This window comes from Aneurinibacillus aneurinilyticus ATCC 12856 (genome assembly GCF_000466385.1).
Lineage (GTDB): Bacteria > Bacillota > Bacilli > Aneurinibacillales > Aneurinibacillaceae > Aneurinibacillus > Aneurinibacillus aneurinilyticus.
Map to the genome: position 1 here is coordinate 77,302 of NZ_KE952903.1, position 41,120 is coordinate 118,421.

38 protein-coding genes are annotated in these 41,120 nt (G+C 46.1%); 3 read left to right on the forward strand and 35 right to left on the reverse strand.

The window, feature by feature from the left end:
* The 19 genes from wecB to HMPREF0083_RS23805 form a co-directional block, all read right to left on the reverse strand.
* Nucleotides 1-577, reverse strand: a 577-nt coding sequence (gene wecB / locus HMPREF0083_RS23715) for a non-hydrolyzing UDP-N-acetylglucosamine 2-epimerase (RefSeq protein ID WP_021624460.1), incomplete at its 3' end; no start/stop codon positions are given.
* A 38-nt stretch (nt 578-615) separates the two neighbouring features.
* Nucleotides 616-1,245, reverse strand: a complete 630-nt coding sequence (gene upp, locus HMPREF0083_RS23720; protein WP_021624461.1) for a uracil phosphoribosyltransferase — start codon at nt 1,243-1,245, stop codon at nt 616-618.
* A gap of 268 nt (nt 1,246-1,513) precedes the next feature.
* Complete coding sequence (locus HMPREF0083_RS23725; RefSeq protein ID WP_021624462.1) at nt 1,514-2,764, reverse strand: serine hydroxymethyltransferase; 1,251 nt, start codon at nt 2,762-2,764, stop codon at nt 1,514-1,516.
* 144 nt (nt 2,765-2,908) lie between these two features.
* Nucleotides 2,909-3,478: a TIGR01440 family protein gene (locus HMPREF0083_RS23730; RefSeq protein WP_021624464.1), complete on the reverse strand. Its 570-nt coding sequence runs from the start codon at nt 3,476-3,478 to the stop codon at nt 2,909-2,911.
* Nucleotides 3,479-3,653: 175 nt separating this feature from the next.
* Complete coding sequence (rpiB, locus tag HMPREF0083_RS23735; protein WP_040304720.1) at nt 3,654-4,097, reverse strand: ribose 5-phosphate isomerase B; 444 nt, start codon at nt 4,095-4,097, stop codon at nt 3,654-3,656.
* Nucleotides 4,098-4,353: 256 nt separating this feature from the next.
* On the reverse strand, nt 4,354-5,265 hold the full coding sequence (phaZ, locus tag HMPREF0083_RS23740; RefSeq protein ID WP_021624466.1) for an intracellular short-chain-length polyhydroxyalkanoate depolymerase: 912 nt from the start codon (nt 5,263-5,265) through the stop codon (nt 4,354-4,356).
* Nucleotides 5,266-5,283: 18 nt separating this feature from the next.
* Nucleotides 5,284-6,573: a methyl-accepting chemotaxis protein gene (locus HMPREF0083_RS23745; protein WP_021624467.1), complete on the reverse strand. Its 1,290-nt coding sequence runs from the start codon at nt 6,571-6,573 to the stop codon at nt 5,284-5,286.
* A 79-nt stretch (nt 6,574-6,652) separates the two neighbouring features.
* Entirely contained in the window at nt 6,653-7,330 is a 678-nt protein-coding gene (locus tag HMPREF0083_RS23750) for a low molecular weight protein arginine phosphatase (RefSeq protein WP_040304722.1), read from the reverse strand.
* Nucleotides 7,331-7,442: 112 nt separating this feature from the next.
* A complete protein-coding gene (locus HMPREF0083_RS23755) occupies nt 7,443-8,183 on the reverse strand; it encodes a ZIP family metal transporter (RefSeq protein WP_021624469.1) in 741 nt (246 codons plus the stop codon).
* Nucleotides 8,184-8,194: 11 nt separating this feature from the next.
* The gene (locus HMPREF0083_RS23760; protein WP_051354789.1) at nt 8,195-8,713 is read right to left on the reverse strand and encodes a manganese efflux pump MntP; all 519 of its coding nucleotides are present in this window, start codon (nt 8,711-8,713) and stop codon (nt 8,195-8,197) included.
* 180 nt (nt 8,714-8,893) lie between these two features.
* Entirely contained in the window at nt 8,894-9,952 is a 1,059-nt protein-coding gene (locus tag HMPREF0083_RS23765; protein WP_021624471.1) for an L-threonylcarbamoyladenylate synthase, read from the reverse strand.
* 109 nt (nt 9,953-10,061) lie between these two features.
* A complete protein-coding gene (locus tag HMPREF0083_RS23770) occupies nt 10,062-11,414 on the reverse strand; it encodes an MATE family efflux transporter (RefSeq protein WP_040304777.1) in 1,353 nt (450 codons plus the stop codon).
* Nucleotides 11,415-11,780: 366 nt separating this feature from the next.
* Nucleotides 11,781-12,377, reverse strand: coding sequence for a stage II sporulation protein R (spoIIR, locus tag HMPREF0083_RS23775; RefSeq protein WP_021624473.1), 597 nt, complete (start codon nt 12,375-12,377; stop codon nt 11,781-11,783).
* Between the two features lie 101 nt (nt 12,378-12,478).
* Nucleotides 12,479-13,357: a peptide chain release factor N(5)-glutamine methyltransferase gene (gene prmC / locus HMPREF0083_RS23780; protein ID WP_021624474.1), complete on the reverse strand. Its 879-nt coding sequence runs from the start codon at nt 13,355-13,357 to the stop codon at nt 12,479-12,481.
* A gap of 3 nt (nt 13,358-13,360) precedes the next feature.
* Nucleotides 13,361-14,434, reverse strand: a complete 1,074-nt coding sequence (prfA, locus tag HMPREF0083_RS23785; RefSeq protein WP_040304724.1) for a peptide chain release factor 1 — start codon at nt 14,432-14,434, stop codon at nt 13,361-13,363.
* 392 nt (nt 14,435-14,826) lie between these two features.
* Nucleotides 14,827-15,366, reverse strand: a complete 540-nt coding sequence (locus HMPREF0083_RS23790; RefSeq protein WP_021624477.1) for a YhcN/YlaJ family sporulation lipoprotein — start codon at nt 15,364-15,366, stop codon at nt 14,827-14,829.
* Nucleotides 15,367-15,428: 62 nt separating this feature from the next.
* Nucleotides 15,429-16,025, reverse strand: a complete 597-nt coding sequence (locus HMPREF0083_RS23795; protein ID WP_040304726.1) for a thymidine kinase — start codon at nt 16,023-16,025, stop codon at nt 15,429-15,431.
* A gap of 130 nt (nt 16,026-16,155) precedes the next feature.
* A complete protein-coding gene (gene rpmE, locus HMPREF0083_RS23800) occupies nt 16,156-16,356 on the reverse strand; it encodes a 50S ribosomal protein L31 (RefSeq protein ID WP_040304728.1) in 201 nt (66 codons plus the stop codon).
* Nucleotides 16,357-16,516: 160 nt separating this feature from the next.
* Nucleotides 16,517-17,791 carry a radical SAM family protein gene (locus tag HMPREF0083_RS23805; protein WP_021624480.1) on the reverse strand — a complete coding sequence of 425 codons (1,275 nt, stop codon included), beginning with the start codon at nt 17,789-17,791 and terminating at the stop codon, nt 16,517-16,519.
* A 187-nt stretch (nt 17,792-17,978) separates the two neighbouring features.
* Between HMPREF0083_RS23805 and HMPREF0083_RS23810 the strand changes: the two genes are divergently transcribed.
* The 3 genes from HMPREF0083_RS23810 (at nt 17,979) to HMPREF0083_RS23820 (ending at nt 21,517) form a co-directional block, all read left to right on the forward strand.
* Nucleotides 17,979-19,343, forward strand: coding sequence for a TrkH family potassium uptake protein (locus tag HMPREF0083_RS23810; RefSeq protein WP_021624482.1), 1,365 nt, complete (start codon nt 17,979-17,981; stop codon nt 19,341-19,343).
* Between the two features lie 111 nt (nt 19,344-19,454).
* Nucleotides 19,455-20,024 carry an RNA polymerase sigma factor gene (locus tag HMPREF0083_RS23815; protein WP_021624483.1) on the forward strand — a complete coding sequence of 190 codons (570 nt, stop codon included), beginning with the start codon at nt 19,455-19,457 and terminating at the stop codon, nt 20,022-20,024.
* Complete coding sequence (locus HMPREF0083_RS23820) at nt 20,021-21,517, forward strand: DUF4179 domain-containing protein (protein WP_040304731.1); 1,497 nt, start codon at nt 20,021-20,023, stop codon at nt 21,515-21,517. Before HMPREF0083_RS23815 ends, HMPREF0083_RS23820 begins: the two co-directional genes overlap by 4 nt.
* A 51-nt stretch (nt 21,518-21,568) precedes the next feature.
* Here HMPREF0083_RS23820 and HMPREF0083_RS23825 read toward each other — a convergent pair whose 3' ends face one another.
* The 16 genes from HMPREF0083_RS23825 to HMPREF0083_RS23900 all read right to left on the reverse strand — a co-directional run bounded on the left by HMPREF0083_RS23825 (nt 21,569) and on the right by HMPREF0083_RS23900 (nt 40,901).
* Nucleotides 21,569-22,354: an undecaprenyl-diphosphate phosphatase gene (locus HMPREF0083_RS23825; protein WP_021624485.1), complete on the reverse strand. Its 786-nt coding sequence runs from the start codon at nt 22,352-22,354 to the stop codon at nt 21,569-21,571.
* A gap of 124 nt (nt 22,355-22,478) precedes the next feature.
* Nucleotides 22,479-23,762, reverse strand: a complete 1,284-nt coding sequence (rho, locus tag HMPREF0083_RS23830) for a transcription termination factor Rho (RefSeq protein ID WP_021624487.1) — start codon at nt 23,760-23,762, stop codon at nt 22,479-22,481.
* 219 nt (nt 23,763-23,981) lie between these two features.
* Nucleotides 23,982-24,950, reverse strand: a complete 969-nt coding sequence (gene glpX / locus HMPREF0083_RS23835; RefSeq protein WP_021624488.1) for a class II fructose-bisphosphatase — start codon at nt 24,948-24,950, stop codon at nt 23,982-23,984.
* A gap of 21 nt (nt 24,951-24,971) precedes the next feature.
* The gene (locus HMPREF0083_RS23840) at nt 24,972-26,240 is read right to left on the reverse strand and encodes a UDP-N-acetylglucosamine 1-carboxyvinyltransferase (protein WP_021624489.1); all 1,269 of its coding nucleotides are present in this window, start codon (nt 26,238-26,240) and stop codon (nt 24,972-24,974) included.
* Between the two features lie 74 nt (nt 26,241-26,314).
* Nucleotides 26,315-26,962, reverse strand: a complete 648-nt coding sequence (gene fsa, locus HMPREF0083_RS23845) for a fructose-6-phosphate aldolase (RefSeq protein WP_021624490.1) — start codon at nt 26,960-26,962, stop codon at nt 26,315-26,317.
* 37 nt (nt 26,963-26,999) lie between these two features.
* Nucleotides 27,000-27,863: a class II fructose-1,6-bisphosphate aldolase gene (gene fba / locus HMPREF0083_RS23850; RefSeq protein ID WP_040304734.1), complete on the reverse strand. Its 864-nt coding sequence runs from the start codon at nt 27,861-27,863 to the stop codon at nt 27,000-27,002.
* A gap of 63 nt (nt 27,864-27,926) precedes the next feature.
* Nucleotides 27,927-28,292, reverse strand: a complete 366-nt coding sequence (locus HMPREF0083_RS23855; protein ID WP_021624492.1) for a response regulator — start codon at nt 28,290-28,292, stop codon at nt 27,927-27,929.
* Between the two features lie 187 nt (nt 28,293-28,479).
* Nucleotides 28,480-30,084 carry a CTP synthase gene (locus tag HMPREF0083_RS23860; RefSeq protein ID WP_040304736.1) on the reverse strand — a complete coding sequence of 535 codons (1,605 nt, stop codon included), beginning with the start codon at nt 30,082-30,084 and terminating at the stop codon, nt 28,480-28,482.
* A 188-nt stretch (nt 30,085-30,272) separates the two neighbouring features.
* Nucleotides 30,273-30,782 (reverse strand): DNA-directed RNA polymerase subunit delta, encoded by a 510-nt coding sequence (rpoE, locus tag HMPREF0083_RS23865; RefSeq protein ID WP_040304738.1) that lies wholly within the window; start codon nt 30,780-30,782, stop codon nt 30,273-30,275.
* Between the two features lie 259 nt (nt 30,783-31,041).
* Entirely contained in the window at nt 31,042-34,296 is a 3,255-nt protein-coding gene (gene icmF, locus HMPREF0083_RS23870) for a fused isobutyryl-CoA mutase/GTPase IcmF (RefSeq protein WP_021624495.1), read from the reverse strand.
* Between the two features lie 111 nt (nt 34,297-34,407).
* The gene (locus tag HMPREF0083_RS23875) at nt 34,408-35,034 is read right to left on the reverse strand and encodes a TetR/AcrR family transcriptional regulator (RefSeq protein ID WP_021624496.1); all 627 of its coding nucleotides are present in this window, start codon (nt 35,032-35,034) and stop codon (nt 34,408-34,410) included.
* 135 nt (nt 35,035-35,169) lie between these two features.
* Nucleotides 35,170-36,114 carry a methylmalonyl Co-A mutase-associated GTPase MeaB gene (meaB, locus tag HMPREF0083_RS23880; protein WP_040304741.1) on the reverse strand — a complete coding sequence of 315 codons (945 nt, stop codon included), beginning with the start codon at nt 36,112-36,114 and terminating at the stop codon, nt 35,170-35,172.
* A 13-nt stretch (nt 36,115-36,127) separates the two neighbouring features.
* Nucleotides 36,128-37,270 carry an acyl-CoA dehydrogenase gene (locus HMPREF0083_RS23885; RefSeq protein WP_040304743.1) on the reverse strand — a complete coding sequence of 381 codons (1,143 nt, stop codon included), beginning with the start codon at nt 37,268-37,270 and terminating at the stop codon, nt 36,128-36,130.
* Between the two features lie 153 nt (nt 37,271-37,423).
* Nucleotides 37,424-38,563, reverse strand: a complete 1,140-nt coding sequence (locus HMPREF0083_RS23890; protein ID WP_040304745.1) for an acyl-CoA dehydrogenase — start codon at nt 38,561-38,563, stop codon at nt 37,424-37,426.
* A 32-nt stretch (nt 38,564-38,595) separates the two neighbouring features.
* Entirely contained in the window at nt 38,596-39,447 is an 852-nt protein-coding gene (locus tag HMPREF0083_RS23895) for a 3-hydroxybutyryl-CoA dehydrogenase (protein ID WP_021624500.1), read from the reverse strand.
* A gap of 266 nt (nt 39,448-39,713) precedes the next feature.
* On the reverse strand, nt 39,714-40,901 hold the full coding sequence (locus tag HMPREF0083_RS23900) for an acetyl-CoA C-acetyltransferase (protein ID WP_021624502.1): 1,188 nt from the start codon (nt 40,899-40,901) through the stop codon (nt 39,714-39,716).
* Nucleotides 40,902-41,120: the final 219 nt, after the last annotated feature.

Consider the following 41,120-nt stretch of genomic DNA (forward strand, 5'->3'; position numbering starts at 1 on the left):
TCCCGGCGAATTGTTCAAGCACTGGATGCTTATAGTCATTACGTACTGTTGTCTTCAGTGCATCAATAACTGTATTGCCTGTAATGTAAATGGTAGCATCCCTTTTATCTTCCCGTTTCAGGTTCTCTGCCGCCTGTGCGGTTGGTGCAAAGTGCAGGTCAGAGATGACGCCCGTCAATTGACGGTTCATTTCTTCCGGATACGGCGAATATTTATCCCAGGTCCGCAGCCCTGCTTCTACATGTCCTACCGGAATTTGATTATAGAGCGCAGCCAGACTCGCAGCGAATGTTGTCGTCGTATCGCCGTGCACGAGCACCATGTCCGGCTTTTCGGCTTTCATAACGTCATCCAGCCCTTCCAGTACGCGGGTGGTAATCTGGGTCAGTGTCTGACGATCCTTCATCACGTTCAAATCAGCATCTGGCGTAACAGAGAAAATATCAAGCACCTGATCAAGCATTTGCCGATGCTGCGCCGTTACGCAAACAAATGGTTCAAGCTCTTCATATTGGCGCAGTTCATGCACAAGCGGTGCCATTTTAATTGCTTCTGGGCGTGTCCCAAACACTGTCATAATCTTTTTCCTGGTCAAAACTTCACCCCATCTCTGAATTACTTCGTTCCGTACAGACGGTCACCCGCATCACCAAGCCCTGGCACAATGTAGCCGTGATCGTCAAGCTTATCGTCCACTGCAGCTACATAAATATCGATATCCGGGTGAACTTGATGGAATTTCTCGATGCCTTCCGGTGCCGCGATTAAACACATCAACTTCATGTTTTTCGCACCACGTTTTTTCAAAGCTGTTACAGCAGCAACCGCAGAGCCTCCTGTAGCAAGCATCGGATCAATCACAATCAGCTCCCGCTCATTAATATCGCTTGGAAGCTTTACATAATATTCTATTGGCTCTAATGTTTCCGGGTCACGATACAGGCCGACATGACCAACCTTTGCGGCTGGAATCAGCTTCAGCATGCCGTCTACCATACCGAGACCGGCGCGAAGAATCGGCACAAGTCCAACTTTTTTACCGGCTAACACGCTTGTCTTACAAGTCATAACCGGTGTTTCAATTTCGACTTCCTTAAGCGGCATTTCACGTGTAATTTCGTAGGCCATCAGCATCGAAACTTCATCCACTAACTCGCGAAATTCCTTCGTGCCTGTGCTTTTATCTCGAATATACGATAATTTGTGCTGGATTAACGGATGGTCGAATACGTATACTTTTCCCATCAGGTGAGCCCCCTGTCTGCTTGTAAAAATGTGTCACTATTCATAGCTTTTTTTACACTGCGATATATTATAGCAGACTGAAGTACGAGATGCACTATCAGCAAAAAAAGATTCCCACTAAACAAGGGAATCTTTACACCTTTGTATTATCTCACCTTAACAGGCAGTAATCCCTCACACTTTTATTGATCCATACTTTGCTAAATTAACAAATAAGCCCCGAATGAACCGTATATTCATCCGGGGCTTCTATTATCATACACGATAATTAGATTTGAAATTCTGGATACATAGGAAACTTCTCGCAAATAGCTGCGACGCGTTGACGCGCTTCTTCCTGCTTCGCTTCATCCTGCGGATTTTTCAGGCAAAGCGCCATAATAGCAGCAACCTCTTTCATCGCTTCTTCATCGAAGCCACGGCTTGTAATCGCCGGTGTACCAATACGGATACCGCTGGTCACGAACGGGCTTGCTGGATCGTATGGAATAGTGTTCTTATTACATGTAATACCCACTTCATCAAGCAAATGCTCCGCATCTTTACCTGTCAGATCCATGTTGCGTACATCGATAAGAATAAGATGATTATCCGTACCGTCTGAGATAAGCGTAAAGCCTTCTTCTTTCAAAGATTCAGCCAATTGCTTTGCGTTCGCAATAACACGTGCGCTGTATTCTTTAAATTCTGGTTTGAGTGCTTCACCGAACGCTACCGCTTTTGCTGCGATAATATGCATGAGCGGACCGCCCTGGATACCAGGGAAGATGGATTTATCGATCGCTTTCGCATATTCTTCACGGCACAGGATCATACCACCACGAGGTCCACGCAACGTTTTATGTGTTGTCGTCGTAACAAAGTCGGCATGCGGAACCGGATTTGGATGGTGGCCCGTTGCTACAAGACCTGCGATATGTGCCATGTCTACCATCAGATAAGCTTTAACACTGTCGGCGATTTCACGTAGCTTGGCGAAATCAATTTGACGTGGATACGCGCTTGCTCCAGCCACGATCATTTTCGGTTTATGCTCTTCGGCTTTCTGGCGGATATCTTCATAATTAAGCACTTGTGCTTCTTTATCTACACCGTACTCCACAAAGTTGTACAGATTTCCGGAGAAGTTAACCGAGCTACCATGGGTCAAATGCCCACCGTGAGAAAGATTCATCCCCAATACAGTATCCCCTGGCTTCAAGAATGCGAAATATACAGCCATATTTGCTTGTGCGCCAGAATGCGGTTGTACATTGGCATGTTCAGCACCGAACAATTGTTTTGCTCGATCACGTGCCAGGTTTTCTACGATATCTACATATTCGCATCCGCCATAATAGCGTTTGCCTGGATACCCTTCAGCATATTTGTTGGTTAACACCGTACCCATCGCTTCCATAACAGCTTCGCTAACAAAGTTCTCAGAAGCGATTAACTCGATTTTTGTGCGCTGACGACCCAATTCCAATCTGATAGCTTCTGCTACCTCTTGATCCTGTTTTTTTACGTGTTCAAGCATTCCCTCTTCTCCTCCTCACGAATAATTAACAAAGAGCAAACTTAAGAAAAGCTTGCGGGTGCTGTCGGCTTTTTCCACCTGTCGCGTCACGTGCTACGCAAGCATCGTTTGGCGCACGCCCCGCATGTTTTTCAAGTGCTGCGTTTAATGACAACTTTCTTCCAGCGAAGTACGTTCATATACTGCGCGGGAACCACCAATCAGCTTCGGGCGTGTTACCGCCATCGTTACATGCGCTCCTCCCAATTGTTTGACCCGCGGTCTAACCGGAACAGCAACGGGTTTCAGATGCATACCGATAAATGTGTCCCCAATATCAATACCTGCATCGGCACGGATAGCTTCTACCACGACCGCATCACGCATTTTTCGAAACGCATTCGATGCCATGGCACCGCCCGCACGCGGAACAGGCACCGCAGTTACCTCTGGCCAGCCAAAACGCTCCGCCACTTCCCTTTCTATTACAAGCGCCCGGTTTAAATGTTCACAGCACTGGAACGCTATGGAAAAACCATGCTTCTCTCGTACTCCTTCAATCGTCTCATACAGGGCAATCGCCACTTCTTCACTGCCCGCTGATCCGATTTGCTGTCCAATAATCTCACTGGTGCTTGTACCAAAAACGAGAACATGCTTCTCACCAAGTGGCTTTGCTTCCAATAAGTCCTCTATCACAGAGGTAAGATCGTACTGTAGCTGTTCAATCTTCATCGGTTTTCACACTGCCTTTGACGAGGATTTACTTTATCCGACTCTATAACGGGCAGTAAAAGCCTTACCTGAAGACATTCTGCAAACAAAAAAGATAGGTAGACGATAACTGCCTGTAAAGGTTCGATTCGTTAAGCTAATCATCCGTGGGACCTCCACGGACAGAAATCTTGCTTTACTGATTATCTTCAATTTCTTTAATTTTTTCTACACGTCGCAGATGACGTCCTGCAGAAAATTCCGTACCTAGCCAAATTTTTGCGATTTCAAGAGCCAGGCCAGGCCCAACAACACGTTCACCCATAGCTAACACATTAGAATCATTATGCTCACGTGTAGCCTTGGCTGTAAAACAGTCGTGCACCAGTGCACAGCGGATGCCCTTCACTTTATTGGCAGCAATCGACATGCCGACACCTGTGCCGCAGATCAAAATCCCGCGATCAAATGCACCTGTCGCTACCTTCTCAGCTACAGGTAACGCATAATCCGGATAATCGACCGAATCTTCACATTTACAACCGAAATCCTCGTATTCGATACCTGCGGATTCCAGGTACTTTTTAATCTCTTCCTTTAATGTATAACCGCCATGATCAGCGGCAATCGCTACCTTCACGTCTGTATTCCTCCGTTTCTGTTTATCCATTTGCCTTATCTATATTATAACCGATTGATGGCAAATGCATAGAGGATTTAAGACACCCAAACTAAAAACCTGTACATTTTTGATTATATACTATAAAACGTTCGGAAATAAAGCCTTTTTATTCAAAAAAAGCGGTAAAAGGATAAAGTTCGACACTTACATCAATGTTTCCCGGGAAATCGACTTCTATCGACTTTTTTATTCATATAAAAAAGCGAAGACTATTTTACATCTTCGCTACTTCTCCATATTCTATAAACTCAGTAATTACCTGAATTAATCCCGGTAAATCATCAATTAATGCAGAGTGTCCTGTATCTAGATAGTGGATATGTGCATTTTCACCAATATCTTTCTGAATATCAAGTGCCATCTGCTCTGGCACGACACGGTCCTTTCTACCGCTTAAAACAAGAACCGGCATCGTAATGTCGGAAACTTTCCCGTTCCCTTCGCCCATTACTGTAATTTCATGACTAATATTAAAAAAAGCGAGTGCATAATCGACATCAACAAGATTACGCTGTGTCAACATATCATCAAGATATCTCTCATAGCGTGCTTCATCTGGCGTATTATCATGATAAATTAGCATCTCCCATATCTGGCGAAGCGTATTTTTATCCTTCGCCTCATACGCTCGCAGAATAGGAAGCACCTGTACGAGATCCTGTGCAATTTCTTCTTTTGTATGCAGCGGCTGTGTCATAATCGGCTGCCCGTGTTCATCTTTTTGGAAAATGGGGTATCCTCTTGTACCGACGGATGCCAGTAAAATCAATTTGTTCACCTTCTGTGGATGATCAGCCGCAAAATCCATTGCTACGCCTCCACCGGTGGACCATCCCATTAACACGAAAGAAGATAATCCGACTTTTTCTGTCCACTCGTTCAAATCAACAGCGAAATCATGCAATGAATCAATCGGTGTATGATAACTTGATTCGCCAAACCCACGCATATCGACCGCATATATTTTATATTTGGAAGGCAAAGACTCCATTAGCACATCCCAGTGCAGCGAGGATGTCATATTACCGTGCACAAGTACGAGCGGTCGCATCCCGCCTGCCCGTTCCCTGTATGCTATCGTTTCTCCATTTGAAAGTTCCACATAATGTAAAGAGATATCTGCCATAGCGCACTCACCTCTCTATTACAATTGGAATTTTGAAACGTACTCCTTCAATTGCTCTGATTGAGTACGTAGCACCTGTCCCGCTGCTGCTACCTCTTCCATAAATGCAGTCTGCTCTTGCGCCGCCTGAGAAATAACTTCTGCGCCACGCGACGTTTCATGTGCCACTTGGGCAACATCTCGGGCATCGCGCATCATCACCTTCATACTCTCGCTTTGTCGTTCAATCAACGAAGCAATCCGTTCTACAGCGTCGACCACCTCATGCACTGAACCTGAAATATTGCGCAATGCCTGAGTGGTCTGCTCACCACGCTTCGATTCTGTATCAGCAATAACTACCTGTTCCTGAATCTGTTTGACTACATTCGTTACTTCACGCTGCATCTGTTCGATTAATGTTGTAATATTTGAAGCAGCCTGTCCGCTTTCATCTGCCAGTTGACGCACTTCATCGGCTACTACTGCAAAACCTTTGCCGTGTTCACCCGCCCGTGCCGCTTCAATGCTTGCATTTAGCGCTAGCAGGTTGGTCTGTCCAGCTAGTTCGCTTACTACCCTTGTAATGTTGCCGACTTGCTCTGCGTTTTGTTCCAGACGACGTACTGTAGCAATGGAATGTTCATTTTCCTGTGCCAGCTTATGCATACCTGCCACCAAAGACTGGACGACCTTCCCGCTTTCCGTCAGCGTTGCGATCATCTGTTTGGACAACTCACGTGAATTCTTCGCATAGTCAGTCGCCTCCTTGCACAATTCGTCCGCCGCTTCTACCGACTCTACCATCGCTTTCGTATGACGTGCCTGATTCTCCGCACCATGTGCAATCTGCTCCATTGTCGCGCTAATCTGCTCGATCTGAGTTGCAGCTTCATCCGAAGCAACTGTTAATTCGGTGACGCTCGCTGCCGCATGTTCTGATGAAAGATTAATATCCCGAATCATAGTACGCAGATTATTAATCATTCGTGCGAATGAACGAGATAATGCGGCAATTTCATCGTCAGAATTCATTTCCCGAATCTCTACCTGTAAGTCACCCGCAGATGCCCGGGATGCAGCACGCTCTAATTCCACAATGGGCTTTACAAGCCAACGTGCAATAATCCAGCCAAATATGCCCGACCAGATTACGCCCAGCACCAGCGTCAGCAAAGTAAACAGCCAATCCGGAATCATATGAGTTACATAATCACTAAGAACAAAAATGAAAAAAGCGCTTGTGCCATACGTTATAGCTGACAAACCACTAATACCAAGCACAAGTTTTTTCACTAAACCGAATGAGTACGTAGGTTTGCCCTCCATAATGTTCCCTCCTGCAAATCAAAAGATAAATGCCCTATTTTACTGACAAATTTATGTTTATTGATGAAAATTTTTCATTCTATTTCAATATATCAAGTAAGCGCAGTAGCGCTTGCTCAATCTCCCGTGCACATTCCTCATACGTATTCAGACTTCCGCCAAACGGATCGGCAACATCATAATCCTGCGCAACCCGCTCAAGCAGCGCAATTTGATTTCGTTCTTCTACCGTCGCCTGCATAATGCGCTCTTTCCAGTCATCCAACTTCTCGCGAACCAGCTCGAGCCTGTTATATAATTCTTGATATTCCTCTTCAAGCTTACGAATCTCTTCCCTATGTTCATCCATGAACTTCTGCTGCTTTTCTTCCAATTGTTCATAGAGCCGATCCAGCTTGGCAAGCCGCTCCCGGGTTTCTTCAGAGGTATCCGTATATTCTTTCAGTGTATATACCTTCTCATGGAATTCAGGAAACTGCTGTATTAGCGTATTTTTGTGCGATTGGGTCATCGCCATAATAAGGTCAGCCCAATCTAGTAACTCAGCTGTTACTGCTTGGGAGATATGCTCATCCATGATGCCTTTGCCTTTAAGAATCGAAGCGGCGTGCGCAGAAGCGGCAGAACCCTCGGAAGCAAATAGCCCGGCAGACTTCGCCTCTACTTCTATCCCACGTTCCGCCGCCAACTTTTTAAACATTTTCTCCGCCATTGGACTGCGGCATGTATTACCGGTACAAATAAATAAAATACGCATCCCAGTTCTCCCCTTTCCTGCTATTCTTCTTCATTGTCGTTGGAATAAGACAAAATTGCAAGGGTTGTAGGATAAACCTCTTTGTATTTTACCCTTCTGTTCCCTTGGTTAGTCATACAGCCATATGAAGCAGAACCATCGCTACCAGACTAAGCAGCATTCCAAACTGTGCGCTAAGACGATGCATCGCAAGCCCGGACGGCCCTAATTCCTTCCATACAAGATATGCCATAGCGCCCATCGCAAACGACATACCAAAAGTGATCGCTTCCGGACTGGACATAAAATACATTCCACCTAACCAAGCACCTGCCGGAATTGAAAGGCTGATTAAAAACGCCAGCAGCAAAATCGAGCGCCGACGCATCTTCCCCAGCAAAAATGGAGCAGCCAGACCGATCCCCTCGGGAATATTGTGCAGCGACATAGATAACGCAATCATGACACCGGCACTATGATGAGCCTGGAAGCCAGCTCCTATCGCGATGCCTTCCGGTATATGATGAAGCGCAAGAGCAGCCGCCATCAACCACCCCGCTCCCCTCCAGTCCCGTGACGTACGCTTATATCCCTCTTCACCATCACTTTCATGTGTTCCCTTATCGTGATGAAGTAATCTCAGAAGCAGTACGCCAACAGGAACACCTAGTAAAACACCATACCACTCTCCCTCTCGCAGCGCGGCGGGCAGCAGATCAGCCAGAATGACCAAGGTCATGATCCCTGCAGACATTCCCAAATAAAAAGCCATTAGCTTGCGCCCTGGCATTCCCACAACAAGCGTCAACAACGCTCCCAGCACCGTGGTTAATCCCGTCCCCATACTAATTATCAAAAGTTCATTTATTAGCATAAGCGCGACCCCTACAGAAGAAACTTAAGCCCGAAACCGAGTAAAATCAGCGCTCCGAAAACTTCGCCATACCCTCCGAGCCAGCCCCCAACTCTTCGACCAACCAGAAGCCCTGTCGCTGCCAGCAACGCTCCCAGTACACCAAAAATCAATACGGCCAGCAAAACGTTTACCCTAAAAAGACCAAACGAAAAGCCGACCGAAAGCGCATCAAGACTTACGCTAAAACTAAACAGCAAAAGCCCCCAGAATGTCGTTTTTAACAGGGGGCTTTTTTCCTCGCCGCTAAAAAAAACATTCCACAGCATATGGACCCCCAGCATAACAAGAATAAGTCCTCCGATATAAGAGGCAACGTTGCCAACATACGAGGTGAGAAACAGGCCGAGGCCAATGCCAATTAGCGGCATCACAATATGAAAGATACCGATTGTTACACTAACTTTTAAAATGGTCAGCAGCCGAATGCCTCTCATTCCCATGCCAATACCGAGAGAAAAGGCGTCCATACCGAGTGCCACGCCAATCATCAGCAATGTAATAAGCTCGCCCCACTGCAGCGCTTCCCACCCTAAACCCACATCTATTCCTCCTGTCTATGCATAATCTGCTTTTACTGATCAACATTTGTACGCCAGACTGCTTAAAAATGTCGATTCATCAAGTTGGATATATAGACAAGATATGCAGAATCGGACAGGATATGCGAACTAGAGATAGTGTCCTCCAGCAGCTTTGGTCAATCGGTTCATAATAGCCGTGCCAACGCCACCTTCCGGAAACGTCTCTGCAAAAATAACGTCAACACTTGCCTGATCAAACTGACGTAGCACATCGTAAAGGCGGCGTGCTACGCTGATTAAATCCCTGCGCTCTCCACAAGTGACAACCGTATACTCCCCATCATACTCTCGAAAAGTTTCTTCCGTTGCGAGAATGCCGACTTTCTTGCCCTCCTCGGCTGCTTTGCGTGCAGCATTACGTATGCTCTTCGTCATTTCCGCTATCGTGTCGCCGCGAACGAGCCACATCTGTCCCTGCGGCGCATAGTGACGATACTTCATGCCAGGCGACTTCGGTGCTGTTTCCTCATTTAAGATGCCAGGATCAATAGCCACTTCTCCGATTATCTCTGCGATTTGTTCGGCTGTAATGCCGCCCGGTCGCAAGATCATCGGTACATCCCCGGTAATATCCACAACTGTGGACTCCACTCCGATACCGGTCGGACCGCCGTCCAGTACACCTGCAATTCTTCCATCCAGATCTTCAAGGACATGCTGCGCAGTCGTCGGACTGGGACGCCCGGATACATTAGCGCTCGGTGCTGCAATCGGGAGACGTGCAGCTCGTATTAGTGCCAATGCCAGCGGGTGATCAGGCATACGGATGGCTACCGTATCAAGCCCGGCAGATGCACGCATGGCAACACCTGGCTTCTTCGGAAATACAAGCGTTAGCGGGCCTGGCCAGAATGCCTCCATAAGCACTTCTCCCAGAGGCGGAACCTCACTTACCAGCTCCCCCAACTGCGCTCGATTGGCAATATGCAAAATAAGAGGATTATCGCTCGGTCTCCCTTTGGCTGTATAAATTCTCTCCACAGTTTTGTCTTCCAAGCTGTTGCCACCAAGACCATATACTGTCTCCGTCGGAAATGCGATTAATTCGTTACATTGTAGCAATCTTGCCGCTTCCTGAACTTGTGGATAATCTTCTAATCCATCCACAATATTATCCACATTCCAATACTTCGTTTGTTGATTCATCGAATAACCCTCAGTTCTACTAAATTATACTTTTTTCTAGTTATAACTGTTCGTTCTTTCATTTGCAATCAACCGCTTATCCACACATTGTGTATAATCTGTGGATAACTTACCGGATTAACTGTGTATGACGCTTCTTTTTCCAGAAAAATTGATAATATCCGAACTGCAGCAGAAGGTTAACTACAAAGGCAATCGGATATGCATACCAAATACCTTCAATGCCAATCCGGTTAGATAGTATATAGGCAACAGGTACTTCTACTCCCCAGATGGAAATGATGGACAATGCCGTTGGCCAGAATACCGTACCGCTTGAACGCATAATCCCCGACATCACACTTGCATGACCGAAGATAAGATAGCTCCAAAGCGTAATACGAAGCAATTCATGAGCCAGCTCCAGCGTTTGCATCTCCGCGATAAACAGCGAAAGAATCATTTGGGAGAACAAGTACGCAAGTGTGATAAGTACACCGCCAATGACATAGTTAAGTACAATTCCTGCCTGAAGCACCTTCTGTAGCCGTTCGAAAAGGCCAGCCCCAATCGCTTGCGCACCAAAAATCGATACAGCCATCCCAAGGCTCATCGCCGGCATCATAACGTAGCTGGCTACCTGATTTACTGCACCATAAGCCGCAGTCGCCAGGGAACCGTAATGATTAACAAACGAAATAACTGCAATCGTCGCCAATGAAATCAGCACCATCTGCACACTCGTCGGAATTCCGATTTTAATTAATAGCTTAAAAATCTCGCCATCAATTTTCAAATGATGCAGCGCTTTTCTATCAAAACGCAACGGATGATCAACCCGATGTAAATACACAAGAAAAATGATGAAAGTAAGCAACGAACCGATGACATTCGACCAGGCTGCCCCGTTAATTTGAAGCGCTGGAAAACCAAATAACCCAAGTACGAGTATCGGTGTCAAAGCCACTGTTAACGCCGTACTAATGATGAGGAAATAAAAAGGCGTTTTGGAATCTCCTGTACCACGAATAAATGTCGTATATGAAATATACAGGAAAAAGATAGGCAGAACATAAAAGAAAATACGCGCATATGCCGCAGAATCATGCAAAATGTTAGCCGGTGTGCCAATAAGCCGCAGCATATCCTCTGCAAATATCCCACCCGTAATCGCCAGCAAACTTCCCAAAATAAATGTTGCGGTCAGCGTTGTACCCATTACGGCCCTAACCCGTTCATAGTTCCGGGCTCCGTATGCCTGCCCGATTAACACGGAGCTGGCACTGCCAAGTCCGATAACGAACGAAATGAGAAAGAAGAAGACCGGGAAAAATGCCGACACCGCTGCCAGCGCATTCACTCCGATAAAACGTCCGAGCATGATGCTGCTAACCGTGCCACTAATAGATTGCAAAGCATTACTTAGCATTAATGGAATGAGAAAAACGAAGAGAGCACGCCATACCGGCTTGCTATTATCCATGCTACTGTGCCATTTTCGCTCCCCTGTTTCTGATCCGTCCTCCTCGGCTCTCTCCACTCTCTTTTCTACATCTCCATCCGTGCCAGCTGTCTCCGGTATACCTGACGTTCCTGCCCTATCGCTACTTGTTTCTCCGACTTCACGGCCGATTTTATTATTTTCCATATTTCCAACTCCCCGCATGAATGCTTTCTGCAAAACTATATACACACTTTATCCCGCCTTAACAGGCAGTAATCCCCCTACTTCAAAACTTGGAGAATTTGAGTAGGTTTAAGCGGGGATAAATTGCTCCCAAAGATCTGATACATCCAACTTTATATAAGAAAAAAGAAGAAACCCTGTCATTCTGACAGAGCTCCGTGTCTACGTGAATAATTTATGGAACAACTCCACCAAAAAGAACCGGACTTGAATCTCATTATTATCTTTCGATTTCTGGCTTGTGTTCTTCTGTTTGTCATGTGCTGCCGTATCTCCGCTGGCAATATCTACAAAGCAGAGCGGCGGAAACAATACGCACCACCAGTTCTTGCCTTCCGCATTCCCGATAGTAATACGAACAGCTTCATACTGTCCGGCCGGGAATACCTGAGTCCCGTACATTTTCGTCGGAAAATCTGTCTGCGCAAGCTCCACATGCGAAGCATACGTGTAGCCCTTTTCTTTAATTGTTTCCTGTACAAGTTGTTGCAGCTCCGGCAAATGGTTACTGATAACAGTCCGGGCTTTTTGGAGAGATTCTGCCTCACCAGCCCATGTCTGCACCGACTCGATTACACGATCCCGCACCTGACGTTTTAGCTGTTGATCCTCGGGACTATCGCTGTTAGCAAGTATACGCAGGCGAATCGACTGCTCAGGCACCAGATTGGAAGTAAACACAGCCAATGCTTCTTTTTGGCTTTCCCAGCTCATTACTAAAAGAAATAATGTAAAAAATAGCAGATAATATTTTTTCATGCTTCACTTCCCCTTTCCGCTCCCTGTTCATAGTATGGACAAGGAAATAGGGGAATAAACCTGCTATTTTTGAAGAATAAGAGATTGCTAGAATTGATTCTTTATACCCGGACGGCGATAACATGACGGCCAATACCTGCCAAATCCCGTACAATGTACACCTCGGAGAACAAGCCCGTGTCTTCCAGCCATCCACGAACAATTTCAGCCTGATGAATGCCGACCTCCCAGCCAAGCAAAGCCCTCTCCTTTAATATACAGGACAGGCCCTGTATCATCTGGCGATAAAAGTCCAGACCATCCTCTCCGCCATCCAGCGCACGAAGCGGCTCATGATCTTTTACCTGCATATCCAGCTGTGCAACATCAAATGACGGGATATACGGTGGATTAGAAGCAAGAATGTCAACCGTATGCTCTTGCTGAAGCAACGGTTCCAGCAGATCCCCCTGAACGAACGAAAGCTTATGCTTTACACCGTGCCGTTCCGCATTCAAACAGGCTGTAGCCAATGATTCTTCGGCGATATCTGTCGCAGTCACCTTCCAGCTTCTGCCGCCAATAACCGCCAGCGTCACCGCAATAGCTCCACTGCCTGTTCCAATGTCTACAACTGAAAGCTTGGCGTCTTCCGACCATAGCTCCCTCGCACGTTTTACTATCTCTTCAACAAGCAGCTCCGTTTCCGGTCGCGGAATCAATACCGATGGGTTCACCTTAAATTCCAATCCATAAAACTCCTGGCTGCCTACGATATACTGCATTGGCTCTCCCGCAGCACGGCGACGGATAATCGCTTCGATTGCATCCCATTCTTCTGCCGTTAACAAATGAGACATACGAGAAATAAAACAGGTTCTGTCCCATCCAAGGGCATGGCGAATCGCATACTCTGCAAGAAATGTAGCATCTTCAATATTATTCTCACGTAAAAAACGGGAAGCCTTCTGCAAGGCTTCCCGTACGGTAATCGCGCTCATCGCTTACGCACCTTCAGCATTGCGCATCAGTTCCGCCTGCTCATGCAGCACAAGCGCGTTGACGATTTCGTCCATTTCCCCGTTCAGCACTTGATCAAGCTTGTGTAATGTCAATCCAATTCGGTGATCCGTAACACGACTCTGCGGGAAATTATATGTGCGAATACGCTCGCTTCGATCGCCCGTACCTACCGCTGAACGGCGGGCATCGGCGTATTCCGCATGCGCCTCCTGCTGATATTTATCATACAGACGGGCACGCAGCACGCGCATCGCTTTGTCTTTATTCTTATGCTGGGACTTCTCATCCTGACACGTTACCACGATACCGGTCGGTACGTGTGTTAAACGTACAGCAGATTTCGTAGTATTAACACTCTGTCCGCCTGCGCCGCTGGAGCAGAATAAATCTACGCGGATATCATTCTCATTGACCTCGACTTCCACTTCTTCCGCTTCTGGAAGAACGGCCACCGTAGCCGTAGATGTATGGATACGACCTCCGGATTCCGTACTAGGAACGCGTTGCACCCGATGTGCGCCACTCTCGAATTTGAGGCGGCTGTAAGCACCCTTCCCATTAATGGAGAAGATAATTTCCTTGTAGCCTCCGATATCTGTCGGAGCTGCCTCTAATACTTCAACCTTAAACTTATGCTTTGCCGCATAGCGGGTATACATCTCAAACAGATCAGAAGCGAACAAAGCCGCTTCATCTCCACCAGCTGCACCCCGAATCTCGATAATAACGTTCTTATCATCGTTTGGATCTTTCGGCAGCAAAAGAACGCGGATGCGCTCCTCCAGTTCTGCTTTCTTTTCTTCCAGTTCGCCAAGTTCCATTTTGACCATTTCACGCATTTCATCATCGAGCTTCTCTTCGAGCATTTCCTTGGCATCCTGCAATTGCTCGGTAGTCTCTTTATATTCGCGATACGCTTGTACCGTCTCTTCTATATCGGATTGTTCTTTGGAATATTCACGCAGCTTGACCGGGTCATTCATCACCTGTGGGTCGCACAGCAGCTGCGTCAATCGATCATACCGCTCAACAACCGACTCTAATCGCTGTAGCACGGTTCTTCACCTCATTTTAAAATTCCATAGCATAACAGTATAATTATAGAGGATAGCTTAATATAAGTCAAAGCTGTATACTTCTGTTTTAAAAATACGTATGAAAAGATTTTCGTATAAGCAACACCCTTGGTATCCATAGATGGATAATCAACAGGTGTGATTAGAGCAGCTTCTCTCATATTTCCCTGACAAAACTCTGCTATTATGAAATTTTCTAAATAGTAGCATGCGGTGTATTAACCATCGTAGCTAGAATTGGTTTCTTCGTTATCAAAAAGAAAATAAAGTAAAGCTAACCACAACGAGATACGTTGTGGTTGCTATCAACATCCTTAGGGAATAATCATAATCTTCACGCAGTCAGGCAATATCTTTCTTGTATTCCATCTTTAACGATTCATGCGGTTATTTAGCTCATTCATATGAATACGATAGTTGTTAATTGGCGTACCGCTGCGAATACCATCACCGATATCCTGAATTCGGCTGAAGATGCCAGTGTCAGAACTAACCCGCACATGGTAACGCGGCATTTTTTCTTGAACGCGCTGGCGCACCTTTTCTCTAATAGCAGTGGCTTCCTGACGGCTGCGTACCGTATCGGTGAGCGTAAGTCCGACATAGGCTTGTGCTCCGTTAATCACTACACTTGCGCGTTTGACTTTTGGCACCTGCACTGCCACATTAGCCATACTATCGGCTTCAGCCTGTATATCCCGCACGTCATTGCGTCCGGTCACAAGGTTTGGGTTCAGATCACTTCCGACCAGCACACGGGTCTTTCGCTCAGGTGTAGTACCGTTATATTCATTAGCCTGTGCACCTTTTTGCTGAGGCGTTGTTCTCTGGCTATTTGCATTTGGGTTACAGCCTGCTATAAGCAATAGCGCAATGCTCAACAAAGCCACATACATTATTTTTTTATTCATAATAAAGGCCCACCTCCTCAGGTGTAGTGTTTGCTAAGAGGAGGTGGGCTTATTCGTCTATGCTATAGAAGCGAAATCTTTCCGTTTTCGCTTCGGGGATGCTTGTAGCATTTGCGGCATACCGGTATGTAGCTATCGTTACCCCCAATTTGGATTTGTTCACCTTCATACACAGGCTTGCCATCTTTTACGCGCAATACCATCGTCGCTTTTCTGTCACAGAACCAGCAGATCGTTTTAATTTCTTCCAATTTATCAGCATACAGCAATAACATTTCACTGCCTTCGAATAACCGGTTGGAAAAATCGTTCTTCAATCCGTATACAATAACAGGAACGCCTAAGTCATCCACAATTTCTGTAAGCTGTATAATATGGTGCCGACGCAAAAATTGACCTTCATCAACCAGCACACAATTCGGCATACCTTCCTGATTCATCTCAACAGCTTTTCTAATATTCGTGCTTTCATCCACTACAATCGCTTCGCGCTTCAGCCCGATACGAGAAGCAACGTATCCTTGCCCGTACCGATTATCAAGCATCGATGTGAAGATCATAACCCTCTTTCCCTGCTCTTCATAATTATGAGCCACCTTGAGGATTTCCACCGATTTGCCGCTGTTCATCGTTCCGTAACGAAAATATAACTGTGCCATCATTATTCTCCTTCCAACCCATTTATCTTATCCTGAAAGGAGGCCGTAGAAAAGGGAAAATAGGTGCATCATATATGTATACATTAAAAAACAGACAGGCAAACTGCCTGTCTGTTCTGATTGCGTACTATTACTTCATGTTGTATTTCTTTTTGAAACGATCTACACGTCCGCCAGCATCAACAAATTTTTGTTTACCAGTGAAGAAAGGATGGCATTCGGAGCAAATCTCCACGCGCAGGTTTTCTTTCACTGAGCCGGTTTCAAATTCGTTACCGCAAGCGCAAGTAACTTTAGTTACTTTGTAGTCAGGATGGATATCCGGTCTCATTTCATTCACCTCTTTCTGCCCTGAATCTTTACGAAACAGAGTTACACTCAAACACACATAAAAGGATTATAGCACGCACATCTGCTCTTTGCAAATACCGTTCAGGAAAAATTTATCCGCATCCAACGGCCAGTAAGTCCCTGCTAGTGGAAGTTTTACTTTATACAGTCAGCGTTTGTCTGCGCAGTTCCTGAAACTCGGTCGGCGGCACATGCGTATAGGAACCGATAATGACATCAGGCAATTCCTGACGATAAATCTCAAGCGCCTGTTTCATGCCGAATACCTCGCCTTTTGCCGGTGGAATCATCGCCAAATAGCTCTCCGGATCGATATTCAGATTACGCATCTGAATCAATCGGATACCATTTTGACGAATGAACGCTATCATAGCTTCCATCTCTTCTTCACGATCAAACACTCCAGGGAAGACAAGGTAATTAATGGATGTATACACACCTTTGCTACTGGCATAGGCAGCTGATTTCGCTACATTTTCCAGCGTATAGGCACGTGGTCGATAATAAGCATTGTAATGCTCATCAATTGCACTGATCGTACTGATACGCATCAAGTCAAGACCCGCATCAACAATCGCTTTAATATGATCGGTTAAACCTGCGTTTGTATTAATGTTAATGAAACCGGTTCTTGTCTGTTCCCGAACGCGGCGCATAGCCTGCGTAATAATCGCCGCCTGAGTGGACGGCTCGCCTTCACAGCCCTGACCGAAGCTGATAATCGATTCCGGCGTCTTCAAATGGTGCAGCATCACTTCCGTAAGCTCTTCTACCGTTGGCTTGAAGTTCATCCGCGTCTGTGGGGCAGGGAAGCCGCTGTCATCCGGCTGTTCGGAGATACATCCGTAACATCCGGCATTACAGGAGTAAGAGACCGGCAATCCCGCTTCCCAGCGATTAAAGAATGTATTTGATGCTGTCAAACAACCGTAACCGAGAGTACAATTGCCAAGATGATTAAACACCCGGTTTTCTGGGTATTTTTCCAATACCTTCTTAACAAGATGTTCCTTCTCCTGCTCCGGGAAGTTCAGCGGATTCCATTTATGCGTATCATCGGACTGTTCCGCAGCTACAAAAAAACCGCCATTGTGCCAAACAACAGCCGTATATCCAAAAAGCGGCAGTTTTTCTTCTTTGTGTGATTTCACATATCCGGGCAACATAAGACGGGTGAATCCTTGGGGCATCAGGGCACCGACTGCCTGGAATTCACTCAACCGCGTCATCTCGCCTGTATCAGGGTCCATTCCGACGGGGTGACAATGCGGAAGACTAACCAGCGTGGCGCCTTCCGGCAAAGGAATCAGCTCTTCTTCCAGGATTTCTATTAGCGATTCCCCACTCCGGCCCAGCCCGAACAGTTCCGGATGGTCATATACCTGGCCCTGTTGGTCTGCATAAACAAGATACATATATCAAAGCTCCTTATTTTCTTCGTTCACAAGCGTATATCTATCATTATATCCGAATTATTATAATTCACAGGCAAGATAAAAGTCAAAGATTGTACTCTTTCCAGATTTCTCTATAATATTATCATCAACCCAAGAATTTTTATGGAAAGATACATCCAATTTTGATTCATGGAGATGAGCAAGCATGGAAATACCACAATCACGCAGAAAGAAGCCCCTACTGTCATTCGAAAAAATTAATCCACCTCAATTGCTTGTCATAGGTTTTGGCCTGATTATTCTTCTGGGAACCTTTCTACTAACATTACCGATCGCGACGGCAGACGGGAATGGTCTACCGTTTGTGGATGCATTATTTACGGCCACATCCGCCACCTGTGTAACCGGGCTTGTCGTTGTTGACACAGGTACAGCCTTTACAACATTCGGACAGCTTACGATTCTAAGTATGATTCAAATCGGCGGCTTAGGTTTTATGACCGTCGCCACTCTGTTTACCATCCTGCTTGGGCGAAAGATTTCACTTCGCCAGCGTCTGCTCATTCAGGAATCGATGAACCAGATTAGCCTTGAAGGCATGGTTCGCCTGGTAAAAAATGTGCTTCTGTTTACACTTCTGTTCGAGGCCATAGGCGCAATTATTCTTACTATCCGGTGGTCATTCGACACGAATTGGCAGCACGCTATGTATATGGGTATTTTTCATTCTATCTCCAGCTTCAACAACGCCGGGTTCGATGTCATAGGCGGATTCAAAAGTATGACGGGCTACGTAAGCGATCCGATCGTTAATATTGCGCTGATGCTTCTCGTTATCGCCGGGGGTATCGGATTTATCGTTATCGCCGAACTGATGCAGTTTCAAAGGCGGCGGAAGCTTTCTCTGCATACGAAAGTGGTGCTTTCTTCCTCAGCGTTTCTCATTTTTTTTGGCGCCCTGGTTATTCTGGCCATCGAATTCAACAATCCAAAAACAATGGCGCCACTCGGTTGGGACGGAAAAATTTTAAGCGCATTCTTCCAGTCGGTAGTAGCTCGTACAGAAGGTATGAACTCACTTCCAGTCGGGGATATGCACCAGTCTTCCCTATTTCTTATCATTATTCTTATGTTCATCGGCGCTTCACCCGGTTCGACTGGCGGCGGGATCAAGACCACCACATTCGTTACGCTGCTTGGGGCAGTATGGTCGATGATTCGCGGTGAAGGAGACGTTGTATTTTTTAAACAACGCATCGAATCAGAAAAAGTGTATAAAGCGTTGACGATTACGATGGCTGCAGTATTCCTGGTGCTCGGGGTGACCATGGTTCTCTGCATTACGGAGAGTGGCGATTTTCTAACCATTCTATTCGAAACTACTTCGGCATTCGGTACGGTCGGGATGTCGATGGGGCTAACACCGCATTTAACTACATTCGGTAAAATCCTGCTTTCGCTCGTCATGTTCGCGGGGCGTGTCGGACCACTCACCGTGGCGTTTGCCTTAAGCTGGGATCGCAGGAAAAAACATTTCCGCTACTCCGAAGGCAAAATTATTATTGGATAACAGCAACGGGACGAAAAATATCTTCGTCCCGCTTTTTTTGAATGCGACCGAACCATCCTCCTGTATCGTTCGACTATATAATAGAGCGACGAAAATGAAAGGCGGTTGACAATGGATACCGAGCAACAACTCATCAAACGATGCCAAAGCGGGGATAAGAACGCTTTCAGCCTACTTGTACGCCCTCATCTCCAGCGGGCATACAGTACGGCTCTCGCTATCCTAGGGGCACAGCATTTTGCGGAGGACGCGGTACAAAACGCTTTATTTGAAGCATACAAGGCGATCATGGAAGGTCGAGACATTCGCAGGTTCGGAGGGTGGCTTACCCACATCGTAGCTCGTCGGGCGCTGGACATTGCCCGTCAAAAGCATCGACAGCAGCATACAACCGAAGAAAATGAGCTTCTAGAAGTACGGGATGATACAGCCTCTCCCATAACCGACGTGCTCCAAAAAGAACAGCGAAACGAATTAATGACAGCAATCATGCGCTTAAATATCAATCAACGGACCGTCATTGTCATGTATTACTACCAAGAAATGAAAATCGGGGAAATCGCCAATCTCCTAAATATTAAAGAAGGCACAGTGAAGTCAAGATTACATCAGGCGCGAATTACACTAAGCAAGCTTGTCCCAATTGAGACAGCCAAACAGAAAGTGGGGGAATGCCAGTGAATCGTCAGGACAAACAAATTACAGCGAACGTAGAACAAGCGTTTCAAAGCATTGCCGTACCTCAGTCTTTGCTTGACTTTGTCGATCAGGTTCCCGATTTATATGACCAGCAGCAAATTCACAAGTCTGGAAGCTCCCAACCCAATGTTGAAAGAAAATCGACCATACCGCGAAAACGAATGATTTTACGGAGAATAGCAGGTGGATGTGCAGCAGGCTTGGTCATTTTTATCGGCTCAGTGCTGTATTCCCCTTCTTTTGCAGCTTATACTAAAAATATTCCCGGCCTGACAACTCCTGTAGAATGGCTGCAACAAACGGCTAAAAATATCGGTATTCAAAATGCAAAAGAGCATGGCTATACTCCTATACACCCGGTTAGCATGAACAAAGAAGGCAGGATTTTCACCATCGACAACATATACCTAGAAGATGATCGACTCCGCTTCACACTTGCCGTACAGGGCCCTAAAGGAGCAACACAAAAATTCGGCGCTGACCCGGCCGACTTTCCGGACGCGACAGGTTCTGGTGATGCAGAAAAGCCAAAAAAAATTTCAGATACAGAAGAAGTCCAGATTACACAATATAGGTTTGGGCTTCCACAAAAACAGTTAGAAGAGTTTCTAATTAAAAAGCCAACTAAGCTTACATTTCGAATCGGCGGTATATATGAATCGTTTATCATGACAGTTCCTTTTGATCAAACCAGGTTAAAAGCAGGGGAAGAAACGACTGTTGATGCCGATTTGGGGCTCCAACAAAAAGATCCGGCTATTGAATATGCAGCTGTTAAAAGCTTTTCTATCGATCCAACTAGGATAAAAGTCAATCTTGATATCAAGCTAAAGCCTAGTTACCAAATCGATTTTCGCCGTGGTCTGGAAGAAGATTGGCCATATCTTACTGATGAGCAGGGAAAAAAATATGTACTCAATCGGGACAGCTTTCCGTACCAAAGTGGTCTTTATGATTCGTCATCAGGTACTGTTTCCTTGGATTTTATACCTTCAGTTTACTTTGATAAGCAACCAAAGCAGCTGACCTTGCACCTGAAGAAAGTCTGGCTTACTGAGACGAAGGCTTCGGAAACTGTAAAAATATCTACAGTACATTTTCCACAAACCATTAGAACTTATGGAAAGACGTATACACTCACTAGTGCCAAGCGTCAGGATGGAAGCTGGATTTTCGATGTAAAAAAGCCGGCTCATTCCCTAAGCAACACATCTGCAGGAATCACATTCGAGTGGCCGCCTGAAGTTCGGCAACAGATGGAAGAAAATAAGGAATGGAAAAATGAGATAAAAGGAAAAAAGCATATATTTAACAATGACGGTTGTATCACTCCAAAATACACCCTTAATCCTTATAAGGAAATCCCTGGTCAATTCGAGTTGACGGTGGTAGCTCCCAAGCAAGACACATATACGCTCAACGTACGCCGTTATGCAGATGAGATTCCGCTTGACATTCATATCCCCTTAAAATAAACACAGGAAGAGCCCCGGAGCAGCCTTCAGGCAGCTTCAGGGCTCTTCCTGTTAAAAGATGCCTAAAGCCTGTGCAGCAAGGATAAATACTCCCAATATCCAGACATAAACGGCAAACCCTTTTAAAGATTTTCTCTTTAAAATACCGATCATCCAGCGAACAGCAAAATAGCCGAAAATAGCGGAAAAAAACGAACCGAGCAAGAGAGGAAATAAACCGATCATCTCCCTATGTTCTCCTGTAAACAGCTTGGCTCCTTGAAGAATGACGCCTCCGCCAATAGCCGGAAGCGATAGTAAAAAGGAAAACCGAGCAGCTTCTTCCCGATTGATGCGTCGAAACAGCGAAGCAGCGATCGTCAGACCAGAACGGGAAAGAGCAGGCATGATGGCAGCCGCCTGAAAACAACCGATAAACAATGCATCACCATAGGACATTGCTTCCAGGGATTTACCACCTCTATTTTTCCAGCGATCGGCCATCCAGAGTACAGCACCCGTCAGCAAAAATTCATACCCTACCGTTACGCCTGTCCTGGAAATTTCCTCGAAGAAATCCTCAAGCAACAACCCAACCGCAACTGCAGGTACGGTTCCTATCACAAGCAGTCCCGTCAACCGACTAAATGGCTTCTGCACTAGTTTCAGCACATCATCACCGTATACGGCCAGCACCGCAAACAAGGTGCCGATATGCAGCATCGTATCCAAAAACAATCCGGCCTCGTCCAATCCGAAAAGATGGCGGGCCAAATAGAGGTGCCCCGTGCTACTGATAGGAAGAAATTCGGTCAATCCTTGTATAATTCCCAGAATGATAGCTTGAAGCTCGTTCATGTCGCCTTCTCCTTTTTTCTATCATCCATATGAGAGGAGAAGGAAAAATATAATAAAAACAGGGAAAACCCGACCAGGAAAAACAAGTAGGCCGGAATCTTCCCCTGTTTTTCAAAGGTATGCTTTATCTCTTATGAGCAGGTTTCGTTGACGAATTTCTGGTAGATTCAAGATCTAGAGAATCGAGGAACTCCTGATTGGTCTTCGCCTCGGCGATTTTCTTGATAAACGCTTCGGTGAATTCGTTGCTGTCGTGGATAGACTTGCGCAGGGTCCAGATTTTGGATAATTCTTCTTTCGTAAACAGCAGCTCTTCGCGGCGCGTACCGGAACGACGAATATCAATGGCAGGGTAGACGCGACGTTCCGCCAATTTGCGGTCCAGATGAAGTTCCATATTTCCCGTACCCTTGAATTCTTCGTAAATCACATCATCCATACGTGATCCAGTTTCCACAAGTGCAGTAGCCAGAATGGTTAAGCTACCCCCTTCCTCGACATTACGCGCCGCACCAAAGAAACGCTTCGGACGATGAAACGCCGCAGGATCAATCCCTCCGGACAACGTACGTCCGCTCGTTGGTATGGTAACGTTGTATGCGCGAGCCAGACGGGTAATACTATCAAGCAGAATTACGACATCTTTTTTATGTTCTACAAGGCGCAATGCACGTTCAAGCACCAACTCAGCTACTTTAATATGATTTTCAGGCAATTCGTCAAACGTGGAGCTTACTACTTCGCCTTTAACAGAACGTTGCATATCGGTTACTTCTTCCGGTCTTTCATCAATCAATAGAACAATTAGCTCAACGTCAGGATGATTGGTCGCGATACTGTTGGCAATCTCTTTAAGCAATATCGTTTTACCAGCTTTCGGAGGAGCGACAATAAGACCGCGCTGTCCAAACCCGACAGGCGCTATTAAATCAATAATACGGGAAGAAATTCTGGTAGGTGATGTCTCAAGCACCATCTTCTTCTGGGGATAGAGAGGTGTAAGCGCCGGAAAATGCAAGCGTTCCGGCGAGCTCTCAGGCGGTTCACCATTAACTGCATCAACATGCAATAAACCAAAGTATCTCTCATTCTCTTTCGGCGGTCGTACCTTACCGGATACCTTATCACCGGTTCGTAAGTCAAAACGTCGAATTTGCGAAGCGGAAATATAAATATCTTCCGCACTTGGCAAATAATTAATCGGCCGGAGAAAACCGAACCCATCCGGATGCGTATCAAGCACCCCTTCCATAAACATATGGCCCTGCTTCTCCGCCTGCGCCTGCAGAATCGCGAAGATCAGCTCTCGCTTCTTGAATGTGCCATAGTAAGGAATTTGATATTCTTTCGCCAGCTTATAAAGTTCCGTTAATTTCTTCTCTTCTAATTGTGCTAGATTCATTTCCATATAACGTTCAAACACCACACTTTTCTTATTAAATGGTACATAACACTTCCCCTATCATCCATGGTTCGGGCACAAAAGGTAAAGAAGCTGGAAATTAGAGCTATGCAGATCATTTTCTCCCAACCTCTTATTCCTTTCTTACCCCGATATTTGAACAAAGTCAGTGTTTCAAAGTCTATTTATGCATATCATGAACAGTCTATCCGGTTTATTGTCAGACTAATCCTTCATAACAAATTGCGGTTTACGCTCAAGACGGTGCTGTCCATCAATAAAGCGAACCGTACCGGACTTGGCACGCATAACAACAGATTGTGTGAATGCACTTGTACCTTCGAAGCGTACGCCTTTCAACAACTCACCTTCAGTTACACCGGTAGCCGCAAAAATACAATCATCACCTCTAACAAGGTCGTTCATCAGCAACACTTGACGAGGATCAGCAAGACCCATTTTCTTGCAACGCTCGAACTCTGCTTCATTGTGAGGAACAAGGCGTCCCTGCAATTCGCCTCCAAGACATTTTAATGCAACTGCTGCGATAACCCCTTCTGGGGCGCCGCCGACACCGAACAAAATATCCACACCTGTATGTTCAAACGCCGTATTAATAGCACCTGCGACATCACCGTCAGAGATAAGCTTAATACGAGCGCCCGCTTCACGGATTTGTTCAATAATGCTGGCGTGGCGTTCACGGTCCATAACACATGCCACAAGGTCGCTAATATCCTTACCTTTTGCCTGTGCCACCGCTTTTAAATTATCAATAATTGGTGCAGTAATGTCTACTTTACCGGCTGCTTCCGGACCTACAGCCAGCTTGTCCATATACATATCAGGCGCATGCAGCAGATTCCCGCGGTCCGCTACCGCCAATACCGTAAGTGCATTCCATGTTCCTTTAGCCACGATGTTTGTTCCTTCAAGCGGATCAACTGCTACATCCACTTCTGGCCCAATGCCCTGACCTAGCTTCTCTCCGATATACAGCATCGGCGCTTCATCCATTTCACCTTCGCCGATTACGACGGTCCCCTGCATCGGTACCGTATCGAATACGGCGCGCATTGCAGTCGTAGCGGCATCATCCGCATCCTCTTTCTTGCCGCGTCCCATCCATCGGGCAGACGCGAGCGCCGCCGCTTCTGTTACACGTACTAATTCAAGTGTTAAACTGCGTTCCATTTCCTGTCATCTCCTGTTTTGTTAGTAAGCTCTCTGGATTGATTTTTCACGCCACATCACAGCACCAAGACTCTTCAGCTTTTCTTCCAATTCGGCATATCCGCGATCAATATGGTGTACACCAGTAATTTCCGTTATACCATTGGCCATTAATCCGGCTATAACGAGCGCCGCTCCCGCCCTTAAATCCGTTGCCATGACTTTACCACCTACAAGTGATGTCTTGCCCTCAATAACAGCTGAGCGGCCTTCCACTTTAATTTTGGCTCCCATGTTCAACAGATGTTCAGCATGTTTAAACCGGGCATGATAAATATTATCTGTTACAATACTGGTACCATTTGCGGCGGTTAACAAGGAAGTGATGGGTTGTTGAAGATCAGTGGGAAATCCGGGGTAAGGAAGCGTTTTTATATCGATTGCTTCATATGTGTCACATCCAATAACGTGAACGGCATCGTCCTCTTCTTCCACCCGGATATTCATCTCTCTCAGCTTAGCTGTAAGAGATTCCATATGACGGGGAATAATATTATCAATCACTACATCGCCACCCGTAGCCGCAGCGGCAATCATATACGTACCTGCTTCGATTCGGTCGGGAATAATAGAATGCCGGCATCCGCTCAGCTTCTCGACTCCCTCAATTCTGATTACATCGGTTCCGGCACCTTTAATACTTGCCCCCATTGCATTCAGCAATGTAGCGACATCGATAATCTCCGGTTCTTTCGCTGCATTTTCAATAATCGTTTTGCCTTTGGCCCGGCACGCTGCCAGCATAATATTAATGGTAGCTCCTACACTTACGACATCCAGATACACTTTGCTGCCGATAAGCTCTTTTGCCTGAATATGCAAAGAACCGTGTTCATGAGACATACGAGCACCGAGTGCTTCAAATCCTTTAACGTGCTGGTCAATCGGCCTCGGACCGAGATTACAGCCACCGGGCATGCCGATAATCGCCTCGCCGAAACGGCCTAACATAGCGCCCATCAAATAATAAGAAGCCCTTAACTCTTTGATTTTACCGTTAGGCATTGGCCTTGCTTCCATGCGAGTCGAATCAATGCGTATCATATCGTTATCTTGCTCGACCACTGCCCCCAAATCCTGCAGAATCTCACTATAGATATGAACATCGCTGATATCCGGCACATTCTCCAAAACAACCTCCGCGCCTGCGAGAATCGCAGCGGGAATGAGCGCCACCGCACTATTCTTCGCTCCGCTGATTTGAATTCGCCCTGTCAGCTTCCGTCCGCCCTCGATAAACAATTTCTCCACAGATCGATTCTCCTTACTCAATGGGAAAAAGCACCTTTTCACATCACTTTTTGAAAAGGTGCTTCTTTCCGGTATTATTTTTGCTGCGCTTGATCCCAATCCGCAAGAAAGCGTTCGATGCCGGCATCCGTTAACGGATGCTGTGCCATTTGCTTGAAAATCTTGTACGGAATGGTCGCGATGTCCGCTCCCATCTTCGCGCATTCTACTACGTGCAGTGGATGGCGTACACTCGCCGAAATAATCTCAGTTTCAATATCATGAGCATCAAAAATTTGAGAGATGTCCGAAATTAACTGCAAACCGTCTTGGGAGATATCATCGAGGCGTCCAAGGAAGGGCGATACGTAAGTCGCTCCTGCACGCGCAGCCAAAAGTGCTTGTGTCGCCGAGAATACTAGCGTCACATTCGTTTTGATTTTTTTCTTGGTAAAATGTTTGACCGCTTTTAGGCCTTCTACCGTCATTGGCACTTTAATCACGATATTCTTGGAAAGAGAGGCAAGCTTCTCGCCCTCTTCAATCATGCCTTCGGCTTCCAGGCTGATAACTTCAGCACTAATCGGTCCATCAACGATATCAATGATTTCTTTTAATGTCTCTACAAAGTCGCGTCCTTCTTTCGCAACAAGGGAAGGATTAGTCGTAACTCCGGCCAAAACGCCCCACTCGTTCACTTCGCGAATCTCATTTACATTTGCTGTATCAATAAAAAATCTCATAATACACTCCTTCTGTCTTCACACTGACAAAATGGTGTTACGCTTTGTTGCTGCTTCCAAATTCGCGCATTTTGCCCTTAACAGTTTCTTTAATGGTGTCACGTGCAGGTCCCAGATATTTACGTGGATCATACAAATCTGGTTTTGCATCGAGAACTTCACGAACTGTTTTAGCTGATGCGATTTGGTTCTCCGTATTCACATTAATTTTCGCCGTACCAAGCGAAATTGCACGTTGGATATCTTTTGTCGGAATGCCTGTACCACCGTGCAGAACAAGCGGAACTCCAGTCAACTTCATAACTTCTTCCATTCTGTCAAAGCCTAGATTCGGCTCGCCTTTATATGGGCCATGAACAGAGCCAAGCGCCGGAGCGAAGCAATCCACACCTGTCTCGCGCACAAGTTTATCACATTCTGCCGGAATTGCATACGCCGCTTCTGCATCTTGTACAATCAAATCATCTTCCTGACCACCAATACGGCCCAGTTCAGCCTCTACTGACACCCCTAACGCATGTGCCACGTCTACGACACGCTTGGTTAGGGCAATGTTCTCTTCGAGCGGATAATGAGAGCCATCGATCATAACGGAGGTAAAACCGGCATGGATAGCTTCTACGCACTTCTCGAAGGAAGAGCCATGATCCAGATGAATCGCTACCGGGACAGTAATTTTATATTCTTCCATTAAAGCTTGTACAATAGCTACAACCAGTTTAAAACCGCCCATATAACGAGCTGCACCTTCACTTACTCCAAGGATGACAGGGGATTTCTCTTCTTCTGCCGCCTGCAGAATGGCTTGCGTAAACTCAAGATTGTTCAAGTTAAATTGACCGACGGCATATTTCCCTTCCACGGCTTTATTTAACATGTCTGTCATCGAAACTAATGGCATATGTAAGATCCTCCTTGTTTTGTGCATACCCTCAAACATTGCTTATTATACCACAATGAAAGATCAGCATGCGAGTTGCTTATTTACTGCCGTTCGTAGTTCATCAATATCAAACGGCTTAGTGAAATGGGTGAGAGCGCCGAGTTCCGTCGCCTCTTTAATCATATCCAATTCGCCATACGCTGTCATCATGATCACCTTGGTTTCTGGAGCGATTTTTTTAATTTCCTTCAAAATCTCAAGCCCGTCCATGCCGGGAATTTTCATATCAAGAATGACAAGGTCAGGCGACTCGCCCGTGACAATTTCTAATGCCTGCTTTCCATTGGCAGCTTGAAACGTCTGGTACCCTTCCTTTCCAAATACCTCAAACAGCAGAACTCGAATCCCGTATTGGTCATCGACTATCAATACTTTCTTATCCTTCATGCTGCTCCCCCTCTCATTCTCATGCACAACAAATATGTATGCTGACTCTACAATAATACAAGAGTTCGATAAATCCTAAAAAATTCCTGCTTTTTATCTATGATACAACAAGAAAAACTCATGAACGCCTTCGCTCGTCCGTTTTCCATAAAAAAAGACGAGCAATCGCTCGCCTTGGTTTTATTTACTATTGTTTTTTCAGCTTCAACGCCGCACCAACAAAATCGCGGAAAAGTGGCTGCGGGCGGTTCGGACGAGAGGCAAATTCTGGATGGAATTGGCTTGCCACAAACCAAGGGTGATCCGGCAGCTCAACGATTTCTACCAGACGTCCGTCCGGCGATGTACCGCTGAACTTCAGCCCTGCATCTTTCAGTGCTTCACGGTACTGGTTGTTGAACTCATAGCGATGGCGATGACGCTCATATACAAGATCTTCATCGTAAGATGTGTGGGCTGCCGTGCCTTTTTCCATTTTGCAAGGATACAGGCCAAGGCGCATCGTACCGCCGAGATTTTCAATATCTTTTTGATCCGGAAGCAGGTCAATAACCGGATATTGGGTAGACGGATTAATTTCCGAACTGTTCGCATCCTTCATGCCGACGACGTGACGGGCAAATTCGATAACCGCTACCTGCATTCCCAAACAAATGCCAAGGAACGGAATTTTGTTTTCACGTGCGTACTTAGCGGCGATGATTTTACCCTCTACACCACGATCTCCGAAACCACCTGGTACAAGAATACCATCCACACGGCTCAGCAGCTCAGAAACGTTATGCTCGTACACTTCCTCAGCATCCACCCACTCAATATTCACGTCCGCATCATTCGCATAACCGGCATGGTACAATGCTTCTGCCACGCTGATATATGCATCATGCAGCGCAACGTATTTACCGACGATAGCAATGGTCGTCTTGTGGGAAAGGTTCTTAATTTTATGGAGCATCTGTTTCCATTCTGTCATATCTGCTTCCGGGCAAGTGAGGTTCAAATGGTTGCACACATATTCGTCCGCTCCTTGCTCTTTCAGAGTCAATGGAACTTCATACAGCGATTCGGCATCCACCATTTCGATAACCGCTTTCGGATCGATATCGCAGAAGAGCGCGATTTTATCTTTCATGTCCTGTGACATCGGATGCTCTGTGCGGCATACAATTACATTCGGCTGAATTCCCAAGCTACGCAGCTCTTTCACACTGTGTTGAGTCGGCTTCGTCTTCATCTCGCCGGCAGCTGCCAAGTATGGCACAAGTGTACAATGGATATACATTACGTTGTCACGACCGACATCGCTCTTAATCTGACGAATTGCTTCCAGAAACGGAAGGCTCTCAATATCTCCTACCGTACCGCCGATTTCTGTAATAACAACATCAGCATTCGTCTCACGTCCTGCACGGAAAACACGCTCTTTGATTTCATTAGTAATATGTGGAATGACCTGTACCGTTCCGCCCAAGTAATCACCGCGGCGCTCTTTCGTAATAACGGAAGAGTAGATTTTACCAGTCGTTACATTACTGTTGGAATTCAGGTTAATGTCGATGAACCGTTCATAGTGGCCAAGGTCAAGATCCGTCTCCGCGCCATCTTGAGTAACGAATACTTCTCCATGCTGGTATGGGCTCATTGTGCCTGGATCTACGTTGATATACGGATCAAACTTCTGAATCGTTACCTGCAGACCACGATTTTTCAACAAACGTCCCAGAGAAGCAGCGGTAATCCCTTTGCCCAGAGAAGATACCACACCGCCAGTTACAAATATATACTTTGCCATACAAATAAACCCCTCTTTCTTTGCCCATTCAATACTTTTCCACAAAACAAGTAGCTGTATGAATCTAGAAAATGAAAAAAACAAAAGAGATCCCCAACCGAGTATTTTCGGAGGGGCACTTTTGTTTTATTTGTTAATGATACATCATATAGTTTTAAAGCCCAAAAAGTATTTTATCTTCCCTTGTATTACATGTCAAGGTCTTCGTCTTCATCTTCATTCTCTAATTCTTCATCGTCCAGTTCTTCATCGAATTCTTCATCCGTTTCTTTCTCGTCATCGGCGAAGTCATCGTCTATCTCTTCTTCATCCTCGTCATCTACATGAGCGTTGTCAATCTCATCATATTCTTCTTCAAGCTCTTCGTCATCCTCGAAGTCATCGTCGTCATCCAATGCGAATTTGCCCCGGAAACCGCTTTCCGCAGACTCCTCTTGTGTTTCGACAAGGTACCAGCGTTTCAATCCCCACAGATTTTCACCGAGGCATATAAAGCGGCCATCAAGATTAATTTCCGTATACACTTGCGCTATCATGTCCATCGCTTCGGATTCCGACATGTTCTTCATTGCTGTTATTTCTTTATACAAATCTCGGTAATAGGCCGGTTTTTTTGATTGATTCAACATTTGATAAGCGATATCTACCATCGCCATTTCTTTGACTTCTTCTGCTTCCAGGTTCAAAGCATTGCTCAACCTCGGCACTTCCCTTCTTTACAGGTTTCAAATAACCAGATGCAAATTCTTGCATCCCGGACATACTATCCCTATTATTCAGCATTCCTTATTTTATACAATTTCAGACCTAAAATGCAAGGAAAACTCGTGCTTCATTCGTTTTTCAAATAACGCGATCATAAAGAAGGCGAGGGAAAAATGCCCTCGCCCTTTATTTTCTCCTCAACAGAGTTTCTGTTCGGGACAAAAGAGTTTACTATTGTCTCGTCATTCGACCCTACATATTTCGACGATATTGTCCACCGACTTCATAGAGCGCACCTGTAATTTGACCGAGACTGGCCACTTTCACTGTCTCCATCAGTTCAGCGAAGATATTCTCTCCAGAACACGCTACTTCTTTTAGGCGTCGTAGCGCTGCATCGGCAACATCCTTATGACGTTCTTGGAAATCGCGCAGGTTGTTAATTTGCTGTACCTTTTCTTCTTCCGTAGCACGAGCAAGCTCGATCTCGTAGTCCTCCTCGGAAGAATTCGGATTCAGGAACGTATTTACACCAATAATAGGAAGCTCGCCGTTATGCTTCAGCGTCTCGTAATAGAGGGACTCCTCTTGAATCTTACTGCGCTGGTATTGTGTCTCCATCGCACCTAGCACGCCGCCACGGTCACTAATACGCTGGAATTCAGCCAATACGGCCTCTTCTACTAACTCAGTCAACTCTTCGATAATGAAAGAACCTTGCAACGAATTCTCATTTTTCGCCAAACCGAGCTCTTTTGTAATAATCATTTGGATTGCCATAGCACGGCGCACAGAATTCTCTGTAGGCGTCGTAATGGCCTCATCATACGCATTGGTATGCAACGAGTTACAATTATCATATATAGCCATCAGCGCCTGCAATGTAGTGCGTATATCGTTAAAATCCATCTCCTGCGCATGCAGGGAACGACCTGACGTCTGAATATGATACTTGAGCTTCTGACTGCGCTCATTACCGCCATACTTGTTCTTCATAACCGTTGCCCAAATGCGACGGGCAACTCTCCCAAGCACAGTGTACTCCGGATCAAGACCATTGCTAAAGAAGAATGACAAGTTTGGTGCAAAGTCATCAATGTGCATACCACGGCTCAAATAATATTCAACATACGTAAAGCCATTCGCCAGCGTAAAGGCAAGCTGGGAAATCGGATTTGCACCTGCTTCAGCGATATGATAACCGGAAATACTTACCGAATAGTAATTGCGAACATGGTTCTCGATGAAGTACTCCTGAATATCTCCCATCATCTTCAGAGCAAATTCTGTCGAGAAGATGCATGTATTCTGTCCTTGATCTTCTTTCAGAATATCTGCCTGTACGGTTCCACGTACGCTTTTAAGCGTATAGGCCTTAATTTGCTTCGCTTCTTCAGCATTCGGTTCTCGTCCGTTCTCTTGCTTGAACTTGTCGATCTGCTGCTGAATGGCTGCGTTCATGTACATTGCCAGAATAATTGGCGCAGGTCCATTAATCGTCATTGATACAGATGTTGATGGATGACATAAGTCAAAGCCATCATATAGTTTTTTCATATCATCCAGCGTACAAATGCTAACGCCACTTGTGCCAATTTTCCCATAAATATCCGGACGATAATCAGGATCTTCCCCGTATAAAGTCACACTGTCGAACGCTGTACTTAAGCGCTTCGCTGCATCGTCCTTAGACAAGTAGTGGAAACGACGGTTCGTTCGCTCAGGTGTACCCTCGCCCGCAAACTGACGCTTCGGATCTTCGCCATCACGCTTAAATGGAAATACGCCTGCGGTGTAAGGGAAATATCCTGGCAAATTCTCGCTCATAGCCCAGCGAAGAATCTCGCCCCATTCTTCGAATTTCGGCAGCGCTACCTTTGGAATGCGTGTGCCAGACAGGGAGGTTGTATACAGCTTCGTAACAATTTCTTTATCGCGCACTTTCGTAATGAACTCATCCTTCATGTATGCTTCCTTCAACGACTTCCAATTATCCAGAATTTTTCTACTTTCAGGATGCAGCTTCTCTTCATAGTGAGAAATAAGCTTATCGATTTCTTGCTGTAAATCAGATGCAAGTTCCCCTGTGTGAGCTAATAATTCTTCCTTCGTGCCTTTCAACTGGAATAGCTTGCGTGCGATTTGCACCTGTTGTTCGGTAAATTTCTTATATTGATGTACGGTATTGACGATTTCCGCCAGATAATGAATACGCTCAGACGGAATGACATATTGCTTCTTAGATTTGGTATTGCCGGAGATATTAAGTGTAGTCGGCCATTCTGTGCCTGTTTTCTCACTAACAACCCTCATCAGGTTCACAAAAAGTACATTTGTGCCCGGATCGTTGAATTGGCTGGCGATTGTACCATATACCGGAATATCCTCATCCTTCATGTCAAAAATAGCACGACTGCGCGTCCACTGCTTCTTTACATCGCGTAGCGCATCTTCTGAACCGCGCCGTTCGAATTTGTTGATAGCAATAATGTCGGCATAATCGATCATATCAATTTTCTCAAGCTGGGTCGGTGCACCAAATTCGCTCGTCATTACGTACATGGCAATATCGCACACTTGCGTAATTTGCGCATCGCCCTGCCCAATACCGGATGTCTCGACAATAATGAAGTCATAGCCTGCCGCTTTCACAATATTAATCGCATCACCAATGGCCTTGCTAAGCTCGCTATGAGACTTCCGCGTTGCCAGGGAACGCATGTATACGCGAGGTGAGTTAATGGCATTCATACGAATTCGGTCACCTAGAAGCGCTCCACCCGTTTTCTGCTTAGAAGGGTCTACCGATAGAATGGCCATTGTCTTCTCTGGATATTGCTCCAGAAAACGCCGTACCAGTTCATCTGTCAGCGAGCTTTTACCAGCTCCGCCCGTTCCGGTGATACCAAGCACAGGAACCGTCTCCACCATCGCATTCACTTTTTCAAGCGTAGCAGCTACTTCCCGATCTTGCCTCTCTACATTCTCTTCCGCCAGTGTAATCATGCGCCCGATCGCATTCCAACTTCGACTTTTAAGCTCGCTAATTTCCTTCTCAACCTCTTTTGGAGTCGGATAATCGGTCTGTTCAATCATGGAGTTAATCATGCCCTGCAAGCCATGCACACGCCCGTCATCTGGAGAGAAAATTTTCGCAACACCATATTCGTGCAGCTCACGAATCTCAGAAGGGACAATAACGCCGCCGCCACCGCCGAACACTTTAATATGAGAGGCATTTTTCTCTTTTAGCAAATCGACAATGTATTTAAAATACTCTACGTGGCCACCCTGATACGAGCTAATCGCAATACCATGCGCATCTTCTTGAATAGCGGCATTTACAATCTCCTCTACGGAGCGGTTATGACCGAGGTGAATAACCTCTACTCCTGAGGCCTGTAAGATGCGACGCATAATATTAATCGAGGCATCATGCCCATCAAACAAGCTGGCTGCCGTGACAAAACGAACATTGTGCTTCGGACGATAAATTGTCGTTTCCATCTTTATTTTCCTCCCTCAAGGTCGCGCAATAGCCCCTGCGCACTCAATCTTATGTCTGCAATCGAACCGGTGCAGGACTTTTCTCCTTCTCATCCGGTTTATGGCAACTCTTTACTTATCCGTCAATTCACGCAAAATCAACGATGTCTGCATTTTAGTAAATTCATCCAACGTGTAATTCTTGCGTAAACTCCAGCGACGGAATGTCCACATCTCGCCAAGCACCACAATATTGTGAGCCATCAGCTTAACTGAATTCTCATCAATCTGCAGCGAGCCGTCCCGTCTGCCGCGATGCAATATTTCTTCAAAAAAGCCTGTAATCTCTTCTTCCTTCGCCAGCACATATCTCATCGTTTCGCGAGGAAGTGACTTAATCTCCTGATAAATCAGAAGTACGCGATCCTGCATCTGATCCATTACACGCAGGAATCCTTCGATGGCTGCTTCTAACATTACGGCCCCACTTACACCGTTAACAAGTACCTCCTGCAGACCTTTTTCCACGCCTGCGTGGATCGCATCACATACAAGGTAGAGAACATCTTCTTTCGATTCGATATATTCATATAACGTACCGATGCTGAATCCTGATGCACGGGAAATCTCTCGGGTAGTTGTTTTGTGAAATCCCTTGGAGATAAAAAGCTCAACCGCCGCTTCAATAATTTGCTCGCGTCGCTTCTCGATCAGCTTTGGGTCTTTTACCATTGAGGGGATTGATTTACGTTGCTCCATCTTAAATTTGCTCCTTTCCTTACGCCGACTGAGCGATTGCTCAGAGTGCAGGGAAAAAGAAAAGGCGCATCGCCTTTTCTTCCTTCCTTCTATTATACGCAGGAAGAAAATGAATTCGCAACTCTTTTCAGAATACTATTTTTCTTTTACCAATTGCTGTAATAATTGGTGCGCTACTTCATACGGATCAATGTCACGACGAGAGACGCCTTCCATCATGTCTTTGTATTCTTCGCTGCGCAAACGCTTAACAATGAGCTGGTGCACGGCATGTTCCACAATCTCAGATACCTCTTCCCGCAGATGGGAAGCTCGACGTCTCTCCCATTCCTTGCTTTCCTGAAGATACGACTTATGGTCTAGAAACGCTTGCCATGCCTCATCAATTCCCATACCTTGTGTCGTGATAGTTTTTACCACTGGAGGGCGCCATGGAGAATCATGCTTGACCAGGTCGAGCATCTGCTCCACTTCGCGGAACAGCTTGTCTGTACCAGCCAGGTCTGCTTTGTTCAAAATAAACAAGTCAGCAATTTCCATGATACCAGCCTTGAATGCCTGTACCGTGTCGCCTCCACCGGGATTAAGTACAACCGCTGTCGAGTCAGCAATATTCATAATGTCAAGCTCCGATTGACCGACACCTACCGTTTCAATAATTACAATATCCTTTCCGTATGCATCAAGTACGCGAACCGCCTCTTTCGTTGCTCGCGCCAGGCCGCCAAGACTTCCGCGCGTACCCATACTGCGGATAAATACGCCCTCATCCAAAAAGTGATCCTGCATACGGATGCGGTCTCCAAGAATGGCCCCTCCGGTAAACGGACTGGTCGGATCTACCGCCACAATCCCTATCGTCAATCCCTGCTTACGCAGATACCCAATAAGCTTATCAACAAACGAGCTTTTTCCCGCACCCGGTGAGCCGGTGATACCGAGGAGAAACGCTCCTCCCGTATGAGGGAAAAGGTCCTGCAGAATCTCCGTCTTCTCTGGATGATTATCCTCTATATAAGAAATCGCACGGGCAACTGCCCGGCGATCTCCATTAAGAATTCGTTCTACCAATGCATGCAATACGCTCACATCCTTAGTCTTTCAGCAAATAGTTCGAGATGACAAGACGTTGGATTTCATTCGTCCCTTCATAAATCTGTGTGATTTTCGCGTCCCGCATGAAGCGTTCCACCGGATATTCTCGCGTATAGCCGTAACCACCGAATACCTGTACCGCATCAGTCGTTACTTCCATCGCGATATCGCCTGCATACAGCTTTGCCATAGCAGAAGCTTTGCCGTATGGAAGAGCGCTGTCTTCAAGCACAGCCGCCTGATAAGTCAGAAGACGAGCCGCTTCCACTTTAGTTGCCATATCAGCCAGTTTAAACCCGATCGCCTGTTGAGCAGCAATCGGTTTGCCGAATTGATGGCGTTCTTTTGCATAAGCAATCGCATGCGTCAATGCTCCATCTGCAATTCCAACCGCCTGTGCAGCGATACCATTGCGGCCACCGTCCAGCGTCATCATAGCGATTTTAAAGCCCTGGCCTTCTGTGCCCAGCATATTCTCTACCGGTACACGGCAATCTTCAAAAATAATTTCTGTTGTCGCAGAAGAACGGATACCAAGCTTCTTCTCCTTTTTACCGACTTTAAAGCCCGGCATATCACTCGTTACGATAAATGCCGTTTGTCCTTTATGTTTCAACTCCGGCGTAGTTGCGGCAAATACAATGTAAATATCCGCCAGACCGCCATTCGTGATGAAAATTTTGCTTCCATTCAGAATATAATGATCACCATCTTTTTTCGCAGTCGTCTTCATGCCTGCCGCATCAGATCCAGAGCCAGGCTCGGTCAGGCAATATGCACCCATACTCTTCCCTTCCGCCAACGGGCGAAGGAACTTCTGCTTTTGCTCCTCTGTACCGAATTTGTAAATCGGCCAGCTCGCAAGCGATGTATGAGCAGATAGCGTAACCCCTACCGAAGAATCAACACGGGACAATTCTTCCACCGCGATTACGTAGCTTAGAAAGTCGAAGCCTGCACCACCATATTTCTCATCCCATGGAATACCTGTTAATCCCAATTCAGCTAGCTTATGAAACACTTCCATATCGAAGCGTTCTTCTTCGTCACGCTCACCGGCTTTGTCAGCCAACTCATTCTCCGCGAATTCACGCACCATTTGGCGTAGCATTTTGTGCTCTTCAGATAGTTGGAAATCCATTTCTCTCCACTCCTTATTTATTTGTTTGTCTCGGTTTAAGGGGCAGCAAGGTCCTGACTTCATCTGCGCTGCACGAGGGATAACTGCCCCTAAGTCCCCGATAAGTGCAACTAGCCATCAGCGGAAAAGAAAGATCCTCCACTGATGAAAGTTTTACTTTATTAGGTGTTTAGAAATCACAATACGCTGAATCTGGTTAGTACCTTCGTAGATTTGAGTTACTTTAGCATCACGGAAATAACGCTCCACCGGATACTCCCGCGTATAGCCGTAGCCGCCGAATACCTGGACTGCTTCCGTTGCCACATTCATCGCGGTGTCGGTCGCAAATCGCTTCGCCATGGAGGCTTCCATGCCACACGTAACGCCCTGACCGCGAAGCGCCGCCGCACGGTATACAAGCAAGCGAGAAGCTTCGATTTGAGTCGCCATATCAGCCAGCTTAAAGGCAATAGCCTGCTGCGCTGCAATCGGCTTGCCAAACTGATGACGTTCTTTAGCATAGGCTAATGCATGCTCGAATGCTCCTTCAGCAATGCCAAGACCTTGCGCCGCAATACCTATGCGTCCAATATCCAGGTTTGCCATTGCGATAGTAAAGCCCATGCCTTCCTCACCTAGCAAATTCTCCGCAGGCACTTCCGCGTTATCGAAAATCAATTCCGATGTATTGGAACCGTGCAGCCCCATTTTCTTTTCCTTTTTGCCGACAGTAAACCCTGGTGTATCCTTTTCCACAATAAATGCTGAAATTCCTTTCGGACCTTTTGACGGATCAGTGACAGCAAACGTAATATACGTATCGGCTGCACCCGCGTTCGTAATGAAAACCTTGGAGCCGTTCAAAATATACTTGTCACCTTTTCTCACCGCCGCAGTACGCAGGCTGGCCGCATCAGACCCCGCATTCGGTTCCGTCAGTGCAAAAGCTCCGATATACTCCCCAGAAGCAAGTTTTGGTACATATTTTTTCTTTTGTTCTTCATTACCAAAATATACAATTGGATTTGTGCCAACTGATGTATGCACAGAGAGAATAACCCCCACGGTCGGGCTCACTTTAGAAATTTCGTGAATAGCTAGAATATACGAGATAAAGTCCGCTTCCGCGCCGCCCAATTTCTCTTCGATGGGAATCCCCATCAATCCGTATTCACCCATCTTGCGAATAATCTCAATAGGAAACTCATCCGTCTCTTCCATCTTCTCTACTTGGGGTGCGATTTCCTCACGGGCAAAATCCCGTACCATACGGCGCATCATTTCTTGTTCTTCTGTAAATTGTAAATGCATGGTTTCTCCTCCCATCTTCTGTTGCCTTATCTCTATTCGTATACGTAGAATCCGCGTCCGGATTTACGGCCAAGCCATCCTGCTTTAACATATTTGCGCAGCAATGGACATGGGCGATATTTAGAATCACCGAATCCTTCATGAAGTACTTCCATGATGTACAGGCATGTATCAAGCCCGATGAAATCAGCCAATGTCAGTGGACCCATCGGATGGTTCATACCAAGCTTCATTACTTCATCAATCGACTCAGGTGTAGCAACACCTTCATATACACAGTAAATGGCTTCATTAATCATCGGCATCAATACACGGTTGGATACGAAGCCTGGGAAATCATTCACTTCTACCGCTACTTTGCTCATCTTCTCGGACAGATCCGCTACGATGCGGTAGGTCTCATCCGATGTTGCAAGACCGCGAATCACTTCGATAAGCTTCATAACCGGAACAGGATTCATAAAGTGCATGCCAATCACTTTCTCTGGACGATTCGTTACCGCTGCAATTTCCGTAATCGGAAGGGAGGATGTATTGCTTGCGAGAATGGTATGCGCCGGTGTAATATCATCAAGCTGCTTAAAAATGGCTGTTTTCACATCCATATTCTCGACAACCGCTTCTACAACAAAGTCGACGTCTTTAGCGCTGTTGATATCCGTTGACACAACGATGCGCTCAAGAATGGCCTGCTTTTCTTGTTCGGACTTGCGGCCTTTCTCCACATCGCGCGTCAGATTTTTAGTAATAACGCCAAGACCCCGATTTACGAACTCTTCTTTCACATCATGCAGCACAACATGAAGTCCAGCCTGTGCCGCCACCTGCGCAATGCCGCTTCCCATCTGACCTGCGCCGATTACCATGAATTTTTTGACTTCCATTCGTCTCCACTCCTTTTATTCTTAATAAAACCTGGATATATATCTGATTTGATAAATCGACACATGTTTGTGGTGGGAGGTAAGAAAAAAAGGAAGGGCGGTGGGCGGTCGGAAAAAGGCACCTTGGCCCTTCTTCTGCCGGGGCGCATCCACCCTCTTCTTTTTTCCGAATCTCCTCCTTCCAACCACCTGAACTTTTGTTACTATGTCAGGTGATTTCTATATAAATAATGGGAGAATAGGTCGTCTCTATCTTCTTCTGCGCGTTATTCCGCTGCCGGAACCTCCACAAGAATAGCATCGCCCTGTGCTGCTCCCGAGCAAATCGCCGCAATGCCAAGACCTCCGCCGCGACGACGCAGTTCATATATCAGTGTCATCAGGATGCGCGCGCCACTGGCTCCAATCGGATGACCGAATGCGATAGCGCCTCCATTGACGTTTACCTTCTCCGGGTCCCAACCTGCAATCTTCTCACTCGTTAATGTTACTGCTGCAAATGCTTCATTCACTTCAAATAAATCAATCTGGTCAATCGTATAGCCTGTTTTTTTCAACAGCTTGTTTATAGCAAGGCCTGGCGTAGTGGCAATATAAGGCGCTTCCTGTCCAACTGCCGCATGTCCCAGAATGGTTGCCAGCGGTTTTGCTCCCAATTCTTTTGCCTTTTCATCTGACATGACGACCATAGCCCCTGCACCGTCATTTACACCCGGCGCATTGCCTGCTGTAATCGTACCGTCCTTCGTAAAGACAGGAGGCAGCTTTTGCAACTGTTCCATACTTGTTTCACGCGGGGCTTCGTCCGTATCAACCAGCACCGGCTCTCCCTTGCGTTGTGGCACGGATACGGGAACAATTTCGTCTTTTAATTTCCCTTGTTTTATGGCTTCCGCTGCACGTTGTTGACTCCGCAAAGCCCACTTGTCTTGTGCTTCGCGCGAAATTTCATATTCGGCTGCCACGTTGCTGCCGTGCACCGCCATATGCTGGCCATCATAAGCATCCGTTAATCCATCATGCAACATTAAATCTACAATCTTTCCATCGCCCATGCGCATGCCCCAGCGTGCATTCGGTACAATATACGGTGCATTGCTCATGCTTTCCATCCCGCCAGCTACGATAACATCAGCGTCACCGGCACGAATAATCTGATCGGCCAATGTCACGCTGCGAAGCCCGGAAGCGCATACCTTGTTAATAGTTTCTGTCTGTACCTCCCACGGCAGCCCTGCTTTGCGGGCTGCCTGACGCGAAGGTATCTGCCTGGCACCGCCCTGCAGTACCATTCCCATAATGACTTCCTCCACCATATCCGGAGAAATACCGGCACGTTCCACAGCCTCTTTGATTACGACCCCGCCCAGATCTACTGCCGTAAGTGAAGACAACTTGCCTCCAAACTTGCCGAACGGTGTACGGGCAGCGCTTACAATAACCGATTTTTTCATTCTTTTCGCGCCTCCTTATCTATTTGACTTACTTCTTCAGTACAAGTTGAACGATTGCTCAGTCAGTTTATACCTTGAAACACGCCCGGCAGTGACAACTGCCAGGTTAACAGTTCTTTCCTCTTTCATTGTATCAATGTTCTTACAAATGAAAAAGAGTATTTTATAAAGATTTTTCTAAAATCTCAACCATATCAAGTGTTTGGACTTTTTCTTCCA

Bases quoted from the DNA above. Each gene is read 5' to 3' on its own strand.
- HMPREF0083_RS23890 (WP_040304745.1), bottom strand. From the start codon at position 38,563: ATGCATTTACAATTTACAGAAGAACAAGAAATGATGCGCCGTATGGTA.
- phaZ (WP_021624466.1), bottom strand. From the start codon at position 5,265: ATGGCAGATATCTCTTTACATTATGTGGAACTTTCAAATGGAGAAACG.
- rpmE (WP_040304728.1), bottom strand. From the start codon at position 16,356: ATGAGACCGGATATCCATCCTGACTACAAAGTAACTAAAGTTACTTGC.
- HMPREF0083_RS23725 (WP_021624462.1), bottom strand. From the start codon at position 2,764: ATGCTTGAACACGTAAAAAAACAGGATCAAGAGGTAGCAGAAGCTATC.
- fba (WP_040304734.1), bottom strand. From the start codon at position 27,863: ATGCCATTAGTTTCGATGACAGACATGTTAAATAAAGCCGTGGAAGGG.
- upp (WP_021624461.1), bottom strand. From the start codon at position 1,245: ATGGGAAAAGTATACGTATTCGACCATCCGTTAATCCAGCACAAATTA.
- HMPREF0083_RS23760 (WP_051354789.1), bottom strand. From the start codon at position 8,713: ATGATTGGCGTGGCACTCGGTATGGACGCCTTTTCTCTCGGTATTGGC.
- HMPREF0083_RS23875 (WP_021624496.1), bottom strand. From the start codon at position 35,034: ATGGAGCAACGTAAATCAATCCCCTCAATGGTAAAAGACCCAAAGCTG.
- HMPREF0083_RS23885 (WP_040304743.1), bottom strand. From the start codon at position 37,270: ATGGATTTCCAACTATCTGAAGAGCACAAAATGCTACGCCAAATGGTG.
- HMPREF0083_RS23745 (WP_021624467.1), bottom strand. From the start codon at position 6,573: ATGGAGGGCAAACCTACGTACTCATTCGGTTTAGTGAAAAAACTTGTG.
- HMPREF0083_RS23805 (WP_021624480.1), bottom strand. From the start codon at position 17,791: ATGTATCTTGTTTATGCAGACCAACAGGGCCAGGTATATGACCATCCG.
- HMPREF0083_RS23770 (WP_040304777.1), bottom strand. From the start codon at position 11,414: ATGGATAATAGCAAGCCGGTATGGCGTGCTCTCTTCGTTTTTCTCATT.
- glpX (WP_021624488.1), bottom strand. From the start codon at position 24,950: ATGGAACGCAGTTTAACACTTGAATTAGTACGTGTAACAGAAGCGGCG.
- rho (WP_021624487.1), bottom strand. From the start codon at position 23,762: ATGGAAATGAATCTAGCACAATTAGAAGAGAAGAAATTAACGGAACTT.
- HMPREF0083_RS23755 (WP_021624469.1), bottom strand. From the start codon at position 8,183: ATGCTAATAAATGAACTTTTGATAATTAGTATGGGGACGGGATTAACC.
- spoIIR (WP_021624473.1), bottom strand. From the start codon at position 12,377: ATGAAAAAATATTATCTGCTATTTTTTACATTATTTCTTTTAGTAATG.
- HMPREF0083_RS23795 (WP_040304726.1), bottom strand. From the start codon at position 16,025: ATGGCACAGTTATATTTTCGTTACGGAACGATGAACAGCGGCAAATCG.
- HMPREF0083_RS23860 (WP_040304736.1), bottom strand. From the start codon at position 30,084: ATGGCAAAGTATATATTTGTAACTGGCGGTGTGGTATCTTCTCTGGGC.
- HMPREF0083_RS23855 (WP_021624492.1), bottom strand. From the start codon at position 28,292: ATGAAGGATAAGAAAGTATTGATAGTCGATGACCAATACGGGATTCGA.
- HMPREF0083_RS23895 (WP_021624500.1), bottom strand. From the start codon at position 39,447: ATGGAAGTCAAAAAATTCATGGTAATCGGCGCAGGTCAGATGGGAAGC.
- HMPREF0083_RS23730 (WP_021624464.1), bottom strand. From the start codon at position 3,478: ATGAAGATTGAACAGCTACAGTACGATCTTACCTCTGTGATAGAGGAC.
- fsa (WP_021624490.1), bottom strand. From the start codon at position 26,962: ATGAGATTTTTTATTGATACAGCAAATGTAAATGAGATTCGCGAAGTG.
- icmF (WP_021624495.1), bottom strand. From the start codon at position 34,296: ATGGAAACGACAATTTATCGTCCGAAGCACAATGTTCGTTTTGTCACG.
- HMPREF0083_RS23900 (WP_021624502.1), bottom strand. From the start codon at position 40,901: ATGAAAAAATCGGTTATTGTAAGCGCTGCCCGTACACCGTTCGGCAAG.
- HMPREF0083_RS23765 (WP_021624471.1), bottom strand. From the start codon at position 9,952: ATGAATCAACAAACGAAGTATTGGAATGTGGATAATATTGTGGATGGA.
- HMPREF0083_RS23825 (WP_021624485.1), bottom strand. From the start codon at position 22,354: ATGAACGAGCTTCAAGCTATCATTCTGGGAATTATACAAGGATTGACC.
- HMPREF0083_RS23750 (WP_040304722.1), bottom strand. From the start codon at position 7,330: ATGCGTATTTTATTTATTTGTACCGGTAATACATGCCGCAGTCCAATG.
- HMPREF0083_RS23810 (WP_021624482.1), top strand. From the start codon at position 17,979: ATGGAAATACCACAATCACGCAGAAAGAAGCCCCTACTGTCATTCGAA.
- HMPREF0083_RS23790 (WP_021624477.1), bottom strand. From the start codon at position 15,366: ATGAATAAAAAAATAATGTATGTGGCTTTGTTGAGCATTGCGCTATTG.
- prmC (WP_021624474.1), bottom strand. From the start codon at position 13,357: ATGAGCGCGATTACCGTACGGGAAGCCTTGCAGAAGGCTTCCCGTTTT.
- HMPREF0083_RS23815 (WP_021624483.1), top strand. From the start codon at position 19,455: ATGGATACCGAGCAACAACTCATCAAACGATGCCAAAGCGGGGATAAG.